Source organism: Nostoc sp. JL23, assembly GCF_017115065.1.
Lineage (GTDB): Bacteria > Cyanobacteriota > Cyanobacteriia > Cyanobacteriales > Nostocaceae > Nostoc > Nostoc punctiforme_A.
The window spans coordinates 1-41,270 of sequence record NZ_JABXKN010000038.1 but is presented as its reverse complement, the minus strand read 5'-3'; the positions used below and the strand labels follow the sequence as shown (position 1 = coordinate 41,270).

Below are 41,270 nucleotides of genomic sequence, written 5' to 3'. Positions count from 1 at the left end.
CACCCTAATTTTAATTTTTTGCCTCTGAATGCTCTCAAATACTTATTTTTTCGTAGCTCCTTTTAGTGATCGCCTATTGTACCCAAGTTTCTCAAACCCAGTCCCCGTGAGCATTTGCCATTTGTGGATGAGTCTATTGGCTTGCATCTGCCCTAGTGCCTCTGCTGCTGCTTTACGGACACTAGAGTCAGGATCTTGTTTGAGCAGTAGGACAAGTTGTGGAATTTGTTCCTTGGCTTGCATCTGCCCTAGTGCCTGTGCTGCTGCACTACGGACACCAGAGTCAGAATCTATGAGCAGTTTAGCAACTTGTGGAGCTTGTTCCTTGACTTGCATCTGCCCTAGTGCCTCTGCTGCTGCTTTACGGGAGACTGCTGAATCTTTATCCTGCAACTGTTTGGCAAACTGTTTTACAAGCTCATCATAGTTTTTGATCTGGGTTTTAGGGTTATCTAGCTGATATTCCTGTAAGTTTTGCGTTGCTGTAGCCCTGACTTTGGGTATTGGGTCTTTTAGGGCTGCTACGATACCGTTAATCTGCCATACTTCTGGCTTAGGTTTTTCTTCAGCGTTTACCCAAGGTAGAGAGAGGAAGAGAGTCAGGAGTAGGGTAAACCAGAAAAGGAAAAAGAGCGATCGCTTGTTAGTGTGGCGGGGAATTATGAGCATAAATCAGGGCACGGCGGCAGATTACACGCGGCTAAAAGTATAATAACAACCTTGCAATTCCTAATTCCTGATTGAGAAAGTCAGATTTTCTTTAGGTTTTTAGGTTTGTATTTGTGGGAGCATCCCAAATTTTGAAATTTACTATTATGGTGCGTTCAGATAGGAATAAGAGAATGAAGAAACGAACCGCCAAGAACGCCAAGGACGCAAAGTAAGAGAACACACTTGATATCAATCTTTGCTCACGAGTATCAAAGACTCATCCGCGAGTATTAAAGACTCATCCACGAGTATTAAAGGCTCTCCCACGAGTATCAAAGACTCGCCGACGAGTATTAAAGACTCTCCCGCGAGTATCAAAGACTCGCCGACGAGTATCAAAGACTCTCCCGCGAGTATTAAAGACTCATCCACGAGTATCAAAGACTCTCCCGCGAGTATTAAAGACTCGCCGACGAGTATCAAAGACTCTCCTGCGAGTATTAAAGACTCATTCACCAGTTGAGCAAACAGAAAGGGGAAAAGAAAAGGATTTGCATCTATCTTTAACTTTTCCCCTTTCACTCTTCCCCTATCTCTGGCAAAGTTTACAGCTTATGAACCAGAAGCAGTTTTAGCAGGTTTACTTTTTATAGCTTTAAACCGTTCCCCTAACTGTTCGGCAATAGTTTTTAACCCTGGAGTTTTCTTAGCAGCTGTCTTCACGTAATCGTAAACAGTCAAACTGCTACCCATTGCTTCGCTACCGACTGCCATTAGGGTATCATCTACCTGTTCTGTCAGTTGTTGCAGTTTAATCAACAGTTCGGTGAGGGTTGCGGCTAATTGATAATCCCGCACAAACTCATCTACATCAAAGCTAGCTGGTAAAATGTCTCGGTTAGACTGGGCAGCAGTTAGGCTAGTGTTGACAAAAGCTAGGCTTTTATCGCCCATCTTAAATAACTTACGTCGTTCTTCCACGCTCAGGGTTACGAGAAAAGGCATCTTTGCTTGGATAGTCGCAAAGGCTGCTTTAATTTCTTGGATATCTTCTGGGGAAAGGGAAGCGGTAATGTTTTGGTAAGCCATTAGATATTTACTCAGGTGAATCTGTTTGTTATGATTCCCACTGGTAAATGCGATCGCACAATAGGCACAGAGGCAGAAGCAATGGGATTTGGTTAAGAAGACGCGATAAATCGCCGTCTCTACAATCAATCTTTTGTAGAGACGGCGATTTATCGCGTCTTTATTATTTTTATTATTAACGCGATGGTTTCTTACCAAAGCCATAGCGCATTGTATCCATAATCCAAGTTTGGAAGTTGTCAATGTAGCTAAATATCACTGGCACTACTACCAGTGTCAACAGAGTGGAAGTTGTAAAACCGCCCATGATGGCAATTCCCATCGGTTGGCGAACTTCAGAACCGGCGCCAATTCCCAATGCTAAAGGCAGAATACCGGCGATCGTTGCGAAAGAAGTCATTAAAATTGGGCGCAGACGTGACACACCTGATTCAATGAGTGCCTGACGTTGGGTTTTGCCTTCTTGCATATTGATGATTGTGTAGTCTACTAACAGAATCGAGTTTTTGGTGACAATCCCCAACAGCAACACGATGCCAATCAGGGCATATATTCCCAAGGGTTTTTGAGCAACCATCAACGCTACCAATGCGCCGCCTAAACAAAAGGGTAAGGCTGCCATAATCGATAATGGATGAAGAAAGTTGTTATACAGCAGCACCAGAATTGCATAGATACACATTAATGCCAGCCCTAATGCACCGCCGAAGCGACCGAAAATATCTTGCATAATTTTGGCACTGCCTGATGGTTGCTGTACTACTCCTGGCGGTAAGTTTTGCATTACAGGTAGTTGGTTGATTGTCTGGACTGCCTCTCCTAAAGAAAGCCCTTGCAAATTCGCTTCTACAGCTACTTGACGGGCGCGATCATAACGGTTGATGGTAGCAGGGCCGCTACCAAAGCGGATATCTGCCACTGCGATGAGGGGAACCAATCTACCATTTTGACTGGGAACTTGCAGATTTGTGATTGTGTTAATGTCGGCACGTGCTTGCGGATCGATTTGCACGCGAATGGGGATTTGGCGATCGCTTAAATTAAATTTTGCCAAATTGGCTTCATTATCGCCGATGGTGGCAAGGGAAGCAGTACGAGCGATCGCTTGCACTGTTACGCCCAAATCTGCTGCCCGTTGCGGGTTGGGAATTACCAAAATCTCTGGTTTGACTAAACTTGCAGTCGAAGCCACTTCTACCAATCCAGCTATGGATCGCATCTGCTTTTCTAGGGCATCAGCAGCTTGATTCAACGCTTCGGGATTTTCACTTCTGAGGACAATTGATAAGCCTTTGCTACTATCACCCGGTGACTGACTTTGAAAACTAATTCTAGCTCCTGGTATTTGTTCAAAGTTAGGACGCACTTGTTCCTCAAACTGTTTTTGGGAAATATTTCGTTTCTCTCTGGGTTTGAGATTAATCGCAAGGCTGGCAGAATTGATCTCTTCTGTTGCTAGTACACGTTCAACTACTGGATTTTGGCGGATGATATCAGTCGTTTGTATGACTACCTTGTTAACGTCTTCCAGTGTGGAACCAGGAGGTAATTCTATAGATACGTTAGAAATTCCAAAATCACCATCATCAACGAAACCTTTGGGAATTAAGGGAACCAGCGTCAGACTGGCAATAAAAAAGGCTAAGGCGATCGCCATTGTTGTCAATCTATGGCGTAACGCCCACTGTAAAAGCGATCTATAAGGTTGAAAGCCTTGACGCTTTTCATCTCCAAGTTTTCTACAGCAGACTTGCCCATAGCGATATGGCGTTCCATGTTTTCAATTTCCACAACGGCATCATCTACCAAGTTGCCCACCGCCAGCGCTAATGCCAACAAAGTCATGTTGTTGAGGGTGTAACCAAGGGCTTGCTGCACCGCAAAGGTGGGAATTATTGATAGGGGTAAGGCAACAGCGGTAATCAATGTTGCTCGCCAGTCCCGCAAAAACACTAAAATCACGATGATCGCCAGCACCGAAGCTTGAATTAATTCATCAATGGTGCTTTGGTAGGATTGGCGGACAATATCGGCTCTAGTAAAAATTAAATCCAGCTTGACATCTGGAGGAAGGGTTTTTTCCAGTTGTTTGACTGCTGCTTTCACTCCTTCTTCTACTGTCACCAGAACGCTGCCAGTACTACGTAAAACTTGGAAAGCTACCACGGGTTGATTATTTAAACTGGCGGCTTGGCGCACGTCACCAAATTTATCTTCTACGGTTCCCAGACTGGATAAGGGCACGGAACCACCTTGTGGTAGAAGGATTTCATAAGTTTTCAAAATATCCACACTGGTGGCACTTCCTAATGTGCGGATACTTTGTTCGCTACCACCAACTTCGGCACGTCCGCCAGGTAAGTTAATGTTCAAAGCGCGGATTTGGTCGTTTACCTGAGTGGCGGTGATCGCTAGAGATTGTAGGCGATCTGGATTAAGATTAATGCGAATTTCTCGGTCAACGCCACCCACTCGCTGAATTTGTGCTACACCACGAACTCCCAATAAGGCGCGGCTAATAGTTTGGTCTACGATATTGCTTAATTCTTCTACAGAACGCCGATCTGATTTAACTGCGTAGGTAATCACCGGGCCGCCGGAAAATTCCAGGCGTTCCACAATCGGGTCGTTAATATCTTGGGGTAAATCTTGGCGAATTTGAGCGATCGCATTTCTAACATCATTGGTGGCGCGATCGCTATCTGTACCCAAAACAAAATTGATTGTCGTCTTGGAATTCCCATCGCTGACGGTGGAAATCATGTAATCGATATTGCCCAACCCCGCCACAGCATCTTCAATTTTTTTCGTCACTTGGGATTCTAGTTCTGCTGGGCCTGCGCCCGGTTGGGTAACTTTGATCAAAACCGTTGGTACATCAATATTTGGGTTAGTATCAATCCCCAAGGACATGAAGGAGAACCAACCCACCACTGTCAAAATTAAAAATAAAACTATTGTGGGAACAGGTTTTTTAATCGACCAGGCTGAGATATTAAAAGACATTGGGAATTTTTAGATTTTGGATTTGTCATTTGTCATTTGTCATTAGTTATTAGTTATTTTTTCCCATTCCCATTCCTTTCAATTTGCAACTCGAACTAGATCGCCATCTTTGAGATAGCCTGCACCATCAACGACAACGCGATCGCCTAACTGTAACCCACTCTTGATTTCTACTGTGTCCCCATTACCAGGATCTCCTAACTCTACTTTCTGGCTACGGACGGTATTTTCACCCGATAAGATGAATACAATTACACTTGCGTCAGCTTGGGACTGCACTGCTTTTTGTGGCACTACCATTTTCATCCCTGAGTCAGTAGTAATTGCAGCACTAGCAAACATTCCTGGTTTAAGTAAAGTTGTTGGCGGCAAGTCAATTTTTACTGTCGCTTCCCGTCTTTGATCGTTCAGCTGTGGTTGTATATCTCTGACTCGTCCTTGCGATCGCACCCGCCGATCGACATCAGAAGTAATTTGCACCGATGCGCCAATTTTCACCTGATTTAGTTGAGTTTCGGGCACCTTAGCCTGAAGTTCTAACTTTTCATCTCGGATAATCGAAAATAGTTTTTGTGTGCCACCAATCACAGTTCCCACCTGGGTTTGCGGCGGTACACCAGTGACATCACCGACTCTAGCCAGTTTTTCGGCAATTACTCCCGAAACCGGCGCACGTACCACAGTTTGTCCCAACTGAGTTTGCAGTTGTTGCACTTTAGCAGCACTGCTCTTGACATCGGCTTTGGCTTTGTTAATGATCGCTTGGGCGTTCTTAATATTGGCTTGGGCACTGCCGATATTAGCCTGGGCACTACGTATATTTTCTTGAGACAGGTTCACAACTTCTATGGCAGTTTTCACATTGTAGGAACGAGTATCAAGTTCTTGTTTGCTAATCGTCCCAGAGTCAGCGAGTTGTTGATAGCGCTGATAATTCTTGCCTGCTTCTTCTAGCTTGGCCTTAGCTTGAGCTAAATCGGCTTGTCTTTGATGGACTATTGCTTTATTTGATACCAAATCTGCCTGTTTGGATGCCAAATCGGCTTGTTTGGATGCCACATCTGCTTGTTTCGATTCCACATCTGCTTTTGCTTGGCTAATTTGGCTTTGCACTATAGAACCATCCAACACCGCCAACACTTGACCTTGTTTAACAAAAGCTCCTTCTTTGATATTTGCGGGAATGCTTTTAATTTGTAAGCCGTTTGTTTGCGGTAGCACCGGAATTAAATCACTCGCGGCTACAGTCCCAGTAGTTTTAAGAGTACGGACAACACGGGCGGTTTCTACTGTGGCGATGGTGACTGTCATCGCTGGGTTAACTTTTTTATCCGCTACCACGCTTTGTTGACGGGATGGAAAACGATTTAATACACTCATCCCAACCAAGGCGATCGCAATTCCTAAACCAGTACCCAAGAATAATGGCTTCAACCATACCCTGGTTAGTTTTTGATCTGATTTGCTTAAAAAATTCCTATCTTCAGAGGTTATAGCTTCTTTCACCTCGACTTCTGAAAGACTTTCATCGCTCACAGTTACACCTCTACTTTCTGTCTATGCATACCAAATCTTGGTATTTTCTTAAAAAAACTTGAAACTTATTTACTTCGATATCAACTATGACGTATTTCATAGTAAATGTCTTTTATCTGCAAAAGTATATAATACAACTTTGTCACTAAGAGAAATTACGACCGGATAAATGATCATAAATTTTATGTAGATTATGATACAAAAAATCCTCTCATCTCAGAGAGCTACTCTATGTCACACACCATCTGTATTTAGATCACTGCCAACCAATGCTTAGATATGAAAAACTAATATGGCTCATCTAGATTTATCTAATTAGAATCGAAAGTATTTATGTACCTTGGTACACCAGTAAATTATTTTTTACACCTAATCGAGCATTCCTCTAAAGCCTTGGTGTTGCCAGGAAGCCATGTATCCAGGCATAGATAAAGCTAGCGTCTACAGCTACACGTGAGTTACAAAGGAGCAAACTCCATTGCCTTAAATTCCAGCAAGGGTGGCCTTGATTATGGAATTTTGAAATCAATCAAATCAATAAAAAATTGGTATTTACCAGAGTAAGCAGATATGTTCAATGCCACTGAAATTTTAATTGATGCCTTCGTAAATGAAATTCGAGACGGCTACCGTCGCACTTATGGCTGCTTTAAAAATGATTATCAGGATATTATCGCCTGGGCAGGTAATATGGCTTTGGAAAACATTGCCAATAGCGACGCCCTTTATCACAATGTTGAACACACAGTCCTAGTCGCCCTAGTGGGGCAAGAAATTTTACGTGGCAAACATATCAGGGAAGGCGGTGTTTCGAGTGAAGACTGGTTGCATTGTATTATTTCCTTAGTGTGTCACGATATTGGCTACGTTAAAGGGGTTTGTCGGCAAGACCGAGAAACAGCAAACTTATATGCCACAGGTAAAAATGGCAGAATGATTTCTGTGGCTGCTGGCGCTTCTGATGCCAGTTTGACGCCGTATCATGTTGATAGAGCCAAGCTTTTTATTGATGAGCGTTTTGGAGGTCACAAGTTAATAGATGCTGACGCAATCAAGAGCAATATTGAATTGACTCGTTTTCCCGTACCTGCGGCAGAAGATCATCAAGATACAAAGTGCTTTGCCGGATTAGTCCGTGCTGCTGATTTGATTGGTCAACTAAGCGACCCGCGTTACTTGAAGAAAATTACTTCTTTATTTTACGAATTTGAAGAAACTGGTGTAAACAAAGTTTTGGGCTATAAAACCCCTGCCGATTTACGCAATAACTACGCTAAGTTTTACTGGAATGGCGTATATCCCTATATCCAAGAAGGACTGCATTACCTATCATTGACACAACAGGGAAAACAAATTCTCGCTAATCTCTACTCAAACGTGTTTGTTGTGGAACATGAAAAACAACAGGAAGAACAGCAGAGGTATTTGGAGAAGTTAGCAGTTGGGAGTTAGGAGACGCGATTAATCCTTGTCTGTACAGGAGTTGGGAGTTGAAAATTATTAATCATGAGTTATGAATTAAGATAAAAACTTAATAACTCATAACTCCTAACTTATAACTCCTAAATACTATGGATTGGTGGCGACGACTTAAGAAAAATCCTTTGGCACGCTTTGGGGCAATTTTGCTGTTAATTTTCTATATAGGAGTAATTGCAGCTGATTTCGTAGCTCCTTATGACCCCTATGCTTCACAGCCTAATGGTTCATTGCTGCCACCAACGAAGATACACTGGGTTTCTCAGTCAGGGCAGTTTATTGGGCCTTATGTTTATCCGACAACTCAGGGAGATACGAATTTAGATACAGGCGATCGCCAACTCATTGTAGACTCGACAAAGCCTTCGCCTCTGCGTCTATTTGTCTCCGGGCCAGAATACCGATTGTTGCAGATGAGTTTGCCACTACCGCCGAAGTGGGATGAAGTCACAATCTTTCCTGGTATCCCCTTAAATTGGCATTTATTTGGCACAACAACTGGCGCAAAAGTCAATATTTTGGGCACTGATGACCAAGGCCGCGACCAATTTAGTCGCCTACTGCATGGCGGTCGCATCAGTATGTTTATCGGGATTTTTGGCATTATCATTACCTATCCCCTTGGTTTACTTATTGGAGGAATTTCTGGCTATTTCGGCGGTGTGACTGATAGCCTGATTATGCGCTTGGCAGAAGTGCTAATGACTTTCCCTAGTATTTATCTTTTGGTGACATTGGGCGCAGTCTTACCAGCGGGTTTAAGTAGTACCCAACGCTTTTTGCTGATTGTGGTAATTACTTCGGTGATTAGCTGGGCTGGTTTAGCACGGGTCATTCGGGGACAGGTATTATCACTTAAAGAGCGAGAATTTGTCCAAGCGGCACGCGCAATGGGCGCAAACCCACTTTATATCATCCTCCGCCATGTTTTACCGCAAACGGCTAGTTATGTAGTTATCTCTGCGACTCTTGCAATCCCCAGCTTTATTGGTGCAGAGGCGATACTGAGTCTCATCGGCTTAGGTATTCAACAACCAGACCCCTCTTGGGGCAATATGCTTTCTCTGGCAAGTAATGCTTCAATTTTGGTACTACAACCTTGGTTAATCTGGCCGCCGGCTGTGCTGATTATTCTCACAGTGCTGGCATTCAACCTACTCGGTGATGGGCTGAGAGATGCGCTTGACCCGCGCAGTTTAAGAAGATAAGCCTTCAATAAATAGTAAATGCGATCGCCGAATTAACAAATGCGATCGCTGAAATAGCAAATGCGAACCCCGAAATAGCAAATGCGATCGCTGAAATAGCAAATGCGTACTCCGAAATAGCAAATGCGAACTCCGAAATAGCAAATGCGAACCCCGAAATAGCAAATGCGTACTCCGAAATAGCAAATGCGTACTCCGAAATAACAAATGCGTACTCCGAAATTAGTCCGCGAAGGCGGACTTTGCCTGTGTAGCCGCAAATTCTATTCGCCCGGTACTGCAAAAATCTACTGCTGCAAAACCCAACGGCGAAAAAGTTCTACCATAATCCGCCAGTTTCCCTGAGTTTCCTCAACGACATCATGACGCTTCAGAGTATTCAGCGCTTCCTGTAAATCGGCGTTGTTCATACCTGTAGGCTGAGCTAAGGCATCCAGACTTAGCCCTTCTAAGTGAGGTGCAAGCACTTGTAGAATTACCTGTTGACCCTCAGCACCCCGCGCCGCCTGACCCCAAACTCCATCAAAGTAGTAGCGTCCCCGCTTGAAAAACTCAGGGTTATTGATAACTGCTTCCACCTCTTCTACTGTGAAAACTGGGTCACGCGATCGTCCTTGTTCAAAAACAAAGTCATTGTAGCGCCGCAGCTCATGCTTGTGACAAATAATTTGGCAAACGACAACATGCAAGAGGTCTAGTCTTGGCATTACTGAAAACATTAAATTCCATGACTTTTACCGATTACCCAATTACGCCGGAAAAACCGGGCTAAAGCTGATTCTTCTAAAGATAAATAAATTGGCCGTCCGTGGGGACAGGTGCGAGGGTTGCGAGTGCGTTGCCAATTATCTAAAAGTGTCTGCATTTCTTGTTGATTCATCGGTGTACCGTTACGAATCGCACTGCGACAGGCGACAGCTACTTGGGCTGTTTGTAAATCGCCTCCCCAACTAAGTTCTAAAATTGCTTCTGCACAGTCGTCTCGCTGCTGCAAAGGTGCGGGGATATTACGGACAGCCCAAAGTTGTTCGCCAAAAGGTTCTATTTCTAAACCGATACGTTGCAATTGCAATACTTGCGCTGGCGATAATTGATAAAGAATTATTGGCGGTTCGACGGGTAGAAGTTGCCAATCATCGCATAATTGCTCATATAAAACTCGCTCATGGGCAATGTGCTGTTCTACTAACCACATCCCACCTGAATGTTCCGCCACAATATAAGTGTTGCTAACTTGAGCGACAGCTTTTAAAGAGTTAGGAGAGACGCGATTAATCGCGTCTGTACAAGGTTTGGGATTTTGAGGATTGAAATTGTAACCACCTTTAGCTTCTGCGGCTTTGAGTAATTTACTAACTCGTGTTGTATGGACAGCTTCTTTGAGATTGTTAGAAGAAATGCTGAGTGCTTGGTTAATAGCTTGGGTAATTTGCTCTTGCCAATAAATGATTTCGTTGAGATAAATTTCTGTTTTTGCTGGATTGCGATTCCAGTTAATTTGATCGGGGGAAATGGCAAGATGTAAGAAACAAATTGGATAGCGATCGCGTGGTAATGTTCTATGAAATGCTGATAATATCGTTTGCTCTAGTTCCGGCGTCTTCACCATCCTGCCGTTAATCGCTACACGTACCCAATCTGGACGATGACGATGACAGCGATCGGGTAATCCTACCACTAAATTGAGTGAGGAGTGAGGAGAGACGCGATTCATCGCGTCTGTACAAGAGTTGGCAGGGTTGGGTATTTCGAGTTTGACTTCTTGCAAGTCACCTTGTCGCACTTGGGGTAAAATCTGCGGTAGGAGTTGCCCAGTTGTTCTAGCCGGAGAGATGGTGAACCATTGACGGTCATTTTGCCAAATCTGCCAGGTGACTTGGGGATGACACAGGGCGACTTGGTGAATTGTGGCTTGCACAGCTTTCACTTGCTGTGCTGTTGTGGGTAATCCCTGACGACGAGATGAGCAATTACCAAAAAGATGAGAAACTGTAACTACTGTACCAGGTGCGATCGCAGTTGCTTCAACTTGTACAACTTTCCCACCATCGCCATAAATTATCCGCCATCCTAAATTTCCCCCCAGAGGACGACTCAAAATTTCCAACTCTGCCAGAGTCGTTAAACTGTGCAATGCCTCACCACGAAACCCTAAACTGTTAATTTTCCACAAATCGGCACTAGAGCGAATTTTACTAGTGCTGTGGGCTGTGGCTGCTTGTTGCAAATCATCTAGGTTCATTCCACAACCATTATCTGCCACACGAATTCGCCATTGCTGTGGCCACAGAGAAATTACAATTCGCGTTGCACCTGCGTCTAGGGAATTTTCTACCAATTCCCGCACCACAGAAGCTAAAGAGTCGATTACCTCACCAGCTGTAATGAGATATACGACTTCTGTTGGTAGAGCTTGAATAGTAGATGCCATAAATTATAGTTTATAGCTTCTGGGGGCACGCTATATACGACTTATAGCAAGAATCCTTTCTCAGCAACAAAATAACCACAAATAAACACTGATAAATTATCTGTGTGCATCTGTGGTTTAATTTATAAAACATTAATTTTGCAGGATATCTATTGTGTATTACAACTTTTTCTCTCGCATCAGAAAAAATTAGTAATTGCAACATTAATTAACATTAAATCACCTTACTTTATGAATATCTTTAGGCGATTCGTTAATTAGTATCTCTCATGGACAAAATTTTCGGTGGTTCAGGTTTGAGCAAACCGTTCAACAGTGATGCAGGACGTTGACTGTAAGGCCAAGCAAAAGCATGACGGAAAGCTGCATCTTGACAAGCTTGTAGTTGTTCAAAACTAATAATGTTGTAAGTCAAGAGATTCTCATACTCAAACGGTAGACGCACATTGTGCAATCCAGCATTATCAGTACAGATAGCGATATCAACTCCAGCATCAAGACAACGGTCAAAAACTAATTTGAGTTGACGTATATCTTGCAAGGTTCCAGTTTTTAAGTAAGTTGTTGGGCAAACCTCCAAACATTGTCCGCGTCTAGCCACATCATTAAGTAACTCTGGATATAGTAGGGGAATTTGAATGCCGTGACCAATCCGCATCAAATATGGTAACAGTTCTGGATAACAACCAGCGGTGGTTTCATATAGATGTCCCGTGGTGTTAACACCCTGCGATCGCGCATAATCATATAAGCTAATCCATTCTTCTAAGCGATCGGCGTAATAACTATCACCTCCTGCTACATCTACTGCACAGACATACTGTTTATTTTGCGCCGCCAAATCCACAATCGCCTTGTTCACCTCATAAGGTAGGCGTGTGTGCATACAGAGAATTTGGCTAGTAACAATCGGATATTCGGGCTGGTGGCTGGCAAGTCCTACGACTCGGACAATTTCTGCCATCTTGTCAATTCTTTCGGATTGACTCAGATATTCAGGTGTCCGCAAATAAGGAGTGTAGCGCAGTTCCAGGTAAGCCAAATTTTCAAATATGTAAGCACCCCGCACCAAGCGATAGATAAAGTAAGGCAAAGTCTCCACAGTTTGCACGCTTTCTACCAAGGTGTGTAATTCTAGATACTCATCTAGAGTGTTACGTGGGCGGGTATAAAAATCTTCAAAATCTGAATAGTCAGCAAAGCGGGAAATTAACTCCGAAGAATGTCGCTCGAAATATCGCCATAAAACTCGTGGTACGACCGAGCCGCCTAGATGTCTATGTAATTCAGCGTATAAAGCCATAGTGGTATTTTTAGGTAAAAATTTCAATGATTGTAACAAAAACATCGCGAGAAAAATCTGTCATCAAAAAAAATTAGCTCCAACTACTTTAGAGTAGAGGTTTCCCTCCATCTGAATTTCAACAAATACTCCGACCGAGAAACTGGGCAAACGATTTGGTGGCTTGGAATTAGATAGGGTTGAGAGCAACAGATAAATTACAGATAAATTTCTGTCTCCTACCTTTTGCACTAGTATTTGCAGTATGAATAAACTTGACATTACCAAGATTAAATTGATAGCATTAATATCCTTAATTTTTGTGCTACACTAAAAGAACATTGCTATTGTCAAACGAGTCAGATATAGCAATATATTTTTCCTTTAACAAAGCAAATTCCTGGCAAGGTTGGTATTAATTGAAAATTCAAGCGTTGGAAGTCAAGGCTGGCGATCGGATTATTGCTTACTGCAACAATAAAATGCAAACCTGCAAGGTAAAACGCATTTTAGATCCAGGTCAAGCTAATATTACACTATCAGTATTTACCTCTGAGAATTATCGCGGTTGCTCAGTTTCATCTATAGTCCGCTTCCAAAGCAACGCTTTAGTTGATTTGGTAAGTTAAAAATCAAGTAAATATTCAATCTCAAAAATATTCCTAGCTATTGTCCAGCCTCCAACTGGACAAAATTTTTGTTAAAGGTGTGATGCCTACGCACATACAAATCTGTTAATTATGGCTGGATGATTTTCGCAACCTTACACTACCTAGTGGCTTGTCCCATTAAATATAATGAGTTTATACTAAGCACTTCAGTACTTAAAAATCCAGGACTAAATAAAGTCTTTACTACAAACTCATTCACCCATCATAACTAATAGGACAGACCACTAGCATAGAGAACAGTAATTGATAAAATTCTGAGATAAAAATCTAATTTATGGCTTTTGTTAATTCTTTTTCACATCACGAGCCATGTTTAGGTAGTAGTCGTCAAGTTTGGCATTAGAACGACGGCGGTTAGTGGCAGGAATTTTAGCAATGTTATCCCGATTCGTTTCAATTGGCTGTTTAGCTGAGGCTTGTTTTAGGTCTTGCGCCCCATCGGATTCCAAGAAATAACCAGACTGAGAGAATCCGAAAAGCTTGCCAAAAAAACCAAATAAATTTCCGAAAAAATTAGAAATACTTTGGAATAAAACACCAAATAAGCCTTCAATACGAAGGAACAAGTTCCGAATAATTTGGGTTAGACGAAGCATAACAGCACCTTTAATGATTGCCTATTACCATTGTGACTCAATTCGGATTCGGGAATTGCTGATATGGCAAAAATCTACCAGTAGGTAGGTATAGCTCAACTAGGAATTACTCTTGATATGGCAATTTCCGATCGCTGTGTCCGATCAATTCCCACAACCCCTACTTTTCCTGAACCAGCAAAACCGACTTCACAGGACGCTTGATAGAATTTCCCTCCAAATCAACCTTTCCGTAAAAGGTTTTCCCGTTGTAATAAAGCGAAGACGAACTTCCACCATCCAGATTCATCGCTTGATTGGCACCAAGAGTTTTCATCAAGTCAGCTAATACTGGCAAAGATATTCCAGAGTTTGCCGAAGCTGAGGGTTTTTGAGCCACCATAACTAAAGTAACGCTGCCATCACGGGTGATACCTACAGCAGTTCTGGCATTGGGTTGATTGCTGCCAAGGGCATCTCGTTTATTAGCGTTGTCCACAAAACCCTCTTTTTCCAAGGTGAGTTCCGGTAATAGGCGGGGACCAGCACCTATAGCATCAACTAACTGACAACCTGCTGGTGGTGACTGACTGTGTAAGGCAATGGAATAGCGGGTAGTTTGCCCACATGAGTAGCGACGGAATTCTGTGCGATTGAATATTTGACCCAAATAAGATTTTAAGTTGGGATTGTTCACCAGGCGCTCGTTTTCCTTGGGATCGGCTATCAACTTTCCTTGTCGGACAACATAAGATGTAGTTTTTTGGTTGGCTGGGTCAAAAAAGCCTGCATTCAAAATAGCTACGGCTTGATACTTTTGGGCAAATTCCTCTACAGTGGCTACCTTCTGTGATAGTGCAGGAGTCACCAAAAATTTGCTATTAGCTGGAATCAACACGATGTGAGCGATGCTTTGGGGCAAAGTGCGCTCTAAGTAGCGGATAGTTTTTGGTGGTGAAGCCGCAATAGTAGGTATTGAAGGTGTTGAAAAACGCAAATTCAACCACAACACCATTGCCAAACTAATTAATATCAAAGCCAGTAGTTTGATTTTTCTCACATTTAAACTCACTTGCGGTTAGATCAAAAAAGTTGATTTAATTAAAATACTTTAAGCGGAAAAATAAGCAATTAACTTTAATTATTCCCGGTTTGCCCATTTTTTAGGGATTTAAGAAAAGTAGATAGTCAAAAGTATACCGAAGGGCATATTCCCAAAAAGACTCAATTAGGTATATGTTCGCAATGATGGCTACTGAACCCATAATTACAAACGAAGGAGTCGATGATATACCTATACTTCTAACTCAAATAGAGCGTATAGACGTACAACCACTAATCGATAAACACTTTTCGACACACGGAAATTGGCAAGGTAATTTTCAAAAAGTTAAGAGACAATATCTTGCTAGACCATCTCAACCAGTGTTGACTCGATTTATGCCGCATTTATGCAACGCTTAAAATCGCTTTTTACGCCAATCTAACTTTAAAATAACTAAATTATCTAGATTCAACAGAATATGAGTAGAGTTATCTTCACACAACATCAAGGAATAAAATATGTGCGCTATTGAATTGTAAATTAGGAAATCGGTATCTTGCAATTGTCTACAAAGGTATCTGCGGCTTTGATAGTTGCTTAAGTTCGGATGAATTGAAATTGTTACTGCTTATGCGTCCTCGTCAAAAAATTATCGAGATGTTCTCAACCTTCGTTGAGTTGGAAGGAGACAGATTCAGCAAATGGTTGATTGATATCAAACTGCATCGAAATATTCAAAATTGCTTGGAGTCTTCACCATTCGTCCCTAACTCAGAAAATTTTTGGGCGTTACATTGGTACAAGTGCTGGCGAGAGCAATCTAATAGCCTTGCTAGAATGCATTTATCTGCTTATTTACAGGAACCAAATTATTGGGCTGCTAAAAAAACAATTGCCAAGTTTACAAATAGTCAACATAGCCTCGCAGATTATTTTCAAATGGCAAATGCTGAAATTGAAACAATTCTCAAAAATTTTAATCTAGAAAAATGCTCTAGCTTAAAAACCTATGCTACTATGGCAGTCCCCAGTCGGCTAAAAGATATTTTACGCCAACGCAAGGAAGCTGATATTTGCACAAATTGGGCATTGTTACGCAAAGTAAGCAAAAAGCAGTTATTAGAAGCTCTTGCTCAAGCTGGATTATCACCGATTCTAATTGCCCAATATCGACTCGCCTGGACTTGTTTTAAAGAACTGTATGTTCAAAACCAACCAGGTGGCACAAAGTCACTACCAGAACCAGACCCTCAACTTTGGGAAGCTATTGTCAACCTCTACAACCGCGATCGCCAAAATCAGTTAACTCAACCTACTCCAGAATCCACGAGAGAGAAAATTGAACAGTGGCTAACCCAGGCAGCTATCTACGTGCGTGGTTATCTGTATCCACCTGTTAGTTCTTTAAATTTAGCAACATCAGAAGATGACTCCACAACAACTTTTGATTTGCCAGATCCATCCTCTGACTCATTAATTGCAGAGATGATAGCCCAAGAGGATGCCCAAAACCAACAAAATCAACAATCTCAGATTGAAGGTGTTTTGTTAAAAAAATTACAAACTCTTGAGGTAAAAACTCAGGAAATACTTAAACTTTACTACCAACAGGGGTTAACTCAGCCACAGATTGTAGAACACCTACAAATTAGTCAGCCTACTGTTTCTCGCCGACTGCTCAAAGCCAGAGAATCAATGCTTTCAGCATTGATCCAATGGAGTCAAGATAGGCTTAATATTTCTGTAACTTCCAACCTAGTTAATGATATGAGTACCGCTTTGGAAGAATGGTTGAAAGTTAAGTATGGGGAATATCGCTGAGATTATGAAGGATGAGGTAGTAAAAATGACTTCCGCTTTTACAGAACCGCAAGAACTATTGTTAGAAATATCACCATCGTTACAGACAAGTTCTTGGCAAGAAAGCCAAATGTACGCCACACCTAGCAGTCGCTGGCGTGCTTACATGAATCAAATTTGCCTTCATGGGTTTTTGAATTGGGTAAAAGCTGAATATCTTCCAGAAGCAAGTATCTGGCACAGTTCCCCTGGTATTCCTGCTTTTTGGGAATTTGTCAATGGCACAGCAATTTTGTTAAAGGAAAAGCGAGTCGTTTTAATTCCTAGTGAGGCAATTGATGATAGCGAGTTAGAAGTTCCTCAAGAATGGGTAGACATTCCTAGTTGGGCAGCAGACTATTATTTAGCAGTGCAAGTCACACCAGATGGCGAGTGGTTAAGAATTTGGGGCTACATAACCCATCAAAAACTTAAATCACTAGCAGACTATGACCAAGTAGATAGGACTTATTGTATAGATGCACGGCACTTAATTAAAGACCTTAATGCTTTTTGGATGACCTACCAATTTTGTGGAACAGAGGAGATGAAAGCTGCGATCGCTCCACTACCAGAATTATCGACTGTTCAAGCAGAAAATCTTGTGCAACGGTTAGGTAATCCCTCTGTAACATTTCCTAGACTTGCAGTGCCATTTACAACCTGGGGAGTGCTACTAGAGAATGAGCAGTGGCGGCAGCGTTTGTACCAAGAAAGGCTGCAATCTCTACAACAGGCTGCGCCTACGCAATTTTCACAAGTACAAGTGAATCTCAGTCGTTGGCTGGAGGAGATTTACGATGCTTCTTGGCAAGCTATAGAGACTTTTTTTGAGCCAAACTCCAGTAGCCTAGCTTTTAATTTCCGCACTTCTTCCGGGTTAAATGCTACCGCTATCAAACGCGCCAAACTGATTGACTGGGGAATAGAAATAGAGGCTCAAAAAGTTGTTTTATTAGTTGCCTTAATACCAGAAGCTAACCAACAATTTAGGATTCGCGTGCAGCTACATCCAGCTTGTAATCAACCTTCCCTACCTGCTAATATCAAGCTAGTTTTACTTTCCGATCGAAGGGAAATACTTCAACAAGTACAAGCAAGAACTCAAGATATTTATGTGCAGTTGAAACTCTTTGATGGGGAAATGGGAGAATGTTTCAGCATCCAGATCGATCTGAATAATTATCAAATAACAGAAAACTTCATAATTTAGTTATTAGGAGCCAGAAGTGTTAATAAGAGCAACTCATTATCAATAAATAGTTAAATAATCGCATTAAGCGTAGCTTCTTGACTTAGTACTAAGTTTCGATTCTTACTGTTCTATACCCAGATGAGAAAGAACTGCACTTTTATTTGGTATTTTTGCATAAGTAGAATGCTTCCTGTTGATTAGTCATTAGTTAATCACGAATGGCAAAGTCTACCTAACTTATGAGTAAGCTAGTTGTCTTCAGCTTCTTGGGAGGAGATTTAAATCAAGGATTTCCTGTTGTCACAGCTCAACTTTGGTGTGATAACCAATTTGTACCCGTGAAATTAACAGGGAGTCTACCACCAGCCCCAGAACTAAGCGAACTCTACCGCAGATGGCAGTTACTCTACGCAGCAGTTCATCAACGCCTGGATCGTAACAATCAACGGATAAAAGTACATTCACAAGACATAACCAATATTTCTATTAATGACTTCGATGAAGTGTGTCAACAGCTACAAGCAAATATCAATGCTTGGTTGAAATTTGAGTCATTTCAGAATATTGAACGGCAGTTGCGAACTCTACTTAGTCGTCATGATGAAATTAGAGTAATTATTGAAACAAATATAGTTCTAGTGCATCGCTTGCCTTGGCATCTATGGAATTTTTTTGAAGATTACCCGAAAGCGGAATTAGCTTTGAGCAATCATGAGTATGAATCTCCTCAGCTATTACAAAAATCTCCAACAGGTAAAGTCAAAATTTTAGCAATTCTAGGCAATAGGGTTGGTATTGATATTAAAAAAGACGCCTCTTTGTTACAAGGTTTAACAGATGCCAAAACTACCTTTCTTATAGAACCAACACGGCAAACACTTGATGAGTATTTATGGAATCAGGATTGGGATATTCTATTTTTTGCTGGACATAGCACTAGTCTTGCTGACGGAGAAATTGGGGAAATTTGTATCAATCAAACAGAAAGCTTAACAATTTTGCAGTTAAAAAATGGACTTAAGGCAGCAATTAGACACGGTTTGAAACTGGCAATTTTCAATTCTTGTGACGGAATTGGTTTAGGACGAAATTTAGCTGATTTAAACATTCCCCAAATGATTGTAATGCGGGAAGGAGTGCCAGATTTAATCGCACAGGAATTTTTAAAAAACTTCCTTACTGCCTTTGCAGATAGCAAACCATTTTACTTGGCTGTGCGAGAAGCGCGAGAAAGACTTCAAGGACTGGAAAATGAATTTCCTTGTGCCAGTTGGTTGCCAGTTATCTGTCAAAATCCTATAACTGTTCCTACTACGTGGCAAGAACTGCGTGGCAATTTTGATAATACTAAATTTGTGGGTAAAGTTTCGAAAAAAGGTAAAATTGCGACATCAAAATCTAAATTTTGGAATGTACTACTTAGTACTTTTCTGGTGGCTGTTTCAACGGTAGGTTTGAGATACTTGGGAGTCTTTGAGAAAATCGAACTGCAAACTTTCGATCGAATGCTACGGCTGGGACTCAAGGAAGATCCAGATCCAAGGTTGATAATTGTAGAAATTACTGAAAAAGATATTCAATCACGACAAGACATGACCAAAGGACTAAAATCTATTTCGGATAGTACGTTAGCTAAATTGCTCAACAAATTACAAAAGTATCAACCGCGAGTTGTTGGACTGGATATTTATAGAGACTTCGCTGACCCCCCAAACAAATCAAATCTAATACAACTTCCGACTGAACTTAATAAAGAGAACGTTGTTGTTGTCTGCAAAAGCCGCGATAGTAAATACGATCCCCAAGGTGTTAAACCTCCGAAAGACGTACCTGTAGAACGTCAGGGTTTTACTGATGCAATTAAAGACCCAGATGGTATCGTCCGTCGGCAAATTTTGATGATGGCACAAGAGCCTTCTTCGACTTGTACAACGCCTTATTCGCTCTCGTTGCAATTAGCTACTCGTTACTTATCTTATGAAAATATTAAACCTAAATTCAATGAAGATTATGTACAGTTTGGCTCTAAAGTATTTAAACGCTTAAAACCTAGTCGCAGTGGTGCCTATCAACAAGGAGTTGATTTAGGCGGAAATCAAATACTTGTCAATTACCGTAATACAGATTATCAGAGAGTTTCCCTTGATGATGTATTGAGTAATAAATTCGATCGTAAATCATTTAAAGATAAGGTAGTTATCGTTGGAGTGACAGCTAATACAGTCAGCGATACTTGGTCAACTCCCTACAGTACTGCACAACAAGATTACCAAGAAATATCAGGGGTATTTATACAAGCACAAATGGTTAGCCAAGTTTTGAGTGCAGTTTTAGACAAACGTCCAATTCTTTGGGTTTTGCCTTACTGGGGCGATATTCTTTGGATATGGGGTTGGTCTGTAGCTGGGAGTCTGATTATTTGGTGGGTGCGATCGCTCTTAGATAAGAGATGCGCTATCTTTGTGACAGTTGTTATATTATATGGAGTTTGTGCGATCGCTCTTTTAAAACAAGGGCTATGGTTGCCATTTATTCCTTCTGCCTTTGCCGTGGTTGCAAGCGGTGTTGTTGTAGTGTTGATTCAACGCCGTCAGGAATTTTTCACGATTTCACAACCCTTAGTTGAATAAAATTTTCCTTTATAACTGAAAAATAACGTCAATTTGGCGATTGACGATCTCAAAAATCTGTCATTAACCTCGCCTTGCGAAGCACAAATTGTAGTACAGTTTCTTCACGGGTAATAATATCAGCTCTGCCATCCATACCCAATTGAATTTGACATTTTTTTGTACTGCGACCTAAAGCAAGGTTCTCTGGTTCAATTGTGACTTCGTAAAAAGCACCTACAGCAGTTGCTTTTGGAATAGAGTTCGTATCAGCATCAGCATCGTTTTTTTGCGACCTAACAGCATCCGGGGAAATCACTTTGACAAAGCCATTGAGAGTACCGTAATCAGGATAAGGACAAGCACTAACTCGCATTTGCACCTTTTGACCGACTTTTATCTTACCTTTTTCCTGAGAACCGACAGCTGCTTTGATAACTAAAGGTGCATGACTGGGAACTATTTGGACAACTTCCTCCCCAGCCCGGAGCGTTTGACCGGGGTTTCTCAAATTTAGCTTGGAAATAATCCCGTCTGCTGTAGCAGTAATAGTAGTTTGCTTCAGGTCAATTTCAGCTTGCTTGAATTCGCTAGTATCGCGCTCTAATTGTTTTTCCGTTTCAATTTTCTGCTTGAGAAGCACTTGAAGTTCTCTTTCTAACGATGCTTTATTCACTTCCCCAGAGGCTTTTTCTTGATCAATGCGTTCAGTCGCCATTGCTACCTCTGCATTGCTGGGATTGAGAACTGCTTGAGCGCGATCGCGTTTAGCAATAGCCCCATTAACAGCTTGTTTTAGCCGTTCATTTGTTTTTTCTTGGGCCTTATAAGTGGCTTTTTGTGCTTGTACAGCTTGTTGTTGCTGTTTCACAGCCAACTGTACTTCTTCTAGTTGGTCGCGGGATAATGCTCCCTGTTTGGCGGCACTTTCATATCGGTTCTGCTTTGATGTCGCGGCTCCTAAAGCCGCCTCAGTCGCGTGGAGATTAGCTAGTGCTGATTGTAACTGTGCTTGCCCTGCATATAATTCTTCTTGGGCCATTTTGACGTTGGCTGATGCTTCTTGAAGTTCAGTGATACTGGTAATTTTTTTGTCTTGATGATCGCGATCGCGTCCCTGCAATTCCGCTTTAGCAGAGGCGATAGTTCGATTAGTGCGATCGCTTTCAGCTCGAATTTGACTATCTATTGCATTTATTTGCGGAACAGTTTGAATTAGTTGTAACCTAGCTTGTTGAATATTGGTTTGCAACTGGTTTTTTTTGGTTTGCAGTCGAGAATCATCAATAGTGGCAATTTTATCTCCTTTTTGCAGTTTTTGATTTTCTTTAACGTAAATCTGCATTACTTGTCCTTCAGTCGCCGCCTGCACAATTGGCAATTCACCCGCAGGACGGACAACCGCTTGCCCAATCACCGTAACTTTATATTTAGCAACCGCAGCCACAGGAACGGCTAACGCCAAGGCAAACACGATAAATAGTCCGCCAAATGTAGTCCAACGACTAATTGGTGGGAGAAACTCATTGTCTTGAACTAAGGGTAAAAAATTTGTTTGAGACTTACTAATCATAAATTATAAATATCTGTAAAATGTCTAATAAACATTAACTAATTTCGCAAAATTAAAGAAGATTTCAATCCATTACCATTATTAGAAGAATAAATTTCATCAAGAAAGCTTAAATGCTCTCCTGGGATATGACGTAATTCTTCTGGAGTCCCTTGAATTTTTAAGCGCCCATCTTCAAGCAATACAATCCAATCAGCCCGTTTGATAACTTGAGGACGATGGCTAATCATAATTGTAGTTTTACCTTGACGGTGATTAAGTAATCTATCCAAAACTTGGGTTTCACTTACTGGGTCAAGAGCGCCTGTAGATTCATCTAGAATTAATACAGATGGGTCAATCACAATTGCTCTAGCTATAGCTAATCTCTGCCTTTGTCCGCCAGAAATATTTGCACCAAATTCGCCTAAAACAGTTTGATATTTATCGGGTAATTTGCTAATAAATTCATCTGCACCAGCAATTTGGCAAGCAAGGACTATCTCTTCAAAATTAATGTTGGGATAACTGAAGCAAAAATTTTCCACAATCGAACGACTCCAAAAATGAGGTTCTTGAGGAACTAATACGACTTGCTGCTGCAAACATTCTAAAGATAAATCTTGCTGGTTGTATATGCCATAACGAATGTTACCAGATTTGACTTGATATAAACCAGTAATTAATTTGCCAAGAGAGCTTTTACCACAGCCCGATTGACCGATTAAGGCTATTACTTTACCACCAGGAATAGTTAAAGAAAAGTTTTCTAACAGGTCAGTTCTACCAGCATGGTGAAAGTTAACTTGAGAACAACTAATATCTGCATTGCCAGGAATTTCTGCCCAAGGTTTTTTAAAGTCATTTTCATCTTCTGGGGTAGAATCTATCACTTCTGTCAAGCGTTGAACGACAATTTGAGCAGTGATAAATTCATCAATTAGCCCGACTGCTGACTCTAAAAAGCCAAGAAAGCTACCACTCATACCACTGTACGCCAGCAGTTGACCGATGGATAATGTCTGATTAATCACCAAGCTAGAACCTAACCAGAGTATGCTAATACTCGTCATTTTGGAAAGAATACTAGTGACTGTGCCGCTGTAAAGCTCCAACTTCATCGTAGTCCAGTCTAAGTTAGCAAGGCGACCAAAATTTGTCTGATATTCTTGCCAAGCTTGCTCTGTAGCTTGGGTGGTTTTGAGGACTTGAACACCGCGAAAGGTTTCGACTAAAAAGCCTTGATTTTCTGTACCTTTAACGATCAGGCTGCGGGTTTTTTGGCGCAAGGCGGGAAGAAAAAGCAGGTTAACAAAAGTGACGATCGCAAAGGCGGCGAGGGAAGCTAAAGTCAGTTGCCAACTATAGAAGAGCATGAAACCCAAGGAAACCAGAGCCACAAAAAATTCACTGGGTAAACCAAGGACAATTTGGGAAACTAGATTATTGATGGTATGAACATCTGCAATCCGGCTAACGACTTCCCCACTGCGACGTGCTTCAAAATATGATAGGGGTAAGCGCAACAGTTTTCGGCCGTATTCTAGAATTAGTCCGTATTGCAACCGTTGAGCAAAATGACCAATCAGGTGAGACTGTACCAAACCAATGGCACTTTGAATTAGGTTCATGGCAATGACGCCAATTGCCACCGTTGTTAGCAGTTGGGTATCTCCCCGCACTAGCACGTCATCGGTGAGGAGTTGCATCATTAAAGGGGAAGCCAGGGACAACAGCCCGATCGCGAAGTTGATGGCGATCGCCTGAACCAAAAGATTGCGATAGGGCATAACGCGGGCAATAAAGCGCCCAAAGCCGCCAATTTTATCTTCTAGTTGCTCATAGAAGCGGCTATCGTCTGGCATCAGCAGCAGCATCACACCATCACTCCAACCCGCGATTAACTCCTGGGAGGTGAGGTACAAGATGCCGAAGGCAGGGTCAGAGACGACATATTTTTTCCCCTTTTTCCCGTACAATACTACCCAGTGGTAGCCTTTCCAGTGAACGATCGCTGGTAAGGGGACTTCATTTAATTTCTCAAGCAGTTCTGGGGTAGCTTGAACTTGACGGGCATTGAATCCCAGTGTTTCTGCTCCCCGCCTTAAACCTAATAGTGTAGTTCCTCGCGTTCCCGTGCCTACTGCTTCTCGCACGCGATTGAGGGCAAAGGTGCGTCCGTAGTATTTGGCGATCGTGGCTAGGCTTGCTGCACCACAATCTTCTTCACTGTGTTGCAATATGCTGTGGTATTTCATTGTTTAAAAGATCAGTACCAGCGGCAGTTAACAGTAACAGCCGCAGTTAACAAGGGGTGGACGAGTCCATTTCCTACCTAATAACTGTTAACACCGTTTACCTTTATTTGTGCTATCTTGATATGAATGAAAAAGTAGGAGCGAAAACCACCTCGCCCCTACGAACTGGAAGAGAAGAATGTTACTCAGCTAAAAGCTTATGTGAGAGCATTCTTTTCTCTTTGAGGTTTTGAAGGATTCGAGTACACGGTATGAAATAGACTAGAGCTGATTATGCAGGTTTGACAGACGCGATGTCGTTGTTAAAAGGACCAGTGAAGTTACCTTTTGTACCTGCTTTCAGACGCCTTGATTTACCTGTGAAATTCTCACCAGTGTAGGCAATCCAATCTCTTGTACCCGTCACCTCGTACCAAGTTGCTTTATTGTTAAAGCTCCCTAAACTGCGTCGTGCGTTTGCGATATTATTTAGCCGCCTTCCTTCACCATCCTTCTTGTCGGAAAAGTCTAAAGCACCACCACTAATAGTTGCAGCGGCTTCATGGGAAAGGTCTTGCACAGCTTCGATGCTGTAGAGGTCTTTGATTTGCTTGTTGTTCATATCTACTCCGTAGTTGTTGATGTTAGACATTGTTCTTCCCCTGAGTTTTAGATTGGGGTTTGAACTGAAGGTAAGCTTGTTTTCTTCCTTCTGATTGTTAATTGGTAGTAGTGAAATAAGTTTATTCACGGCTGGGAATCAGAGGTTTTTTCGCTTTACCTTCTAATTCTTAATTGGTAGCAGTGAGATAAGTTTATTCACCAAGGCAAACGCACGTAATTTGTTAAACCCTTATTACATAAAGATATTGATGAAAAAATTACCTCAATTATCAAACGCTCAAGCTCCTGCTATGAAAGGATTCTTATACTTAGATGCGAGGTGCTTTTTCTCTAGTTTATTCACTTGATTCAGCAGTGCCAATTTGCTAATATCTCTGTTGTACATAAATTGATTCTCCTGACACTTACACAACAATGCCTTTGACGTGATATAGACGATTAAGTAATATAAAGTTCGGATGGTGGATACTAAAAAATCCTACTCTACTTGCGGCATCTCTGTTGCAAATTAGAGAGGGTATGAGGGAAGTTTTAACAGAGGCATGAAATAGAAAAATAGCCTCAAAAATGGATGAATACTCTGAGGCTATTTTTCTATCTAAGCAAAGTTACTAAAACGGATACACAGAAGTCAAATCTATGATATGCGTTTGAGAGAGCTAATTGAATCATTTACTGAATTAGCAACTCTACGGTATCGTCCTGGCCCCAAAGTTATAGATGGACCTCTAAAGTTTGGATTTTTATAAAACCTCCATCTTTGATTCCCTGTAATAACAATAGATGAGGTTGCGTCGTTGAAATTGTTATTAGCTAGGTTGGCATCACTGCGAGAAAACGTTATACCCCCTCCCTGAAAGTTAGCACCCCGGAATAACTGTGCATTACCTCCACTACAAGTAGCAGCAACTTCATCGTTAAGTTCCTTCACTGCGCTGAAGCTCAATTCTGTTAAAGTTATCTTGTTCATATCTACTCCGTAGTTGTTGATGTTAGACATTAGACATCTCCGAATTTTCAAGTTTGAACTTGAACTGAAGGCGATTGCTGGTTTGGCTTTGCCTTCTGATTCTTAATTGGTAGCAGTGACAGGATTCTATTCACTGTTGAGAGCCAGAAGTTTTTTAGCTTTGCCTTCTGATTCTTAATTGGTAGCAGTGACAGGATTCTATTCACTGTTGAGAATCAGAAGTTTTTTAGCTTTGCCTTCTGATTTTTAATTGGTAGCAGTAACAAGATTTTATTCACCAGGGTAAACGCACATAATTTGTGAAACCCTTGTGGAAGTATATTTATGAAAAAATTGCTTCAATTATCAAACGCTTAAACCCCTGCTATAAAAGGATTTTTATATTTAGATGCGAGGTGCGTTTACTCTGGTTTATTCACTTGATTCAGCAGTGCCAATTTGCTAATATCCTCTGTTATGCATAAGTTGATTCTCCTGAGACTTCTAATCAAGATTGAGGCTTCCAACCTAAATTTCCTTTTCTATAGGAGAGTGCAATGTCTTTTAAAACTGCGCCAAACTGGTTACAAGGTCTAGGAATTGCCATTGTCAGTGCAGTTACCTTATATGCAAATATCTCAGTTGCCCAAATCACCCCAGACGGCACTCTGCCAAATAATTCCAATGTGAAATTAGAGGGCAATACCAGGATTATTGAGGGTGGAACCATAAGAGGGGGTAATCTGTTCCACAGCTTTGGGGAGTTCTCTGTTCTTAATGGCAGTACTGCTTTGTTCAATAATTCACTGGATATTCAGAACATCCTGACACGAGTAACAGGTAAGTCAATTTCTAATATAGATGGCTTAATTCGTGCTAACGGTAAAGCAAACTTATTCCTACTTAATCCCAATGGGATTATTTTTGGACAAAATGCCCGATTAGATATTGGTGGCTCATTTTCCGCAACTACAGCAAGCAGTCTCAAGTTTACTAATGGCAGTACTTTCAGTGCTACTAATCCCCAATCACCGCCGTTACTGACGGTAAATATTACACCTGGATTGCAATATGGAGCAAGTCAGCCAGGGGCGACTGTTACCAACACCGGAAATTTAGCACCTCTGCAAGACTTAACATTAGTAGCTGACAAACTTGATTTGCAGGGACAGCTAAAAGCAGGCAGAGATTTAACACTGCAAGCACAAGATACTGTGAAAGTGCGAGACAGTGTGAAGACTCCGTTTTTAGCTCAAGCAGGTGGTAATCTCACAATTGGGGGAAATCAAGGAATTGACATTTTAGCCCTTAATCATCCAACGCGGACATCATTTGTAAGTGGAAGCGATTTCAGCTTAATCAGTGATGGAATTATTTCTGGCGATGCTCGTTTTGCCAGTGGTGGAAATTTTTTGCTCAAGAGTGTATCGGGGGGACTGGCAAACTTTGTGAGCCTTTATGACCCGATTATTAGTAGCAATGGCGACGTGGATGTTGCAGCTAACTATACAGGGGCATCGTTGTTAGTTGAAAGCAAGGGTAATATTCGCTTTCAGGGTGATATAGATATTACTAGACCGGATACTAGTATCTTACCTGTTGGACAAGATACTGCAACTTTAAGCGAGAGTTCGGCGTTAATTATGCGTTCTAGGCAGAATACTCTAGCTTATGGGAGTATCAATTCTGGTTCAGTACCTGCGTTTAGTAGTGGAACTGTGCCAGAGGGAATCACGATAGATGGAAATGTGCGCTTACAGCCATTTAATGGGGCTGGTGGGTTAGTTAGCTTAACGACAGCATCCGGGGATGTGAGTACTAAAGAAATTACAACTAATGGGGGCGCGATCGCAATTAATAGTGCTGAGGCAATAAAAACCAATGGACAAAACTTGGTTACACGTAATGGCGCGAATAATGCAGGTGACATTAGCTTAAAAGCTACCAACGGCAACATTACTACTAATATATTGTTCTCTTACTCACGTTCTGATTCTGGCAATACAGCAAATGGAGGCAACATCAGCCTTGAAGCTACTAATGGCAGCATTACCACTGCTGGTTTATTCTCCTACTCATACTCTGAATCTGGCAGTACAAGAAATGGAGGTGAGATCGCCCTCTTGGCTGCCAATGACATTATCACTAGGAATTTTTCTTCTGGTTCCCGTTCCAATTCTTCTGGTAGTGCGGGAAATGGAGGGAAAATTAGCCTTAAAACAACCAATGGTACAATCCGTACCCGTGATTTAGTATCTGAGTCTTACTCTACCAATTCTGGCAGTAGGGGAAATGGAGGTGCGATCGCATTCACTACTAATGGCAACATTACCACGGGCAGTATGAACTCAGAAGTTAGGGGTACTGGCAATAGCGGAGACATTAATATAACTGCTGACTCACTCTTTTTAACTGATGCTAGACTATCAACCAGCACCTTTGGACAAGGGAATGGGGGTACAGTCAATATTACTGCCAGCGATACAGTTTCCTTGAAGAATACAACTTCGGTTATGAGTAACGTAGGAAGCACAGCCATAGGTAAGGGTGGTGACATCAACATTACCACTGGATCGCTTTCTATCCAAGGAAACAGTCTAGTGACTTCCAGTACAAATGGAAAAGGAGATGCAGGTAGCATTAATATTATTGCCCGCAATACAGTTTCCTTGAATAGATCTGCGGTTGTGAGTGACGTAAGAAGCACAGCCATAGGTAAGGGTGGTGACATCAACATTACCACTGGATCGCTTTCTATCCAAGGAAACAGTCTAGTGACTTCCAGTACAAATGGAACAGGAGATGCAGGTAGTATTAACATTATTGCCCGCAATACAGTTTCCTTGGAGGATCAGGACGTAGATCAATACTTCACTGGATTAAGTAGCGTTGCGGGAAATGGATCTGTAGGCAAAGGTGGTAACATTTATATTCAAGCTGAACATCTCTCCATAAAGAATAATGCGGCAATCAATGCAGATGTAGAACCAACCGCACAAGGAAATGGGGGAAATATCAATTTAGATATCAAAGATACCATCTTATTTACTACAGACGAGACTTACAAGAAAAAAGGGGAATTAGCCCGAATTACTTTAGGTGTGCAACCAGAGGGCATAGGTTCAGGTGGAACCCTTATAATCAAAGCAGGTTCTTTAGTACTAAGAAACAGCGGTATAATTAAAGCCAGCACTCAAGGACAGGGAAACGCTGGAAATATTGAGGTTAATGCTGACGTTGTTGATATCTCAGGCAGCGTTCCCACCAGTGGCTTACCCAGTGGGTTACTCACTAGTACCAACACAGCTGGCAAGGCAGGCGACATTATTATTGATACTCAGACATTCCGAATTGCAGATGGAGCGGCTTTAAGCGCCCGCACCAAAGGGGATGGACAAGGTGGCAGTATCACGGTGAATGCCACTAAAACTTTTGAAGCAATTAATGGTGGACAATTGGTGTCCACAACTTCTGGTAAGGGACAAGCAGGCAATATCTTTGTCAATGCCACAGATCGGTTAACGATCTCTGGGACAGATATAAATTATAGCGATCGCATTGCTAAATTTCCCAACAACAATCAACTTGTTGCTAACGACATCAAAGAAGGCGCTGCCAGTGGTCTAATTGTTAATAGTACTGGGTTAGCAAATGCAGGCAACATTCAAGCCACAGCAGGCTTTATCCTTTTGGACAACCAAGGAAGAATTACGGCTGAATCTGCATCAGCAGGTAATGGTGGCAATATTACACTGAATGTTGGGAAATTACTGCTGCTGCGCCGTGGCAATAGTAGTCAAATCTCCACTACTGTCGGCACTGCAAGTGCTAGTGGCGATGGCGGTAACATCACTATCAACGCCCCTAATGGTTTCCTAATCGCTGTCCCCAGAGAAAACAGCGACATCACAGCCAATGCCTTCGAGGGCCGAGGGGGTAATATCAACATTAAAGCGCGAAACGTCCTTGGCATACGGCGCCAAGAACAACAAACCCTGCAAAGTGACATCACTGCAAGTTCTGAATTGGGAATAAATGGCAATATAGAAATCACTACACCTGATATTGATCCCACTCGCGGCTTAGTCGAACTCCCAATTAATCTAGTTGATGCTTCCAGGCAAATTTCCACCGCCTGCACACCTGGAACTCGGCAATTCCAAAACACATTTGTCGCAACAGGACGCGGTGGACTACCCATGAGTCCCACTGAACCATTACAAGATTCAAGTACTGTGTCTGCGTGGGTGAGATTAAAACCAAACGCAGAAAAGGCAAACACAACGCCTGTACCACAACCAACAGCAGTTTCAACTACTCCCATTGCTGCTACAATTCCAATTGTGGAAGCTTCTGGCTGGGTAATCGATCGCAAGGGAAACATAGAATTAGTAGCACTTCCTCAACTCAACCCCCACAGCCCTTGGCAAACACCTGCTTCCTGTCCTGTATCTCAGGGAGGTGTGAAATATGGCAAAATTTCAGATGCCAAAGCGAGTAATTAGATTTGCGATAACTCCCGTAGTCCTATTTACCCTTGCTGTTTTCCTGACTATTATCCCTAGCACATTCGCTAAACAAATCCAGACAAATTCACCAAACGGGTTTCACATCCAAACCAATAAACCCCCAGCCACAACACCACAGCAACTTCTTGAGCAAGGAGAAACACTTTACCAAGCTGGACGCTTTACCGAAGCGGTAAATGTTCTACAACAAGCTGTCCGTACCTATCAACGAGAAAGCAATAACCTCGCACAAGCCGCAGCGCTGACTAACCTCTCTCTTGTATACCAACAACTCGGCTCGTGGAAAGAAGCTTATGCAACTATTGACAATAGCTTAAATTTGCTTGGCTGGGATGAGATAAATCAAAAGTTAAATGTCAACAATCCTAAATCTGAATTGTTAGAAATTCTTGCACAAACTCTAAATATTCAGGGCGAATTGCAACTAGCAGACGGACAAACTGATGCATCTGTGAAAACATCACAACAAGCAGAGCAAATCTGGAAGAAATTAGGTGAAAATGCTGGTATAACGCGCAGCCGTGTTAACCAAGCACAAGCTCTACGAGTTGCTGGTTTTTACCGTCGTAGCTTAGATATATTGAATGAAGTATCCCAACAATTAAGTTCCCAACCTGACTCACCTGTAAAAGTAACAGCTTTGCGATCGCTTGGCAATGTCTTACAACAATTAGGCGAACTTGAGTTATCCCAGAAAAACTTACAACAAAGCTTAGAAATCGCTCAACGTCTGCAACTGCCTCTAGAAATTAGTTTGACAGAATTTAGCCTCGGTAATACTGCTAGGTCATTAAGTAATATTAAAGGTGCGATCGCTCATTATGAAAATGCTGCCAAAATTGCACCAAACCCTCTGGCCAAGGTTCAAGCTCTGATTAATCAGCTGAGTTTGCTGGTCGAAAACGAACGTATCACTGAAGCAAAGTCATTAATACCCACAATCCAATCTCAATTCCCTAATCTGCCTACCAATCAAGCTGGTATTTATGCACGGATCAATTTTGCTCAGACTTTGGCCACAATTGGTAACAAAAAAGATATTGCAGAGATTCTGGCAACTAGCGTTCAACAAGCCAAAATCATCGGCGATGAACGTGCCCAATCTTATGCACTAGGGAGCTTGGGAGAAGTTTACGAGCAGAACCAACAATTGCAAGAAGCACAAGATTTGACGCAGCAAGCGTTGTTTATGGCTCAGAAAATTGATGCCTCAGATATAGCTTATCGCTTTGAGTGGCAGTTAGGACGCTTACTCAAAGCACAGGGAAATATCCCAGCCGCCATATCTGCTTATGATGCTGCTGTAACAACTCTTCAGTCTCTTCGCAGCGATTTAGTTGGAGTTAATCGAGAGGTACAGTTCAATTTTCGCGATCGCATAGAACCTCTTTATCGGCAATCTGTAGAGTTGCTTTTACAAGAGAAAGGACAAGGAAAACCAGATTTAGATAAAGCACGTCAGCGAATGGAAGCCTTGCAAGTTGCAGAACTCGACAATTTTTTCCGAGAAGCTTGCTTGAGCAACCAATTTGTGGTTTTGGACAAAGTAGTAGACCGCGACAACCCGAATACTGCTATTTTCTACCCGATTATCCTAGATAACTATTTAGAAATTATTATCAAACTTCCCAATAAACCATTGATGCATAAGACTTCTAGAGTCAACCGTCAGCAAGTAGAGCAAGTCATTACAAAAATACGAGAAACAATAGTCGAACCCGATGCTAATCAGAAATTTAAAGCAGTTTCTCAACAACTTTATAACTGGTTAATTAAACCAGTTGAAACAGACCTTAAAAATAGTAAAGTTAATACTCTAGTCTTTATTCCAGATGGGTTGCTGCGAAATATCCCGATGTCTGCATTATATGATGGCAGAGAGTATTTAGTCCAAAAATACTCTGTAGTTATTAGCCCCGGACTGCAACTATTTACTCCCAAACCTCTAGGACAGAAAAAATTAAATGCCCTTGCTGGAGGACTATCGCAACCACCCAAAAATGAAAAGTTTGCACCACTTCCCAACGTTAAAGTTGAACTGAAATTAATTCAGGAATCAGGCGTATCGACAACTACATTATTGGATAAAAATTTTACCAGTACGACTTTAGGAAAAACTATCAACGCTCAACCTTTTAAAGTTGTTCACTTGGCAACTCACGGGCAATTTAGCTCTAAAGCAAAAGACACTTTTATCTTAGCAGCTGATGGACGTATCAATGTGAGTGAATTAGATAGTTTGCTCAAAAGTAGAGAGCAAAAATTAACAGAACCAGTTGAATTACTTGTTTTGAGTGCTTGCGAAACAGCAGCAGGAGATGACCGAGCTGCATTGGGATTAGCAGGAGTTGCCCTGCGTGCTGGTGCGCGGAGTACTTTAGCCTCCCTATGGCAAATTGGCGATAACTCTACAGCTTTATTTATTGAGGAATTTTATCACCAGTTAGTGACTGGTAAAACTACGGCAGAAGCTTTACGCTTTGCTCAATTAAAATTACTTGAAGCTCCTGAATATAACCGTCCGATGTACTGGGCACCCTACGTTATAGTTGGTAATTGGTTGTAAAAATCTAGGTTTATAGATACTTTACTGGATATGAAATTATTAACGGGTTGGTAATTTTCTTAAGGACATCGTAGCAATATTATCTAAATTGATTGATTGTAATAAGCTTTGCCAATCTTTTTCAATATATGCATCATTAGAATTAGAAATGCGTATTTGGGCTAGCATATTTAAAGCGTCAAACCAAATTCCTTTTTCAGCATAAATTATAATTTTTTGTCGAGGCTCATTTGCGGCTTCTAATTGTTGCATAACACGCTCATCCAAATTGATTCTTTTAATGTCCCCTTCTACATATACAGGAATGCTTGCTGTCTCTTGGTTACAACGTACTTTGAAATACCAGCGATATGTCTTATCTACTTCTAATGAAGCAGTACTAGGGAGAGAAATACCAATGATACTTGGCTCTGAAGGTAGAGCGATCGCATTTCTATAAACATCATTTTCGGCGCTATCCTGTAAGCTAAATTCAGCACTTGAGTTAGACAAATCCTTAGTGTAGGGGATGTAAAACCAAAACGTAGGCCGTTCTAAAGTGGTTAGTCCCTGTACAGTCCCGACAATTGAATTGTTTGTCTGTTTACCAACCTTTTGTTCCTCTTGAAATGGTACTAAAGCAGTGAGCGGGGTTGAAACCGCAGGGCAATTATCTCGACTACCCATTCCTGCTCTACGCCCAGATACAGGACTTAATGGAGCAGGTGCTTTTGGCAAAATAAAAACTGGTCGAGAAGTAGGTTGTTGAGGTACAACAGGTGTTTTAACTGGTTGTGCAGGCTGTTTATTAGTAACTGGTTGTTTAGTTTGATCTATTACTTGTGGTGAATATTGGGTAGTGCTGCTCAAAATCAGAGCAGTTGTTAAGATCCATTTCATTGACTTAACAGGTACGATTTTTGCTTGTTGCTATCGTCATCATAAAGGTTGTAGGTATATTTAGCTATCTTTTATAACTGATTCCAATTGTTGAGGCAGCGAATGTGTGTCTCTAGATGTTGAGGCAGGCAAGTAGACTGTAAATTGAGTACCTCTGCCCATTTGACTGTAAACATTGGCAAAACCACCGTGATTTTTAATGATACCCAACGCCGTAGAAAGTCCTAAACCTGTACCTTTGCCTACCTCTTTGGTGGTGAAAAATGGTTCAAAAATCCGTTGCTGGACTTCTGACGACATCCCCATACCAGTATCCGTCACCACGATCGCAATATAAGAACCCACTTTCGCATCAATATTTATCTGGGCAGAATGTTCGCCAATCACCAGATTTTCCGCCGCAATCCTGAGAATACCGCCATTGGGCATAGCGTCGCGGGCGTTGATTACCAAGTTTATCAATACCTGATGTAGTTGAGTTATGTCTCCACGAACGTACCAGAGATTTTTAGGGATATCTATCTGGCAACTAATGGATTTGGGGAATGTTTGAGCGATAATTTGCTCAATCTCTGCCATCAAAGGCTGAATTTGTACAATTGTCCGTTTGCTTTCAATACCCCGTGCAAAAGATAACACTTGTTTAAGCAAATTAGCGCCGCGTTTGACATTATTTTCTAAAGTTTGCAGTATTTGCTGACTCTGGGAATCGGGCAATTTCTTCTGCAACAGTTGAACTGACATTAAAATTGGCGATAGTATGTTGTTGAGGTCGTGAGCAATACCGCCAGCTAGAGTGCCGATACTCTCCAAACGTTGCGATCGCAGAAGTTGAGCTTCTAGTTGTTTCTGCTGAGTAATCTCAGTGTTCACACTCAAAATGGATTTGGGTTGTTCATTATCATCTCGGATCAGTGTCCACCGACTTTCAACAATAATTACTTTGCCTTCCCTTGTCAGTTGATGCAACTCACCCCGCCACTCACCTGTATTCATCACCCTTAAGTAAGCATCTTCTAGCTGTGGTGAAATCTCTTTATATAAAAGTTGTAAAACATTCTTACCCACAGCTTCCTCAGCCTTCCAGCCGTATAAACTCTGGGCACCTTTATTCCAAAATAGGATTTGGTTGTGGATATTTCGCACCAGAATTGCATCAGTTGACACATCCAATAGCGCCGCTTGTTCACGAATTTTCTGTTCTGCCTGTTTTTGCTGGGTTATATCTCGCGTCACTGCTAAATGGATGAACGTGCCATCAGATTCGTTACGTAGTGGTACGGCATGAGTTTCTATGTAGCGGCGAGTGCCTTTAAATCCCACGATTTCAAACTCCAAAGTACCCTTGTTACCTTGGCAGACACTTTCATGCAAGTCGGCAAAGGCTGCTTTGTACTCTGGCGCAACCACAGTATCAACTGGTTTACCAATCAAGATATCAGCACTTTCCACTTCCATCATTGCCACCCCTTCTGCATTAATTTCTAAAAGGGTGCCATCCCTGGTAATTAACTGGATGCATTCTGGTTCTGCATCTATCATGGCTCGTAAACGATTTTCGCTTTGGCGTAGGGCCAATTCTGTCTGCTGAAGTTGCCTGATATAACGCCACAACAAATCATACAGCAGCGCCACCAGCACCAAATCCACAATCGCAGCGATAAAAAATGTCACCATTGCCTTTTGGGAATTTGCTTGTGACTGCTGCATTTCCTGCTGTAATAAATTTTTCTCCGCTTTCAAAGAGTCGTTAATCAGTTGTTGAATCTCTTTGCCAACTTGCTTGTCATTATCAGATAAGATTTGCTGCCGAACTGCTTCTAATCCCTGGTTTCTTCTGAGGTAAATTTCTTGTTGGAGAATATTGAGTCTCTTGGTAATTTTCGGCTCTAGTAAAGCAATCCACTGCTGCTTTTGACGGTTATTAACAGTTAAATTCTTGAAAATCTGAATATTGCTATTTGTTTGTTGATCGGCTGCAAGATAAGTTTGTAAATCATCTACATCTGCTGTAATTAAGTAACTACGTTGTGCAGTTTCAGTATCTTTGAGTGTAGATTGGATACTTTCAATTTGGGTAATAACTTTATAGGAGTATGTTAGCCATTGCTGGTTGTGAATCAGCTTCACAGTGTTGCTATACGAAACTACAGCATTAGTAAATACAACTGCTAATGCTAGGACGAATATTGCTTTCAGCTTTTGGACTCGATACCATTTTTTGCTCATGCGATCGCCCCTTCTGCCGCAGATGCCCTCCATCAGTTAAGATTAAGGATTAAAAACAAATACTGAGAATATTTTAAGGATTTTGATAACACGGGTAGCAAAATACAATCTGTTATAGTTGTAAATATCTGGATTTTTAAGGATGATGATTTATACATGATACTCACAAAGAAATCCGCTAAATTTTAATATAAATTCATTTTGAGCCGTAGTATCGCCTATACAATTCGGATCGGGTAATTTGCCTATCCATAATATTTGCAGAGAAGTTGCAATGCAACGTCTCTGATTAGGAATTTTAATTAACCCCACACTATCCGTAAATCCAAAACAAAACCAGGTAATATATTTTCTCCAGACAAGCTAGTACCGCAAGGCGGAAGTCAAAAGGAGCCAGTGCGTTGGGCGGCGAGCCACTCTTGTTGCAACTGGCGTTCAAAAGTTAAAAAGCTTAGAAGACAGGCTTTTGAACGATTTGAAATAGTTGCTTTATTTACGCCGTGCTGTACTAGTGGGAGACTCCAATACTTCTTTTGGTTGTCCTTGTGTATATTTCGACGCGACGTGTTTTTTGATCGATAATTAGCTTGACATGATTCAAGCAATGTGTTAATAATAATAGTTTGTGGAAACTTTACTTCTTAATATAAGCTCTTGGCTAACGTCATTGTCATAGGTGCCCAATGGGGCGATGAAGGAAAAGGTAAAATAACTGACTTACTCAGCCGTTCCGCAGATGTTGTGGTGCGTTACCAAGGGGGTGTCAATGCTGGACACACGATTGTAGTTAAAGGTCAGACCTTTAAACTACACTTGATTCCCTCTGGGATTTTGTATCCAAATACCGATTGCATTATCGGCTGTGGAACAGTCATCGATCCACAGATTTTGATCGCAGAACTCGACCAACTAAAAGAGTTAAATATTTCCACTGACCACCTGCTGATATCTGAGACAGCCCACGTAACAATGCCTTATCATCGATTGATTGACCAGGCATCTGAAGAACGACGGGGAAGCCATAAGATCGGCACAACAGGTCGGGGCATTGGGCCGACTTATGCTGACAAATCTGAACGTACAGGTATTCGGGTTTTAGACTTGATGGACCCTGATGGGCTGCGCGAGCAGCTGGAGTGGACGATTAATTATAAAAACGTCATTTTAGAAAAGCTTTACAACTTGCCGCCTCTAGATCCACAAGAGGTGATTGAGCAGTATTTGGGGTATGCAGAACGCTTGCGGCCTCACGTTGTTGATACATCGTTGAAAATATCCGATGCGATTCAACGACGGCGTAATATTTTGTTTGAAGGCGCACAAGGTACGCTCCTAGACTTAGATCACGGAACTTATCCTTATGTTACCTCCTCTAACCCTGTCGCGGGTGGAGCTTGTGTTGGTACTGGGGTAGGGCCGACAATGATTGACCGGGTAATTGGGGTGTCAAAAGCCTATACAACCCGTGTCGGAGAGGGGCCATTTCCCACCGAATTAGATGGCGAGTTGGGAGAATTATTGTGCGATCGCGGTGCCGAATTTGGCACAACCACCGGACGCAAACGGCGCTGTGGCTGGTTTGATGCCGTCATCGGTCGCTATGCCGTGCGGATTAACGGTATGGATTGTATGGCGCTCACCAAACTGGATGTTCTTGATGAATTAGAGTCAATCCAAGTTTGTGTTGCTTATGACATAGATGGTCAACGTAGCGAACACTTCCCCACAAGTTCTCGTCTATTTGCTAGATGTCGCCCCATCTACAAAACCTTGCCAGGGTGGCAAGTGTCAACAACTCACTGCCGCACCCTAGAAGACTTGCCACAACGAGCATTGGATTATCTCAAATTCTTAGCCGAATTGATGGAAGTCCCGATCGCGATCGTCTCACTAGGAGCCAGCCGCGATCAAACCATAATCGTAGAAGACCCAATTCACGGGCCCAAACGCGCTTTATTGCACCCTGACGGGACACCTGCTACCCTACTTAGTGCGTAAATTTAGTCATTTGTCATTTGTCATTAGTCATTAGCAAATGATTAATGACAGAGGACAAAGGACAACTGACAACTGACAAAGGACAACTTTTATGGCTATTACAGTCGAATCTCAAAAACGTCCAGAAGGCAGCAAGCCAAGAGCTTTGCGCCGCGCTGGATTGATACCTGCCAATTTGTATGGTCATAAGGGTACAGAATCCATTTCTTTGACCATTGAAGCCAAAACTGTTGAGCGTTTGCTCAAAAGAGCTTCCGTCAACAACACCTTGATTGAGTTGAATATTGCTGATGCACCTTGGCGCGGTAAAACCTTGCTGCGGGAACTTCAGATCCATCCAGCCAAAGGTACGCCTTATCACCTCAGCTTTTTCGCGGTTGCTGGCCACGGTGACACCACTGTAGAAGTACGGCTGCGTTTTGTCGGAACTGCTGTTGGTGTTAAACAAGAGGGTGGCGTGTTAGACACCGTAATCTCGGAATTACAAGTGAGTTGTGCGCCAGAAAACATCCCAGATGTGATCGAAATCGATGTTTCTAATCTGCAAATTGGAGACAGCTTGAGTATTAGTGATATAGCCTTTCCTGAAGGTGTAACACCTCTAGCTGAATCAGAACGACTTGTTGTGAGCGTTTTGCCACCACAAATTAGCGCTGAAGATGCTGGGATAGAAACTGAAACTGAAGCAGCTCCTTAGGCTAGGTAAACTGTGTAATAATTTTTGATGATATCCAGGGGGGAACTCCTGGTTTTTTTGTATTTGAACCGCAGAGGCGCAGAGAGCGCAGAGGACAGAGATGACAGAAGCCACTCTTCCAGCTTTAATTCAGCAAATGTTGCAGCCGGGATTTTATCCCCATCCGGTAACAGAACCTATTCAACTAATTCAAACCCACGTTTCTTATGTGCTGTTAACTGGGGATTACGCTTATAAGCTGAAAAAACCTGTGAATTTTGGCTTTTTGGACTTTTCTACCTTAGATAAGCGGCAGCATTTTTGTCAGGAAGAGTTACGGTTAAATCAGCGGGGTGCTGGTGAATTGTATTTAGAAGTTTTGCCCATAACTCTGGTGGGAGAGCAATACCAGTTAGGGGAAACGGCCGAGGCTGTAGAATATGTGTTGAAGATGCGCCAATTTCCTCAAGAGTCGCTATTAAGCACACTTTTTGAAGCAGGTAAGTTAAATGAGACGCGTCTAGATGAGTTAGGACGGGTTGTGGCTCAATACCATGCCAAAGCACAGACGAATGATTACATTCGCACTTTTGGCGAAGTGCCAAATGTTCGGGCTGCTTTTGATGAGAATTATCAGCAAACTGAGAAGTATATTGGTGGCCCTCAGACTCAGGCGCAATTTACAGAAACCAAGCAATATACAGATAACTTTTTTGCTGAACGTCCAGAATTATTTGCTAGCAGAATTCACAACGACTATATTCGTGAATGTCACGGGGATTTACACCTAAGAAATATTGCCCTGTGGCACGATAAAATCTTATTGTTCGATTGCATTGAATTTAATGAGCCGTTTCGCTTTGTCGATGTGATGTACGATGTGGCGTTTACGGTGATGGATTTGGAAGCTCGTCAGCGTAAAGACTTAGGTAATGCATTTTTGAATGCCTATATAGAGCAAACTGGAGACTGGGAAGGCTTACAGGTGTTGCCCTTATATTTAAGTCGTCAGGCTTATGTTCGGGCGAAGGTGACATCATTTTTGCTAGACGATCCGAGTGTACCTGCGACGGTAAAGGAAGAAGCGACAAAAACCGCCGCTGATTATTACAAACAGGCTTGGGAATACACTAAACCAAACTTGGGACAACTAATTTTGATGTCGGGGTTGTCGGGTTCTGGTAAAAGTACCACAGCCAGGTCTTTAGCCCGTCAACACGGAGCGATTCACCTGCGTTCAGATGCAGTGCGGAAGCATTTAGGGGGAATTCCTTTGTGGGAACGGGGTGGCGATGATTTGTATACTCCTGAGATGACCGAGAAAACTTACACACGGCTGTTGGAATTGGGAATTATCCTGGCTAAACAAGGTTCTTCGGTGATTTTGGATGCCAAGTATGATAAACAACAGTTACGGCAAGAAGCGATCGCCCAAGCTACAAAACATCAACTTCCCCTTCAGATTATCCAATGCACAGCACCGTTGGAAGTTCTAAAAGAGCGTTTGAACAATCGCACTGGTGATATTGCTGATGCCACCGCCGATTTATTAGCCTCACAAATCAAACATGCTGAACCTTTTACTGAAGAGGAACAACCTTATGTAAAGATTTGGGATACAACTCAGCCACAACAGGCACAATTAAAATAATTCGTAATGACGCTCGCGGACTCGCTACCGCTGCGCTAACGTAATTCGTAATTCGTAATTGAGTTGAAAATTAACAATTACGAATTAGTAATTAGTAATTAGTTAAATAAGTTTTTTATTTTATGGCAGACAAAAAGAACGACCTTTTCAGTATTTCTCCCAGCTTCTTGTCTCAACTATTATTTGGGGCATTTTTAACATTTATATTAATAATGACTGGCTCCGCACCAGCCCTGAGTATCTTCTTAGGAATCATGGGCGGTTTCATCTTAAGCTGGATCACCAATGTAACTGATAATAGCCCCCAGGCTTCATCTGTCGCCTCATCTGATGGTGTCGATACAGGATTGAAATACTGGTTATTTTTCATGCTGGGCTTTGTATATTTGGGCTATCCCGCACCCACAAGTATCTTACTAGGTGGATTAGGGGCTTTAGCTGGAGGCTGGATTACTGCTTGGTGGGGAAGTAAGGAAGAAACTAGAAGTCAGTTGCAAGTTGAAGAATCAGAAGAGACGGAAGTTGAACCAACGAATGAAAGGATCAACAAACGGCAAATCAGAAAAGCCGGTCGTCGTTACCGTCGCGCTCCTGGAAGTAGTTTCAATTTCAAGTTTTGGGAAAGGTAGTAATTTGGGAATAGCGCATTGGGCATTGGGCATTGGGCATTGAAAAGAGGCAGAGGGGCGGGGGCAGGGGGGAAAAACTTACTGCAACTTCTCCTCTGCTCCCTGCTCCCCTGCTTCCATGATTCTTCCCCACTC

The 41,270-nt window shown here is 42.0% G+C and carries 28 protein-coding genes and 1 pseudogene; 13 read left to right on the top strand and 16 right to left on the bottom strand.

Going from position 1 to position 41,270, the window contains the following annotated elements:
* Positions 1-42: 42 nt before the first annotated feature.
* The 4 genes and pseudogenes from HWQ42_RS08085 to HWQ42_RS08070 form a co-directional block, all read right to left on the bottom strand.
* A complete protein-coding gene (locus HWQ42_RS08085; protein ID WP_292810849.1) occupies positions 43-669 on the bottom strand; it encodes a HEAT repeat domain-containing protein in 627 nt (208 codons plus the stop codon).
* Positions 670-1,263: 594 nt separating this feature from the next.
* The gene (locus tag HWQ42_RS08080) at positions 1,264-1,740 is read right to left on the bottom strand and encodes a hypothetical protein (RefSeq protein WP_292810852.1); all 477 of its coding nucleotides are present in this window, start codon (positions 1,738-1,740) and stop codon (positions 1,264-1,266) included.
* A 175-nt stretch (positions 1,741-1,915) separates the two neighbouring features.
* Positions 1,916-4,746, bottom strand: a pseudogene (locus HWQ42_RS08075) (efflux RND transporter permease subunit).
* Between the two features lie 78 nt (positions 4,747-4,824).
* The gene (locus tag HWQ42_RS08070) at positions 4,825-6,282 is read right to left on the bottom strand and encodes an efflux RND transporter periplasmic adaptor subunit (RefSeq protein WP_292810847.1); all 1,458 of its coding nucleotides are present in this window, start codon (positions 6,280-6,282) and stop codon (positions 4,825-4,827) included.
* A gap of 570 nt (positions 6,283-6,852) precedes the next feature.
* Between HWQ42_RS08070 and HWQ42_RS08065 the strand changes: the two genes are divergently transcribed.
* Both HWQ42_RS08065 and HWQ42_RS08060 read left to right on the top strand, forming a co-directional pair.
* A complete protein-coding gene (locus HWQ42_RS08065) occupies positions 6,853-7,734 on the top strand; it encodes an Npun_R2479 family HD domain-containing metalloprotein (RefSeq protein WP_292728868.1) in 882 nt (293 codons plus the stop codon).
* 119 nt (positions 7,735-7,853) lie between these two features.
* The gene (locus HWQ42_RS08060) at positions 7,854-8,969 is read left to right on the top strand and encodes an ABC transporter permease (RefSeq protein ID WP_292728865.1); all 1,116 of its coding nucleotides are present in this window, start codon (positions 7,854-7,856) and stop codon (positions 8,967-8,969) included.
* Here HWQ42_RS08060 and HWQ42_RS08055 read toward each other — a convergent pair.
* The 4 genes from HWQ42_RS08055 to HWQ42_RS08040 form a co-directional block, all read right to left on the bottom strand.
* Entirely contained in the window at positions 8,958-9,092 is a 135-nt protein-coding gene (locus tag HWQ42_RS08055) for a hypothetical protein (RefSeq protein WP_292810845.1), read from the bottom strand. The two genes, HWQ42_RS08060 and HWQ42_RS08055, sit on opposite strands and share 12 nt — an antisense overlap.
* A gap of 164 nt (positions 9,093-9,256) precedes the next feature.
* A complete protein-coding gene (locus tag HWQ42_RS08050; RefSeq protein WP_292810843.1) occupies positions 9,257-9,676 on the bottom strand; it encodes a helix-turn-helix domain-containing protein in 420 nt (139 codons plus the stop codon).
* An 11-nt stretch (positions 9,677-9,687) separates the two neighbouring features.
* Entirely contained in the window at positions 9,688-11,400 is a 1,713-nt protein-coding gene (gene mutL, locus HWQ42_RS08045; RefSeq protein ID WP_292810841.1) for a DNA mismatch repair endonuclease MutL, read from the bottom strand.
* A gap of 253 nt (positions 11,401-11,653) precedes the next feature.
* The gene (locus HWQ42_RS08040) at positions 11,654-12,703 is read right to left on the bottom strand and encodes an adenosine deaminase (RefSeq protein WP_292737073.1); all 1,050 of its coding nucleotides are present in this window, start codon (positions 12,701-12,703) and stop codon (positions 11,654-11,656) included.
* Between the two features lie 398 nt (positions 12,704-13,101).
* On the opposite strand from HWQ42_RS08040, the gene HWQ42_RS08035 reads away from it, so the two are divergent.
* Positions 13,102-13,311 carry a hypothetical protein gene (locus tag HWQ42_RS08035; RefSeq protein WP_094352741.1) on the top strand — a complete coding sequence of 70 codons (210 nt, stop codon included), beginning with the start codon at positions 13,102-13,104 and terminating at the stop codon, positions 13,309-13,311.
* 326 nt (positions 13,312-13,637) lie between these two features.
* Here the strand turns inward: HWQ42_RS08035 and HWQ42_RS08030 are convergent, their stop codons facing one another.
* Together HWQ42_RS08030 and HWQ42_RS08025 are read right to left on the bottom strand one after the other, a co-directional pair.
* Positions 13,638-13,949, bottom strand: coding sequence for a threonine dehydratase (locus tag HWQ42_RS08030; protein ID WP_292810839.1), 312 nt, complete (start codon positions 13,947-13,949; stop codon positions 13,638-13,640).
* 160 nt (positions 13,950-14,109) lie between these two features.
* Entirely contained in the window at positions 14,110-14,988 is an 879-nt protein-coding gene (locus HWQ42_RS08025) for a phosphodiester glycosidase family protein (protein ID WP_292810837.1), read from the bottom strand.
* Positions 14,989-15,173: 185 nt separating this feature from the next.
* Between HWQ42_RS08025 and HWQ42_RS08020 the strand changes: the two genes are divergently transcribed.
* From HWQ42_RS08020 to HWQ42_RS08005, 4 genes are all read left to right on the top strand, one after another.
* Positions 15,174-15,392, top strand: a complete 219-nt coding sequence (locus HWQ42_RS08020; RefSeq protein ID WP_292810834.1) for a hypothetical protein — start codon at positions 15,174-15,176, stop codon at positions 15,390-15,392.
* Between the two features lie 211 nt (positions 15,393-15,603).
* Positions 15,604-16,794 (top strand): sigma-70 family RNA polymerase sigma factor, encoded by a 1,191-nt coding sequence (locus HWQ42_RS08015; protein WP_292810832.1) that lies wholly within the window; start codon positions 15,604-15,606, stop codon positions 16,792-16,794.
* Between the two features lie 25 nt (positions 16,795-16,819).
* Positions 16,820-18,025, top strand: a complete 1,206-nt coding sequence (locus HWQ42_RS08010) for a DUF1822 family protein (RefSeq protein WP_292810830.1) — start codon at positions 16,820-16,822, stop codon at positions 18,023-18,025.
* 221 nt (positions 18,026-18,246) lie between these two features.
* Positions 18,247-20,637, top strand: coding sequence for a CHASE2 domain-containing protein (locus tag HWQ42_RS08005; protein WP_292810828.1), 2,391 nt, complete (start codon positions 18,247-18,249; stop codon positions 20,635-20,637).
* Positions 20,638-20,686: 49 nt separating this feature from the next.
* Here the strand turns inward: HWQ42_RS08005 and HWQ42_RS08000 are convergent, their stop codons facing one another.
* From HWQ42_RS08000 to HWQ42_RS07985, 4 genes are all read right to left on the bottom strand, one after another.
* Positions 20,687-22,189, bottom strand: a complete 1,503-nt coding sequence (locus HWQ42_RS08000; RefSeq protein ID WP_292810826.1) for an HlyD family efflux transporter periplasmic adaptor subunit — start codon at positions 22,187-22,189, stop codon at positions 20,687-20,689.
* A 38-nt stretch (positions 22,190-22,227) separates the two neighbouring features.
* Positions 22,228-24,426 (bottom strand): peptidase domain-containing ABC transporter, encoded by a 2,199-nt coding sequence (locus tag HWQ42_RS07995; RefSeq protein WP_292810824.1) that lies wholly within the window; start codon positions 24,424-24,426, stop codon positions 22,228-22,230.
* 271 nt (positions 24,427-24,697) lie between these two features.
* A complete protein-coding gene (locus HWQ42_RS07990; protein WP_292810822.1) occupies positions 24,698-25,057 on the bottom strand; it encodes a hypothetical protein in 360 nt (119 codons plus the stop codon).
* Between the two features lie 609 nt (positions 25,058-25,666).
* Positions 25,667-26,029: a beta/gamma crystallin-related protein gene (locus tag HWQ42_RS07985; RefSeq protein WP_292810820.1), complete on the bottom strand. Its 363-nt coding sequence runs from the start codon at positions 26,027-26,029 to the stop codon at positions 25,667-25,669.
* Between the two features lie 506 nt (positions 26,030-26,535).
* On the opposite strand from HWQ42_RS07985, the gene HWQ42_RS07980 reads away from it, so the two are divergent.
* Both HWQ42_RS07980 and HWQ42_RS07975 read left to right on the top strand, forming a co-directional pair.
* Complete coding sequence (locus tag HWQ42_RS07980) at positions 26,536-30,483, top strand: filamentous hemagglutinin N-terminal domain-containing protein (RefSeq protein ID WP_292810818.1); 3,948 nt, start codon at positions 26,536-26,538, stop codon at positions 30,481-30,483.
* Positions 30,449-33,073: a CHAT domain-containing protein gene (locus HWQ42_RS07975; RefSeq protein ID WP_292810816.1), complete on the top strand. Its 2,625-nt coding sequence runs from the start codon at positions 30,449-30,451 to the stop codon at positions 33,071-33,073. Before HWQ42_RS07980 ends, HWQ42_RS07975 begins: the two co-directional genes overlap by 35 nt.
* Before the next feature lie 39 nt (positions 33,074-33,112).
* Here the strand turns inward: HWQ42_RS07975 and HWQ42_RS07970 are convergent, their stop codons facing one another.
* Positions 33,113-33,952: a DUF928 domain-containing protein gene (locus tag HWQ42_RS07970; protein WP_292810814.1), complete on the bottom strand. Its 840-nt coding sequence runs from the start codon at positions 33,950-33,952 to the stop codon at positions 33,113-33,115.
* Between the two features lie 60 nt (positions 33,953-34,012).
* The gene (locus HWQ42_RS07965; RefSeq protein WP_292810811.1) at positions 34,013-36,181 is read right to left on the bottom strand and encodes a PAS domain S-box protein; all 2,169 of its coding nucleotides are present in this window, start codon (positions 36,179-36,181) and stop codon (positions 34,013-34,015) included.
* Positions 36,182-36,835: 654 nt separating this feature from the next.
* Between HWQ42_RS07965 and HWQ42_RS07960 the strand changes: the two genes are divergently transcribed.
* The 4 genes from HWQ42_RS07960 (at position 36,836) to HWQ42_RS07945 (ending at position 41,135) form a co-directional block, all read left to right on the top strand.
* Complete coding sequence (locus tag HWQ42_RS07960; protein ID WP_292810809.1) at positions 36,836-38,179, top strand: adenylosuccinate synthase; 1,344 nt, start codon at positions 36,836-36,838, stop codon at positions 38,177-38,179.
* Positions 38,180-38,270: 91 nt separating this feature from the next.
* Positions 38,271-38,876 (top strand): 50S ribosomal protein L25/general stress protein Ctc, encoded by a 606-nt coding sequence (locus tag HWQ42_RS07955; RefSeq protein ID WP_292737108.1) that lies wholly within the window; start codon positions 38,271-38,273, stop codon positions 38,874-38,876.
* 100 nt (positions 38,877-38,976) lie between these two features.
* A complete protein-coding gene (locus HWQ42_RS07950) occupies positions 38,977-40,506 on the top strand; it encodes an AAA family ATPase (protein WP_292810807.1) in 1,530 nt (509 codons plus the stop codon).
* Positions 40,507-40,628: 122 nt separating this feature from the next.
* Positions 40,629-41,135, top strand: coding sequence for a hypothetical protein (locus tag HWQ42_RS07945; protein WP_292810805.1), 507 nt, complete (start codon positions 40,629-40,631; stop codon positions 41,133-41,135).
* The last annotated feature ends 135 nt before the right edge of the window (positions 41,136-41,270 follow it).

Excerpts from the sequence above, each read along its gene's own strand:
- HWQ42_RS08050 (WP_292810843.1), bottom strand. The coding sequence starts at position 9,676 with ATGCCAAGACTAGACCTCTTGCATGTTGTCGTTTGCCAAATTATTTGT.
- HWQ42_RS08005 (WP_292810828.1), top strand. The coding sequence starts at position 18,247 with ATGAGTAAGCTAGTTGTCTTCAGCTTCTTGGGAGGAGATTTAAATCAA.
- HWQ42_RS08040 (WP_292737073.1), bottom strand. The coding sequence starts at position 12,703 with ATGGCTTTATACGCTGAATTACATAGACATCTAGGCGGCTCGGTCGTA.
- HWQ42_RS07950 (WP_292810807.1), top strand. The coding sequence starts at position 38,977 with ATGACAGAAGCCACTCTTCCAGCTTTAATTCAGCAAATGTTGCAGCCG.
- HWQ42_RS08085 (WP_292810849.1), bottom strand. The coding sequence starts at position 669 with ATGCTCATAATTCCCCGCCACACTAACAAGCGATCGCTCTTTTTCCTT.
- HWQ42_RS07995 (WP_292810824.1), bottom strand. The coding sequence starts at position 24,426 with ATGAAATACCACAGCATATTGCAACACAGTGAAGAAGATTGTGGTGCA.
- HWQ42_RS07975 (WP_292810816.1), top strand. The coding sequence starts at position 30,449 with ATGGCAAAATTTCAGATGCCAAAGCGAGTAATTAGATTTGCGATAACT.
- HWQ42_RS07970 (WP_292810814.1), bottom strand. The coding sequence starts at position 33,952 with ATGAAATGGATCTTAACAACTGCTCTGATTTTGAGCAGCACTACCCAA.
- HWQ42_RS08080 (WP_292810852.1), bottom strand. The coding sequence starts at position 1,740 with ATGGCTTACCAAAACATTACCGCTTCCCTTTCCCCAGAAGATATCCAA.
- HWQ42_RS07985 (WP_292810820.1), bottom strand. The coding sequence starts at position 26,029 with ATGTCTAACATCAACAACTACGGAGTAGATATGAACAAGATAACTTTA.
- HWQ42_RS08010 (WP_292810830.1), top strand. The coding sequence starts at position 16,820 with ATGACTTCCGCTTTTACAGAACCGCAAGAACTATTGTTAGAAATATCA.
- HWQ42_RS07955 (WP_292737108.1), top strand. The coding sequence starts at position 38,271 with ATGGCTATTACAGTCGAATCTCAAAAACGTCCAGAAGGCAGCAAGCCA.
- HWQ42_RS08060 (WP_292728865.1), top strand. The coding sequence starts at position 7,854 with ATGGATTGGTGGCGACGACTTAAGAAAAATCCTTTGGCACGCTTTGGG.
- HWQ42_RS07980 (WP_292810818.1), top strand. The coding sequence starts at position 26,536 with ATGTCTTTTAAAACTGCGCCAAACTGGTTACAAGGTCTAGGAATTGCC.
- HWQ42_RS07945 (WP_292810805.1), top strand. The coding sequence starts at position 40,629 with ATGGCAGACAAAAAGAACGACCTTTTCAGTATTTCTCCCAGCTTCTTG.
- HWQ42_RS07965 (WP_292810811.1), bottom strand. The coding sequence starts at position 36,181 with ATGAGCAAAAAATGGTATCGAGTCCAAAAGCTGAAAGCAATATTCGTC.
- HWQ42_RS08065 (WP_292728868.1), top strand. The coding sequence starts at position 6,853 with ATGTTCAATGCCACTGAAATTTTAATTGATGCCTTCGTAAATGAAATT.
- HWQ42_RS08030 (WP_292810839.1), bottom strand. The coding sequence starts at position 13,949 with ATGCTTCGTCTAACCCAAATTATTCGGAACTTGTTCCTTCGTATTGAA.
- HWQ42_RS08000 (WP_292810826.1), bottom strand. The coding sequence starts at position 22,189 with ATGATTAGTAAGTCTCAAACAAATTTTTTACCCTTAGTTCAAGACAAT.
- mutL (WP_292810841.1), bottom strand. The coding sequence starts at position 11,400 with ATGGCATCTACTATTCAAGCTCTACCAACAGAAGTCGTATATCTCATT.
- HWQ42_RS07990 (WP_292810822.1), bottom strand. The coding sequence starts at position 25,057 with ATGTCTAACATCAACAACTACGGAGTAGATATGAACAACAAGCAAATC.
- HWQ42_RS08020 (WP_292810834.1), top strand. The coding sequence starts at position 15,174 with ATGATGGCTACTGAACCCATAATTACAAACGAAGGAGTCGATGATATA.
- HWQ42_RS08015 (WP_292810832.1), top strand. The coding sequence starts at position 15,604 with ATGCGTCCTCGTCAAAAAATTATCGAGATGTTCTCAACCTTCGTTGAG.